This is a genomic window from Candidatus Amarolinea dominans (assembly GCA_016719785.1).
Taxonomy (GTDB): Bacteria; Chloroflexota; Anaerolineae; order SSC4; family Amarolineaceae; genus Amarolinea; species Amarolinea dominans.
Genome location: JADJYJ010000021.1, coordinates 1 through 57,671, shown reverse-complemented (window position 1 = coordinate 57,671; position 57,671 = coordinate 1). Strand labels below are relative to the sequence as shown.

Annotated in this window: 36 protein-coding genes and 3 pseudogenes (1 of these 39 running past the window's edge); 9 read left to right on the top strand and 30 right to left on the bottom strand. The window is 64.2% G+C overall.

Translation table 11 applies throughout. From position 1 onward, the window contains the following. The 6 genes and pseudogenes from IPM84_19960 to IPM84_19935 form a co-directional block, all read right to left on the bottom strand. Nucleotides 1–2,301: the 5' portion of a hypothetical protein gene (locus IPM84_19960; protein MBK9094993.1), read on the bottom strand. 303 nt of this gene lie to the left of the window's left edge; the window shows 2,301 of its 2,604 coding nt (coding positions 1–2,301); its start codon is at nucleotides 2,299–2,301; its stop codon lies beyond the left edge, outside the window. Between the two features lie 69 nt (nucleotides 2,302–2,370). Beyond that, entirely contained in the window at nucleotides 2,371–3,282 is a 912-nt protein-coding gene (locus IPM84_19955) for a hypothetical protein (protein ID MBK9094992.1), read from the bottom strand. Further along, nucleotides 3,282–3,743, bottom strand: a complete 462-nt coding sequence (locus tag IPM84_19950; GenBank protein ID MBK9094991.1) for a sigma-70 family RNA polymerase sigma factor — start codon at nucleotides 3,741–3,743, stop codon at nucleotides 3,282–3,284. Before IPM84_19950 ends, IPM84_19955 begins: the two co-directional genes overlap by 1 nt. Nucleotides 3,744–4,008: 265 nt before the next feature. Beyond that, a complete protein-coding gene (locus IPM84_19945) occupies nucleotides 4,009–8,715 on the bottom strand; it encodes a glycosyltransferase family 39 protein (GenBank protein ID MBK9094990.1) in 4,707 nt (1,568 codons plus the stop codon). Nucleotides 8,716–8,727: 12 nt separating this feature from the next. Then, a pseudogene (lepA, locus tag IPM84_19940) lies at nucleotides 8,728–10,532 on the bottom strand (elongation factor 4). Between the two features lie 144 nt (nucleotides 10,533–10,676). Further along, nucleotides 10,677–13,529 carry a hypothetical protein gene (locus IPM84_19935; GenBank protein ID MBK9094989.1) on the bottom strand — a complete coding sequence of 951 codons (2,853 nt, stop codon included), beginning with the start codon at nucleotides 13,527–13,529 and terminating at the stop codon, nucleotides 10,677–10,679. A gap of 421 nt (nucleotides 13,530–13,950) precedes the next feature. Here IPM84_19935 and IPM84_19930 point away from each other — a divergent pair, with 421 nt between their 5' ends. After that, on the top strand, nucleotides 13,951–15,417 hold the full coding sequence (locus IPM84_19930) for a HEAT repeat domain-containing protein (GenBank protein MBK9094988.1): 1,467 nt from the start codon (nucleotides 13,951–13,953) through the stop codon (nucleotides 15,415–15,417). A gap of 5 nt (nucleotides 15,418–15,422) precedes the next feature. Here IPM84_19930 and IPM84_19925 read toward each other — a convergent pair whose 3' ends face one another. The 11 genes and pseudogenes from IPM84_19925 to grpE form a co-directional block, all read right to left on the bottom strand. Further along, nucleotides 15,423–16,259, bottom strand: coding sequence for a DegV family protein (locus IPM84_19925; GenBank protein MBK9094987.1), 837 nt, complete (start codon nucleotides 16,257–16,259; stop codon nucleotides 15,423–15,425). An 830-nt stretch (nucleotides 16,260–17,089) separates the two neighbouring features. Continuing rightward, nucleotides 17,090–17,506: pseudogene (gene tnpA / locus IPM84_19920) on the bottom strand (IS200/IS605 family transposase). Nucleotides 17,507–17,953: 447 nt separating this feature from the next. Then, the gene (locus tag IPM84_19915) at nucleotides 17,954–20,833 is read right to left on the bottom strand and encodes an SUMF1/EgtB/PvdO family nonheme iron enzyme (GenBank protein MBK9094986.1); all 2,880 of its coding nucleotides are present in this window, start codon (nucleotides 20,831–20,833) and stop codon (nucleotides 17,954–17,956) included. Nucleotides 20,834–21,454: 621 nt separating this feature from the next. Then, nucleotides 21,455–21,865, bottom strand: a pseudogene (tnpA, locus tag IPM84_19910) (IS200/IS605 family transposase). 367 nt (nucleotides 21,866–22,232) lie between these two features. Further along, nucleotides 22,233–22,979, bottom strand: coding sequence for an SUMF1/EgtB/PvdO family nonheme iron enzyme (locus IPM84_19905; protein ID MBK9094985.1), 747 nt, complete (start codon nucleotides 22,977–22,979; stop codon nucleotides 22,233–22,235). 20 nt (nucleotides 22,980–22,999) lie between these two features. Beyond that, a complete protein-coding gene (locus tag IPM84_19900; GenBank protein MBK9094984.1) occupies nucleotides 23,000–25,606 on the bottom strand; it encodes an NACHT domain-containing protein in 2,607 nt (868 codons plus the stop codon). 70 nt (nucleotides 25,607–25,676) lie between these two features. After that, entirely contained in the window at nucleotides 25,677–26,306 is a 630-nt protein-coding gene (locus tag IPM84_19895) for a hypothetical protein (GenBank protein MBK9094983.1), read from the bottom strand. A 25-nt stretch (nucleotides 26,307–26,331) separates the two neighbouring features. Continuing rightward, nucleotides 26,332–26,787, bottom strand: a complete 456-nt coding sequence (locus IPM84_19890; protein ID MBK9094982.1) for a DinB family protein — start codon at nucleotides 26,785–26,787, stop codon at nucleotides 26,332–26,334. A 13-nt stretch (nucleotides 26,788–26,800) separates the two neighbouring features. Beyond that, entirely contained in the window at nucleotides 26,801–29,194 is a 2,394-nt protein-coding gene (lon, locus tag IPM84_19885) for an endopeptidase La (GenBank protein ID MBK9094981.1), read from the bottom strand. 51 nt (nucleotides 29,195–29,245) lie between these two features. Then, a complete protein-coding gene (locus IPM84_19880; GenBank protein ID MBK9094980.1) occupies nucleotides 29,246–30,232 on the bottom strand; it encodes a J domain-containing protein in 987 nt (328 codons plus the stop codon). A gap of 37 nt (nucleotides 30,233–30,269) precedes the next feature. After that, the gene (gene grpE, locus IPM84_19875) at nucleotides 30,270–30,392 is read right to left on the bottom strand and encodes a nucleotide exchange factor GrpE (GenBank protein MBK9094979.1); all 123 of its coding nucleotides are present in this window, start codon (nucleotides 30,390–30,392) and stop codon (nucleotides 30,270–30,272) included. A gap of 206 nt (nucleotides 30,393–30,598) precedes the next feature. On the opposite strand from grpE, the gene IPM84_19870 reads away from it, so the two are divergent. The 3 genes from IPM84_19870 (at nucleotide 30,599) to IPM84_19860 (ending at nucleotide 37,471) form a co-directional block, all read left to right on the top strand. Beyond that, nucleotides 30,599–31,510 carry a TIGR01777 family protein gene (locus IPM84_19870; protein MBK9094978.1) on the top strand — a complete coding sequence of 304 codons (912 nt, stop codon included), beginning with the start codon at nucleotides 30,599–30,601 and terminating at the stop codon, nucleotides 31,508–31,510. A gap of 118 nt (nucleotides 31,511–31,628) precedes the next feature. After that, nucleotides 31,629–34,214 (top strand): peptidoglycan DD-metalloendopeptidase family protein, encoded by a 2,586-nt coding sequence (locus IPM84_19865; protein ID MBK9094977.1) that lies wholly within the window; start codon nucleotides 31,629–31,631, stop codon nucleotides 34,212–34,214. 452 nt (nucleotides 34,215–34,666) lie between these two features. Continuing rightward, nucleotides 34,667–37,471, top strand: a complete 2,805-nt coding sequence (locus IPM84_19860; protein MBK9094976.1) for a leucine--tRNA ligase — start codon at nucleotides 34,667–34,669, stop codon at nucleotides 37,469–37,471. 55 nt (nucleotides 37,472–37,526) lie between these two features. On the opposite strand, the gene radA is transcribed toward IPM84_19860, so the two are convergent. The 7 genes from radA to IPM84_19825 all read right to left on the bottom strand — a co-directional run bounded on the left by radA (nucleotide 37,527) and on the right by IPM84_19825 (nucleotide 44,998). Continuing rightward, the gene (radA, locus tag IPM84_19855) at nucleotides 37,527–38,906 is read right to left on the bottom strand and encodes a DNA repair protein RadA (protein MBK9094975.1); all 1,380 of its coding nucleotides are present in this window, start codon (nucleotides 38,904–38,906) and stop codon (nucleotides 37,527–37,529) included. A gap of 14 nt (nucleotides 38,907–38,920) precedes the next feature. Then, a complete protein-coding gene (locus tag IPM84_19850) occupies nucleotides 38,921–40,111 on the bottom strand; it encodes a hypothetical protein (GenBank protein ID MBK9094974.1) in 1,191 nt (396 codons plus the stop codon). Between the two features lie 2 nt (nucleotides 40,112–40,113). After that, entirely contained in the window at nucleotides 40,114–41,541 is a 1,428-nt protein-coding gene (locus tag IPM84_19845) for a sugar transferase (GenBank protein ID MBK9094973.1), read from the bottom strand. Next, a complete protein-coding gene (locus IPM84_19840) occupies nucleotides 41,538–42,689 on the bottom strand; it encodes a glycosyltransferase family 4 protein (GenBank protein ID MBK9094972.1) in 1,152 nt (383 codons plus the stop codon). The genes IPM84_19845 and IPM84_19840 overlap by 4 nt, the downstream gene beginning before the upstream one ends. Before the next feature lie 28 nt (nucleotides 42,690–42,717). After that, nucleotides 42,718–43,857, bottom strand: coding sequence for a glycosyltransferase (locus IPM84_19835; GenBank protein MBK9094971.1), 1,140 nt, complete (start codon nucleotides 43,855–43,857; stop codon nucleotides 42,718–42,720). 6 nt (nucleotides 43,858–43,863) lie between these two features. Continuing rightward, the gene (locus IPM84_19830; protein ID MBK9094970.1) at nucleotides 43,864–44,160 is read right to left on the bottom strand and encodes a hypothetical protein; all 297 of its coding nucleotides are present in this window, start codon (nucleotides 44,158–44,160) and stop codon (nucleotides 43,864–43,866) included. Between the two features lie 82 nt (nucleotides 44,161–44,242). Further along, on the bottom strand, nucleotides 44,243–44,998 hold the full coding sequence (locus tag IPM84_19825) for a Nif3-like dinuclear metal center hexameric protein (GenBank protein MBK9094969.1): 756 nt from the start codon (nucleotides 44,996–44,998) through the stop codon (nucleotides 44,243–44,245). A 245-nt stretch (nucleotides 44,999–45,243) separates the two neighbouring features. On the opposite strand from IPM84_19825, the gene IPM84_19820 reads away from it, so the two are divergent. Together IPM84_19820 and IPM84_19815 are read left to right on the top strand one after the other, a co-directional pair. Further along, on the top strand, nucleotides 45,244–46,170 hold the full coding sequence (locus IPM84_19820) for a DMT family transporter (GenBank protein ID MBK9094968.1): 927 nt from the start codon (nucleotides 45,244–45,246) through the stop codon (nucleotides 46,168–46,170). Between the two features lie 241 nt (nucleotides 46,171–46,411). Beyond that, the gene (locus IPM84_19815) at nucleotides 46,412–47,731 is read left to right on the top strand and encodes a hypothetical protein (GenBank protein ID MBK9094967.1); all 1,320 of its coding nucleotides are present in this window, start codon (nucleotides 46,412–46,414) and stop codon (nucleotides 47,729–47,731) included. A gap of 10 nt (nucleotides 47,732–47,741) precedes the next feature. Here IPM84_19815 and IPM84_19810 read toward each other — a convergent pair whose 3' ends face one another. The 5 genes from IPM84_19810 to IPM84_19790 all read right to left on the bottom strand — a co-directional run bounded on the left by IPM84_19810 (nucleotide 47,742) and on the right by IPM84_19790 (nucleotide 52,630). After that, entirely contained in the window at nucleotides 47,742–48,602 is an 861-nt protein-coding gene (locus IPM84_19810; protein MBK9094966.1) for an alpha/beta hydrolase, read from the bottom strand. A 52-nt stretch (nucleotides 48,603–48,654) separates the two neighbouring features. Next, entirely contained in the window at nucleotides 48,655–49,293 is a 639-nt protein-coding gene (locus IPM84_19805) for a DUF624 domain-containing protein (GenBank protein ID MBK9094965.1), read from the bottom strand. A gap of 9 nt (nucleotides 49,294–49,302) precedes the next feature. Then, complete coding sequence (locus IPM84_19800; GenBank protein ID MBK9094964.1) at nucleotides 49,303–50,193, bottom strand: phosphatase PAP2 family protein; 891 nt, start codon at nucleotides 50,191–50,193, stop codon at nucleotides 49,303–49,305. 158 nt (nucleotides 50,194–50,351) lie between these two features. Next, nucleotides 50,352–51,776, bottom strand: coding sequence for an aspartate ammonia-lyase (locus tag IPM84_19795; GenBank protein ID MBK9094963.1), 1,425 nt, complete (start codon nucleotides 51,774–51,776; stop codon nucleotides 50,352–50,354). Between the two features lie 581 nt (nucleotides 51,777–52,357). Continuing rightward, on the bottom strand, nucleotides 52,358–52,630 hold the full coding sequence (locus IPM84_19790; GenBank protein MBK9094962.1) for a 4Fe-4S binding protein: 273 nt from the start codon (nucleotides 52,628–52,630) through the stop codon (nucleotides 52,358–52,360). A 285-nt stretch (nucleotides 52,631–52,915) separates the two neighbouring features. On the opposite strand from IPM84_19790, the gene IPM84_19785 reads away from it, so the two are divergent. Genes IPM84_19785 through IPM84_19775 form a run of 3 tightly spaced genes read left to right on the top strand, consistent with a single transcriptional unit; the run spans nucleotide 52,916 to nucleotide 56,113 of the window. After that, complete coding sequence (locus IPM84_19785) at nucleotides 52,916–54,523, top strand: SagB/ThcOx family dehydrogenase (GenBank protein ID MBK9094961.1); 1,608 nt, start codon at nucleotides 52,916–52,918, stop codon at nucleotides 54,521–54,523. Nucleotides 54,524–54,560: 37 nt separating this feature from the next. After that, on the top strand, nucleotides 54,561–55,886 hold the full coding sequence (locus IPM84_19780; protein MBK9094960.1) for a PIG-L family deacetylase: 1,326 nt from the start codon (nucleotides 54,561–54,563) through the stop codon (nucleotides 55,884–55,886). Continuing rightward, on the top strand, nucleotides 55,868–56,113 hold the full coding sequence (locus IPM84_19775) for a hypothetical protein (protein ID MBK9094959.1): 246 nt from the start codon (nucleotides 55,868–55,870) through the stop codon (nucleotides 56,111–56,113). The genes IPM84_19780 and IPM84_19775 overlap by 19 nt, the downstream gene beginning before the upstream one ends. Nucleotides 56,114–56,117: 4 nt before the next feature. Here IPM84_19775 and IPM84_19770 read toward each other — a convergent pair. Continuing rightward, a partial coding sequence (locus tag IPM84_19770; protein MBK9094958.1) for a hypothetical protein occupies nucleotides 56,118–57,671 on the bottom strand: 1,554 nt, incomplete at its 5' end.

Here is a 57,671-nt window from a genome sequence, read left to right as displayed (position 1 = left end):
GCGGCCACGCCACTGCGCCTCATGCCCGTCCCAACCGAGCAGGGTGGGGATGCCGGTGCTCATCGAAAAACGCCCGGCGCCGTCACGATCGTAAGAGCCGCCGCTGGCCTCCAGCATGACGCGGGCCGCGCTGACGTTGCTCTTGATCCACTGGATGGCCGCGTAGTCCCCCGCGTTGTACTGACGCAGGTAGGCCAGGCCGTCGAGCGTGGGGGTATGCGCGAAGCGGCCCGCCTTGCTGTAGCCCGCGGCCACCGGGTAGTAGAGGCCGGTCACGGTCAGCAGGGCCAGCAACGCCAGGGCCACACTGCGCAGCGGGATTTGTCCGCGTTCCTGCCACAAGTAGGCCGCAATGAACGCGGACGCCAGCGCCAGCAGCGTCCATCCCTGGTAGTACAACTTGAAGACGGTGTTCATGCGCGTGCCGAAGTTGTCCTTGAGGTAGACGAACTCAGGCGCAAAGGTGAGCAGCAGCGCCAGGCCAAGCAGAAGCAGGGCAAAGGTGACGGCAAGCGCTGGCGACGACGCCGGGGCCGGTGCGTCTGGCGCAGATTCACTGCGTGCTGTGATCTGGCTGTTCAAGAGGCCCGCCAGCCAGGCCAGCAGCACGGCCAGGAGGAGGAATGTCCACGGGCTGGCCAGGCGCACGCGCAGCGCCAGGCCGAGCAGGGCGTTGGCGTCGGCGCCGCCGGTCTGCGCCTGCACGGCCGGGTTCGCCAGCAGCTCCCGCACGAAGGACTGGAAGGAGGGCACCACGCTGGTCAGGAGCAGCATCAAGAGCACGAGCGCGAGGGGCAGGCCGAGGGTCCAGGGCAGCCAGGCCAGGCTGCCGCGCAGCACGGTAGTCGGGCCGGCCCGCAGGGTCAAGAACAGGGCAAAGGCGAGAGTTGCCGCCAGGAAGGGTGCAAAGATGACCACATACTGACTCAGGCGGGTGGGGAAGAGCAGGTTGGGCAGGATGCCGCCGGCCTGCGACTGGAAACCGAGGTAGAAAGGCAGATAGAGGCCGATGCCGAGCAAGCCGAGCAGTGCGCCCAGCGCCAGGCTGCGTCCGAGCACAACGCCATCCACCGCGCGGCGCTGCTGGGCCAGGGCCGCGCCCACCGCCACCACCGTCAGCGCCAGGTAGATGGGGAAGTCCCAGGTGTTGAGAAAGCTGAGGCCGCCCAACACCAGGGCGTAGAGCAACACGCCCAGGCTGCCCAGGGGAAAGAGCGTTGGCAAGGCGGTCACCAGGCCACGGAAGGAAAACGCCTCACCGTTCCCGGCGGTCTCCTGCCCGGCGCTCTGTGCCGCGCTGAGCATCAGGTTGAGGGCCAGGCCGATCGCCATGATGACGAAGGGCAGAGCCAGCACGTGCGGGTGCATGTCGCCCAGGATGAAGCTGAAATTCGGAAATTCGTCAATCACCTCGATCGTGTTGCCCGCCAGGTCACGGTCATGAATGACCCGTGACGCGTGCCACCACCACCAGTATTCGCCCACGTTCCACTGGCCGGTCGGTGCGCTATCGGTCATCTCTTTGATGTCCAGGGCCTGGATCGCTTCCGCGGGCACGATGCGGTTGTGGTAGGCAAACTCCAGGATGCCCTGCTGATTGCCCATGACGACGACGAAGACAGCCGCCAACAGCCCGGCCAGCACGCTGGTCCGCAGCGAGCGGGTGCTGGTGCCGGGCAGCAGGGCCACCAGGTTGTACCCCACGCTGAAGGCGCTCACCACAACCAGGGCAAACCAGGTGGCCAGGCCCAGGTTGAAGCTGAACGCGGGTGTCAGCCCGCTGAGCTGGGTCAGCACGGCGAGCATGACATAGCCAAAGTAGTAGTAGCTGATGCTGTAGCCAGACAGCCAGGCATCCAGCGGCGGAAAGCGCTCACTGCGCAGCACGCTGTTGAGGAACATGAGTTCCATCGGCTTTTCGGTCGCGGAGATGGCAGGATCGAAGGCCCGGTAATAGGCCAGGATGGCAAGAGCCACGGCAAAGAGCACTTCGGTGATGAGGATCAACCGTCCGTGCTGGCGCAGCCAGGCCAGCATGGGGGTGGCGCTGGCGTCACGCCAGAGCAGCCAGGCCGAGAGGCCGGCGACGAGCAAGAGCGCCAGGATGATGCCGCCCAGGCTGTTGCGCAGGAAGCCGAAACTGGCGCCCAGCCACAGCACATAGGTGACAAGCAGCAGGCCAAGCGGTTTCGCCAACGCGTAACCGCGGTCCGGCAGCCGGCTGCACAGGCGCCAGGTCAACGGCAGAGTCGCCAGGGCGATGAGTTGGACAACGATCCAAAATGAGAGTACAGCAAGCATGATACCCCACAATGGACTGCCACAGTCTGCGAGACTGCAGAAGTCTGCGATTGAGTCTGCGAGATCGGTTTAGCGCAGGGACGCGGCCACGGCCAGCATATCTTCGGGGCTGAGGGACTGGCTCAAGATTTCGATCATCACGTCACCCTGTTGCCAGACCAGTTCACGCACCGCGGCATCCTGGCTGGGCTGACCGAGGGTGAGCAGCAGCGCGGCGCGACCGTTTACCTGCACCTCCTGCGTCGCGGTGACATCCACAGAGTCGAAGCGCAAGGTGCGGATGCGCCCCGTTTCGCCGAGCGCCACGCCGAACTGGCGCAGGGTCAGGTCGAAGCTCACGCGCGATGCGCCGGCGGCCCGGTAATCAGTTTCGATGTACAGCGGCTGTGGGAACCAATCGGGCATACCGGCGTATGAGACGGCCGAAACGCCCTGCAGGGTGTAGCCGGGCGGCAGCCAGGCCGGTTCCAACAAGGGATAGGGCACGCGCGCGCGCGCCGTGTCCAGGTTAGCCAGATTTTCCGCACGGGCGCCGGTGTACTGCGGCCCTGTGCGCAGTGGGTCCGGCGACACATTGACCCGCACATTGTGCGCGGCGCCGTCGCCCAGGTTAAGTGAGGCCATGAGTGCGGCCATAGCACGTTGGCCTGGCGCCGTGAAGAGCGACAGAGCCAGCACGGCCAGCGCCAGCGCCGTCGCGACGCGCAACCAGGGCCGGGGCGACCAGATTCGTTGCAGGCGCCCTGCCGGCCGCGGCGGAGCGGCGGTCAGCCGGCGCACGCGCTGCGTCAACGCCAGTGACGGCGGCGGCAGCGCGGCCGCCAGGTCGGTCAACTGACGCGCGGTGAACAGCAGCGGCTGCAGGTCTGCGTCGGGTTGCACGTCGCTCTCCCAGACGGCTTCCAGCGCGTCGGCCGCGGCCCACTCCGCGTCACTGATCGGTTTCTTATCATCCCTATCATCCCTGCGGGCAAACATCATCAACCTCGCATGTTGGTGTGGTAGTCACGCAGCTTGTGCAGGGCGCGGAAGACAATGACACCGACGTTGCTGGGGGTCAAGCCGGTTGCCTCAGCAATCTGCACGTTGCTCAGTCCAGCCACGAATTTCAGATCCAGAATTTCCTGCTCACGCGGGGGCAGCGAGCGCAGGGCTTGCAGCAGAAGCTGCACCTGCTGCTGCTGAACCACGACCTGGTGAGGATCAGGCTCAGACGACGGAAGCGCAACCAGGAAATCGAAGTCCACCGTGAGCGTGTTGCGATTGGCCCGGCGCCGGAAGTGCTGCGCCAGTTCGTTGTGCGCAATGCGAAACAACCACCCCGGAAACGCCGCCACGTTGCGCAGTTGCTGACGTTTGGCGAAAGCCTGTGCGAAGGTGGTGGCGGTCAGCTCTTCAGCCAGCGCTTCGTCACCCACGCGTACGCGCAAGTAGTTGAGCACACGCGGTAGGAATTCCTGGTAAAGCGCCGCAAATTGGTCGCGTTCCAGCGGGTCGGATGGTGTTGACAGTGCTCAGTGCCTCCCCGGTCGGCGTCAGGTAAATAGATGCGTTCAGCGCGCCGGCATTACGCGCAATGCGCTCAGGGCGCCAGGTAGCCCATGAATGAATTCACGGGCTGCTACAACAAACCTGCCGAGGCAGGTTGCCGCCAGCGCAACCCGCTTGAGCGGGTTTGACGTATCAGGCGCCGAATGAATTCGGCGCTCAGGGCGCCAGGTAGATCGTGACTTCCTGGTTGCGATACGCCACGGAGAGCAGCCCTTGCTGGGTCATTTGTTCGAACTTGGCGATGCCCTCCGCCGGGTAGACGGTGCGCTCCAGATGGCCCACATAGATGTAGCGAATGTTGAGGCTCCGGATCAGATCCTGGGTGCGCGCGATGTCCGCCGTGGTGAAGAACTCACGCGCGTCATTCTCACGCGGTCCCACCAGGAAGCTGTAGCGCTGCTCGCCCTGGTGCGCGCCGAGGAGGCTGGGCAGGCCGGTGAAGCTGGCGACGCGCATGCCGCCTTCGCGGTAGTAATCAATGCGCCCTTCCGCGACCACCGGGTTACCCTTGACGTTATCCAGCAGCCATTGAATGGCATCGTAATCGTACTGCAGGTGAATTTGATTGTTTTGATCCGGCCAGGTGTAGACGCCGACCGTCATGAAAGCCATGCCATCCAGGGTGCCGATGGCCGGGCGCGTGCCGGGGAAGCGGTCATCCACGCGGCGCGGGGTGCCGATGAGCGGGAAGACCAGCACCGAAGCCATGAGGACCACGAAGATAGCGCTCCAGGCGACGCGCCAGCCCGCGCTGAAGCGTTTGTTCAGCGCCTCCCACAGGGTGGGCAGGGCCGCGGCCGCGCCCAGGCCCAGCAGGACCCAGACCTGGGTGTAGAACTTGAACAGGGTATTCATGCGGTAGAAGTCGCCCACGGTTTTGCCGTCGGCCGAACAACCGCACAGAAAATCCTTCAGGAAGACGAATTCGGCCCCAAAGGCGACCAGCAGGCCGGTGAAGATCAGGAGCACGTTGAAGGTGCGCTCCGGTGTGACATCACGACGGAACAAGAGCAGCCCGGCCACGAACAAGGGCAGCAGCAGCAGCGTCGGCACCCAATAACCGAGCAGCGCCAAAGCCACGGCAATCAGGGCCATGAGTGCCACGAAGAGGCGCCCAAAGAGGTACGCGGGCGCGGCCTGTTTGACCAGCACCGCATGCAGCGTGGCGACGCGCGGCGCCAGGTCCCATTGATCGGCCATGATGCGCAGCCAGCGCACCAGCGCGGGTGAACGCGCATGGGGTCCGGTCTGCTCATGGTCGCGGCGGCGCAGCTCGACAATCAAGTAGCTGATCGCCAGGAAGGCGAAGAAGCCCCAAATCTGCAGCCACTTGCCCAGTTCGGTCTTACCCTTGACCAGGCCAACGCCGCTGCTGCCCACCGCTTCGTAGTTCTGGAAGAAGGGCAGATAGAAACCGTAGGCCAGCGCGGCCACGGCAGCCGTAAAGAAGAGCAGCAGCCATACCCGCACACGACCGGTTGCACGGTAATCGCGAATGATGAAGGCCAGAACCGCAACGCCCAGGTAGGTGGGCAGGTCCCAGGTGTTGATGGCGGCCAATGCGCCGATACTGAGCGGGATGAAGATGAACGAGAGAAACGTGCCAGCGAGGTCGCCGCTCATCCCGGCGCCGTAGCCGGCCACCAGGTTGAGCGCCAACGCCAGGAACAGGATGGTGAACGGCATGCTCATCATGTGCGGGTGCAGATCGGCAAAGAGGAAGCTCCAGAACGGGAACTCGTTGATCGTCCCAGGCAGCACGCGGCTGGGCGCCCACCAGTCGAAGCCCGACAGGCGGCCGCCAGTGCTGTAGACATGGATCGCCCCGGACACGGCGCGCACGAGCGTTTGCAGGCCGGGAATCTGGCTTTGGAACGGCGTTTGGGTCTGTTCAGCCAGACGGCGCAGCACTTGCCCCATGGCGTCCAGGTTGCCGATGACGACGACGAACAGGCTGCCAGCCAACCCGGCGCCAATACCCTGACGCCAGAATGGCCCGCGGCGGTTGGCCGCCGCGGGCGCCAGGTTGTAGACCAGCGAGAAGGCGCCGGCCGCGGTTGCGGCAAAGAGCGTGGGGACAGCCAGGTTGAAGGCGACCGACGGCGCGATGCCGGTCAGCTTGATGAAGATGCCCACCAGGAAGTAGCCGTAGTAGTAGTAGTTGATGTAACCACCGGCGAAGTAGGGATCCAGGGGCGGCATCCAGGTGCTGCGCGCGGTGGCGTTGAGGAAGGCGAACTCCATGAACTTCTCGCCGCCCTGCCAGGGTTGCCACAGGTCAGGGTTGAGCATACGAATGACCACGAAGAGTAGGAAGGCGCCGCCGAATACCGCCTCGCCAATCAGCAGCAGGCCGCGATTAGCGCGCACAAAGGCGCGCATCTCATCACGGTTGCGGCGCCAAAGGACGAGGGAGAGGAGGGCGATGAGGATCAGCGCGGCGCCAATGGTCAGCAGATTGTTGCCCACGACCGGCAGGTGCATACTGGCGACGATCCAGACCAGCCAGCCGGCGAGCAGCCAGCCGAGCAGCCGCGCGAACAGGTAACCGCGGTCGCGCAGATGGCGAAAGACGCTGAACGCCAGGGGCCAGGAGATGAGCTGAATGAGCAGCAGCGCCAGCCACCAGACGATGATGGCGATGGGGGTCGAGTTGGTCGCCAGGCGATTCCAGCGCAGATCGTAGGGCGCAGGCAGTTCTTCACTGGGACGGTCGAGCAGCAGGGTCTTGCCGCTGGCGCCTTCACCCGCGGGCGCGGCGGCGGGCGTGGTGCGACCCTCCAGACGATCGAACAACAGCGACAGCGCTGATTTGCTGCCGGTGTAGCCGGGGATGGCGCCTTGCCAGCTATCGCCCAGTTTGTCTTGCCATTCGGCATCGGTCAGGGTCGCCACTTTCTTGAAGACGATCGGTTTGGGGTGATCGTAGACGGTGAAGCTCTCATCGGCGTCGTCATCGTTGAATTCGACGGGGCCGAGACGCGGCCGTGACGGGAACTCCTGCACCAGTTCGAAGCCAAGTTCGCCCTGGAAGAGCAGATCATAGTAGCGCGTGGTCATGGGATAGCGCTGGGGCAGGCGGGGAATGGAGCGGTAGAGACGATTGGTGGCCAGAACAATATAATCGGCCTCGTTGACCATGCGCTTGATGGTTTCGAACTTGGCCTGCGTATCCTCTTCGTAGTTGGGCAGGTCCGTAACGCGGTAGCCATAGGCGCCGCGATAATAGCCGGCCGGCTTCTGCAAGTCCTTGGGCAGCGAATCGTCCCAATGTTCGGCCAGAATGACGCTGTTCTGCGGCACATGCTCGTAGATCCAACGCGAGGCCGCGATCCACGAATGTGAATGGCCGTAGACGCCATTGACGAAGGCCAAAGCCCACACGGCCGAGCCGATCAGGACGAACAGGCCAATCGTCGGCGCCAGCCAGGCCCACCAGGGACGCGGCTCAACAACTTCCTGAACGTCTACGGAGTCGCCCTCGCTGCGCCCCACCCATGCCGATACATCCAGTGCCGCGTCCTCATGATTGGCAGTGGAAATAGAGTCGCGCGCGCGGCGGTAGGCCTCGATCCAGCTTTGACGACTCCAGATGCGTTCCAACAGCGCGGCGCCCATCAGGCTAAAGAACGGCAGTAAGGGCAGCATGTAGCGCATGAATTTGACCATGAACAGGCCGGTCAGCGCAAAATAGGGCACACACCAGGCCAATAGAACCCATTCGGCCGGGCTGGCGCGACCGGCCAGCGCCCGCGCCAAAGCCCAGGCCAGGCCGATGAAGGCGAGCAGGCCGAGCGGCCACCCCATGCCCCAGCGGATTTGCTGCTCGATGTTGTAGATGAAGGGCAGCGTGCCGCGATACTGGCGGGTGTAGGGGAAATCGGCATCGCCGCGCACCATGGCGCCCTGTTCGTCAATCACCGAGATGCGATAGTTGGGCCAATCAATGACCGCAAAGGGCGAGGTCACCGCAAAGACAATCACCGCCACCGAGAGGGCAATCAGGGCCAGGCCGAGCGCCTGGGTGAACTGATTGGAGGCCAGCGCAATCTCGTAGTCTTCGCGCACGCGCACCGGCTGGTTGCGGCGGGCCGCCATGACGGACCAGTAACGTGCCCCCGCGCCAACAACCAGGGCGGCCAGAATGGGCAGGGCGCTGAACTTGGAGGAAACCGCGGCGCCAGCCATGGCCCCGGCCAGCAGCGACGCCGACAGATTGCCATCCTGCGCCATGCGCACGCCACCGTAGACCGCGCCCATGATAAAGAAGGCCGCCACCGGATCAAAGGCGTAGAAATGGCTGAGTTGGATGGAAGTCACGGTGAGCGCGGCGAAGGCGGCGCCCAGGAGAGCGGCGCGTGTGCTGTAGATGCGCCGACCGATCAGGAAGATGACATAGACCGAGCCGGTGTCGAAAAGAGCCGAGAGGACGCGACCGAGCAGATTGAGGCCGTCGTAGGTGTTGGCCGCCACCAGCCAACGGATGATCTCGCTTGGTAGGCCCAGGCCGGTCAGCGCCTGACCCGCAGCATGGACGAGCGCGGCTGTGGCGGTCAGGATATACAGCGGCAGATGGCCGTAAGCAAAATGGCGCACCGCGCGCTGCTCCGGATTCCACAACGGGTTGAACGGCGAGCGCCGCGGGTCGAGCGCCTCGGAGATGTGGTGCGGCATGTGCATGTCGCCGGCCACCATCACAATCCAACGTTCGTCCGGGTGCGCGTGCTGGTAGTCATCCCAGTTGTTGTTGTAGAGCCGCAGCGCCAGGGCCGCGACCAGCACCGCCAGCAGCAGAAAGACCTGCATGGGAGTCAACTGGGCCTGGCGCCCGTTATCTTGAGTTGGAGCTGTCGCAGACAACATACCCTCCTAAATTCAGTCTTCGTCCAGCTTGAGGACCGACATGAAGGCCTCCTGTGGTATCTCTATCTGCCCCCCACCATCTTCATGCGGCGCTTGCCCTCTTTTTGCTTTTCCAGCAGCTTGCGCTTACGCGAGATGTCGCCGCCGTAGCACTTGGAAAGCACGTCCTTGCGATAGGCTTTGACGTTGGCCCGGCTGATGATCTTCTTGCCCAGCGCGGCCTGAATCGGCACCTCGTACTGCTGGCGTGGGATGACTTCCTTCATCTTGCTGACCAACCGCTGCCCTTTTTGGAAAGCCTGATCGCGGTGAACGATGACCGACAACGCGTCCACGGGAATGTCGTTGATGAGCACATCCAGGCGCACCATGTCGGCCACGCGGTAATCGTCGAACGCGTAGTCCATGCTGGCATAGCCACGCGTGCGCGCCTTGAGGTCGTTATAGAAATCAACCAGGATTTCAACCAGCGGGATGTGGTAGGTCAGCAGGACCCGGCGCTCGTCCAGGTATTCTTGATTCACGAACTCGCCGCGGCGTTTTGTCGCCAGGTCCATCACCTGGCCGATGTATTCCACCGGCGCGAAAATCGTGATCTTCATCCACGGCTCGCGAATCTCTGCGATCTCGCTTTCAGGCGGCAGCTCCACCGGGTTATCCACCAGGATCTCGCTGCCGTTGGTCTTGGTCACCTGGTACTCCACGCTAGGCGCGGTAAAGAGCACGTCCAGGTCGTATTCACGTTCCAGGCGCTCCTGGATGATCTCCATGTGGAAGAGGCCCAGGAAGCCGCAGCGGAAGCCAAAGCCAAGCGCCTGGCTGCTCTCCGGCTGGAAAATGAGCGAGGCGTCGTTGAGCTGCAGTTTCTCCAGGGCATCGCGCAGCAGGGCATAGTCCTCCCCGCGTGTCGGATACAGGCCCGCAAACACCATCGGCTTGGACGGTTCGTAGCCGGGCAAGGCCGCGTCAGCGCCGTGCAGCCAGGTGGTCAGGGTGTCGCCCACGCGGCAATCGCGCACCGACTTGAGGCCGGTGGCGATGTAGCCCACCTCGCCGGCCGACAGTGCGCCGATCGGGATCATGCCGGGGCCAAAAATACCGACATCCAGCGGTTCGACCCGCTGACCGCTCGACATGATCTTGAGGTTCGGCCCCAGGCTGTACGAGCCATCGAACACGCGTACATAGGCCACCACGCCTTTATACGTGTCATAATGACTATCGAACACCAGGGCGCGCAGCGGCGCGCTTGCGTCACCTTTGGGCGGCGGCACATGCTTGACCACCGATTCCAGCACGGCGGTCACGTTCAAGCCCTCTTTGGCCGAGATGCGAATGACGTCATCGAGCGGTGTGCCGATCAGGTCGCCGATTTCTTGCGCCACCTCGTCCGGTCGCGCCGCGATCATGTCAATCTTGTTGACGACCGCGATGATCTCCAGATCGTGTTCCAACGCGAGATAGAGATTGGCCAGCGTCTGCGCTTCGATGCCCTGGCTGGCGTCCACCACGAGCACCGCGCCCTCACAGGCCGTCAGTGCGCGCGAGACCTCGTAGGAGAAGTCCACGTGGCCGGGTGTGTCAATCAGGTTGATCTCGTACGTCTGGCCGCTGCTGGCCGTGTAACTCATGCGCACGGCCGATGCCTTGATGGTGACGCCTTTCTCGCGTTCCAGGTCCATCGAGTCCAGCACCTGTTCGGTCATGTCGCGATCGGAAACCGTTCCGGTCAGTTGCAGCAGGCGGTCGGCCAGAGTGCTCTTGCCGTGGTCCACATGCGCCACGATGCAAAAATTGCGAATCAGGGATTGTTCCATAGGGGCAGATTGTACACGACAAAGCGGAAAAAGTGCAATCTGATCTCCGCTCAACAAAAGGCGGCCCATCAGTACGACGGACCGCCTTCTGTGTTCGTTACGTCAGGGCACGGGGACGCCCTGGATTAGGTCGCAGCGCGTGAATCAGACCGTGCGACGGCGCCAGGCCACTGCGCCAGCGGCCAGCAGCAGGGCCAGCGCAGCCGCCATCGTGCCGTAGGGCAGCGCGGGCGTGGTTGAGCCGACATTGCTGAGCTGCACCGCGGTGGGCGTCGGCGGCTCGCAGGTGATGGGGGTGTAGTTGACCGCGAAGTCATCCATGTAGATGCCATCAGCCACCACGCCGCTGTCCGAGGTGACGCGCAAGCGCAGGGCCACGTTGGCCTGGTTGTCGAGCATCGGCGAGGCGACCGCAGTCTGCGCCCAGCTCTGCGACACGCCATTGAAGCGAGCCAGGTAAGATGGGTTCCAGGTCGTGCCGCCATCCAGCGAATACTCGAGGTAGGCGTAGTCGTAGCCGGATTCGAGGGCATGAGTGAACCAGCCGGAGACCGAGATGTTCGTCTTGCCGGTCAGGACGATGTTCGGCGACTTGAGCCAGGAGTTCATGTTGTTCGGATAGACGCCGGACGGGCTGTCGTGCCAGGCATGGGTGGGGCTGTACGACATGTTGGTGACCTGCGCCCAGAAGTTCTGGGTGCCGCCCGTGGTCCAGCCGTTGACGCCGTTCTCGAAGTTGTCGAAGAAATAGGCGGTGGGCGGCTGCGAAGTGCCGGCCAAAAGGCTGAAGTTGATTGTGTACGGTCCCTGGGTCGAGGTCACAGCCAACTGGAAGTTGATCAGCGTGCCGCAAGGCACAGTGTCAGCTACCGAGAAGACATACGGCGTGCTGTTGTTCGCGTTGGCGCCGGCCAGGATGTTCGGGTAGGCGGAGGTATTCTGCGAAACGCTCACGCCGGCCGTCGAGGTCGAGAGCACGGCGTTGATGCCGGTGCTGGTGGTGGCGCCGTCGTTCATCAGGTTGACCAACATCTGCAGGTTGGATTCGCCCGGTTCGGGGACGCTGTTGCCGTTGCCTCCGCTGATCGCGGAGGTGTTGTAGACCAGGTGCGGGACCGGCGCCAGGCCGATGTCGGTGGTGGTGGCGCCGCCGGCGCCGACCGTGCGGCCGGTGACGGTCGCCGAGGTGGGATAACCAGGCAGCAGCGGGCCGGCCGTGATGTCATAGGTGCCGGGAACCACGTTGACGCTGTAGTTTCCGCTGGCGTCCGTCGAGGTGGTCATGGTCTCAGGGCCAACCACAGTGACCGGAGCGCCGGCGATGCCGGCATTGGTGACGGTGTTGTAGACGCGACCGTTGAGCGTGCCCAGGGTCTGTCCGCAGGCGGCGAACTTGAACGAACCGATACGGGTGTACCAGTTGTTGCCGCTGACAGGCAGGTACTCGCCGGCGAACCAGAAGGTGCAGTCATCGGCCGGGTCGAGGGTCAGCGAGAAGTAGTCGCCCCAGCGGCTGATGCCCGTCTGCGAGCCGGTGCCGTTGATGAGCACCGCTTCGTTCTGCGGTAGTTGGCCCAGGCTTTCACCCAGGCGGCGGCCTGCGTAGCGCAGAGCGGGGAACATGCTGGCGCTGGAGACGCTGTAGCCCACGGCGGCATTACCGTCCTTGTCAGCCGCGATGCTGGGCATCCAGCGGTGATTGCCATCGCCCAGCGCGTAGGTGCCGGACTGATAGACATTGGTGGCGGCGCCGGGTGCGCGCACTTCGTACCAGCGCACGGACGCCTTGCCGGCCACGTCCACGGTGTGCGAAGCCCACAGCGATTCGTAGGAGCCCATGTTGCGATACTGCAACAGGTTCATCAAACGAAAGCTGAGGGTGTCGAGGAGGCGCGTGGTGCCCTGCTGCGGAACCTGATAGGTGACCGGTTCGAACGCGCTGATCGGCAGGAGGGTCGGGCCGGTGAAGGTAGAGTTGGCCGGCGTGACCCAGTCCACATGGAACTTCCACATCTTGAGCAGGTCGGGCGGCGTGGCCGACAGCATGTAGTTGGGTGCGCCGGCGGGCGGGGCGGTCGTGCCGTGATAGTTGGCTGGCAGCAGCGCATCGCAGGTGGCGTCGGTGCAGGTGTCGAAGTGGACTTCCTGCAAGGCGCCGCCGGTGATCATCTGGCTGCGGTTCAAGGCCCAGACGCGCACACCAAAGCCGGTGCCGATCTGATCGAACATGTTGGCCGTCATGTACCAGCCGTCAGACCAGACGCCCATCTTGGGATAGTCGTTCAGGTACGAGGTGAAGATGCCGGTGTCCGCGCGCAGGGCGTAGAAGTACCAGCCGCCCGCAACCGGGTCACTGGTCTGGGACACGGCGATACACTGGTAGTATGGGCCGGTGGCGCCGGACCAGGCAAAGTCGGTGACAACCCAGCGACCCACCGTCTGGTCGTAGATGATCTGGATGTCGCCCTGGTTATTGGCATCGCAGGGCGTGCCGGCCGGGCCGGGGAAGAAGGTGTTGAAGGTCACTGCGCTGATCAACGCGCCAGTGGTCTTGTTGTAGATACCCACCGAGGTGTTGACGCCTTCGACGTAGTGATTGGGGCCGATCGCGCCGTTGACATCGGGCGGCCAGCCCGCGCCATTCGCCGGAAAGGTCATGCCGTTGAAGTTCATGATGGGGTTGGGCATCTGCCCGGCGCCGGGCGAATCCTGCACATTGGGGTTCAGGGCCGCGGCCCACGTCGCCGCCGATTGCTCGGACGGCGTCAGGCGCAGGGGAAACTGCTGGTTTGGCGCAGCCTTGCCGTTATTGCCCTGGGGCAGGTCGCGCATGTCGCCATTCCAGACGGTGGGGTAGCTCGTCTCGCCGGCGAACGGCCCGTAGATGGGGGAAGAGGCAGCCGGGCGCGACGGTGCGCTCGCCTGCACACTCGACACGACTATGCCCAGGAGCAACCCCAGGATAGCCAGCACGTGTAGAAGACGCTTACTTGGCATGTGAACTCCTTCCAAAACTGAAAAAGAAATAGAGAGGCGGTGGGGGACATCGGGTGGCAGTCGGTGTTTGCAGTATAGGACAAGAACGCCGATGCGTCAACTTGAGGAGGGGGTGTGGAGAGAGAGGATTGGAGGGAGATTGGAGATTGGAGATCGGAGATCGGAGATCGGAGATTGGAGATTGGAGATTTACGTGGAAGGCGGGAGGCTTCTGGTTTAAGTGAAAGATGAAGGGGGAAGGGAGAGTCACGCATCACGTATCAAGTACGCATTTTGGCGTAATCAACGGCGTAGAAGGGGTGCGTGGTTTGCGCAGCGGAAACCCAGAGGCGTAACCGATGCGCGGGGATGGGCACGGTGCTAGACTGAACGCGTCAGAGTAATGGAATGCAGTAATGGAATGGAGGATGAAGAACACACCATGATGACGACGATCAAGACGTTCGGAGTTCATTTGCTGCGCCTGATGATGGCGCTGATGATCTTGGCAAGCGGCGCCGGCCTTGCCCTGCTGTTTGGTGAGCGCGAGAGCCGGGCGCTCGATCAGGTTTCGTCACCGCAGGCAATGACGCTGCCCGCGGCGCAGGTGCAGCGGCTGACCGCCAGTTCCAGCAGCGGCCAGATGATGGCGGCGGCCGTTGCGAGCAGCGGCGCAAGCTCGGAGCTGTTTTTCACGGCCGATGGCGGCCACACCTGGCTGAGCATGGGCAGCCTGCCGGCGGCGCAGATCAGCGCGCTGGCGCTGGCGCCTGACGGCAATTCGGCCCTGGCCGCGGCCGGCAATCGCCTCTTCCGCGCCGATTTTGCTGCGCAGACCTGGCGCGAGCTGCCGCTCGCCTGGGCAGACGTGCAGGCGTCCCAGGCCCAGATCACCAGCCTGGCCGTTGACCGCCTGGCGATGGCGCGGGCTTCAGACCAGGCGCGCGACCTGGCGGTCTTCATCGGCAGCACAGAGGGTCTTTTCTACTGGCAGGGCGACGCGCTGACCGGCCCTGGCCGTGGATTGCCCGCTGGAACCGCGGTGGCGCAGGTGCATGTGACCAACGCCAACGAGGCGCTGATCTTCGCGGGCGCCAGCCGCGGTCTCTTCGTGCTCGATCGTGAGCTGGCAGACCCGACCGGCGACCAGGGCGATCGCTGGCTGCGCATCAGCAGCGTCTCGGCGCCGGTGCATGCCGTGGTGGAAACCGATGGCGTGCTGCTGGCGGCCACGGGCAGCAACGGCCTCTACCGCAGCCTGGACCGCGGGCGCAGTTGGCAAAATCTGTCCGGCGCCCTGGGCCTGCAGCCCGGCGTTATCCTGGATGTGACCGCGCTGGCAGCCGATCCGGCCGAGCCGGGTGTGGTCTACGCGGCTACCGGTTTCTGGGTCGGCAGCAGTCAGATGCACTTCGCGCCGGGCCGCGTTTTCATCAGCATGGACAGCGGCAGCCGCTGGCAGCCGATGCCCGGCCCGAACGGCCAACCGCTGCAGTTGACCGCCCGCGTCACTGCGCTGATTCCGGCCGTGGACACCCCGCTGAGTGTGCGGGCCGTGACCGACCAGGGCATGCTCAGCCTGACCCTGGACGATGCCGAAGCGCTGCTGAGCCAGCTCGCTGATGGCGACCCGGCGGCGCAAGCCTGGGCCGCGCTGGGCCTGGGCATCCTGAGCGATCCGCGGGCCACTGAGCCGCTGCTGGCGCATCTGGCCGGCGACAATGCCCAGGTGGGTTTTGCCGCGGCGCGAGCGCTGGGGCGCCAGGGCGACGCCGCCGCCCTGCCCAGCCTGCTCGCATTCCAGGTGAGCGCCGATGAGATGGTGCGCGTGCGTGCGACCCTGGCGCTCGATCTCCTGCACACCAGGGCAGCCGCCCCAACCCTGCCGCAGGTCGCGGCGGTGAATTGAGAATTTCAGACGAAGAAACTCACTCCCAGAATCCCCGGCCCGCCATGCACCACGATGGCTGGCGGCACATCGAAGATCGGCAGCGGTGGCAGGTTGAGCGGGCCGCGCAACTCCTCAGCCAGGGCCAGCGCCTGCTCTGGCACATCGGCGTGCATCACACACAGATGGCCGCTGCCATCCCGCGGGATTTGCGTCAAAACCAATTCCTGCAGGCGAGCCAGCGCGCGCTTGTGGGTGCGCTCCCGTTCCAGCACTTCGACGCGGCCATCACGCAGCGTCAGGATCGGTTTGATCTGCAGGACGCTGCCCAGCAGAGCCTGTGCGCCGCCAATGCGGCCGCCTTTGGCCAGGTATTCCAGCGTGGCCACCAAGAAGTAGAGGCGACAGCGCGGAATCAAGCCGGCCAGGCGGGCCTCGATGACATCCACCGTCTCACCGGCTGCGGCCATCTGCACCGCCAACTGCACCAGGGTGGCCAGCGGCGCGGCCACCACCCGCGTATCAAGCACACGGATGTCCGCGCCGGGGAACTCCTGGCGGGCGGTCAGCGCGGAACGCACCGTGCCGCTGATCTCGGACGACGGATGAATGCACAGAATCGGTTCGCCGGTGGGCGCGAGGCGCGCGAACTCGCGCACGAACAGCTCCGGCGGCGGCGCGGCGGTCTTGGGCAGGGTGCGCTCACTACGCAGGCGGCGCATGAAGGTCGCCTTGTCCAAGTCCACCCCTTCCAGGAACGACTCCGTGCCGAAATTGATCACCTGCGGGATGATTGGAATCCCAAGCTGCTGCACCAGGGTCTCCGGCAGCGCCGCGGTTGTGTCGGTGATGATATGAACCATGATGTTACTCCAAGAGGCGAATGTATTCGGGGGGAAGGGAGCCGAATGAATGCGAAGACCACCGAATGAATCGGGGCGAAGTCTGGTATGAAAAACCTGCTGAAGCAGGTTCGGGGGGGGATGTTGATTCGTTGAGACCGAATGAATGCGGGGGCTGGATGGATTGCCGAATGAATTCGGGCGAAGACCACCGAATGAATTCGGCGTCTGGTATGAAAAACCTGCTGAAGCAGGTTCGGGGGGGGGATGTTGATTCGTTGAGACCGAATGAATGCGGGGTCTGGATGGATTGCCGAATGAATTCGGGGCGAAGATTACCGAATGAATTCGGGGCGAAGGCCACCGAATGAATCGGGGCGAAGACCACCGAATGAATTCGGGGCGGAGGCCACCGAATGAATCGGGGCGAAGACCACCGAATGAATTCGGCGTCTGGTATGAAAAACCTGCTGAAGCAGGTTCGGGGGGGGGATGTTGATTCGTTGAGACCGAATGAATGCGGCGTCTGGATGGATTGCCGAATGAATTCGGGGGAAGACCACCGAATGAATTCGGGGTCTGGTATGAAAAACCTGCTGAAGCAGGTTCGGGGGGGGGATGTTGATTCGTTGAGGCCGAATGAATTCGGGGCGAGTTTTGGGGGGTTAGAATGCCGGTTCGTCGAGAACGTCATAGGTGGGCGATGGTTCGCGCAGGGCCGGCGCCGGTTGGGACGCGAGCGATGATGGTAGGTCGTCAGGCCCTTCATCAAACTCCGAGTAGTCATAGGTTGGCGATGATTCGCGCAGGGCCGGCACGGGTTGGGACGCGGGCGATGATGGTATATCTTCAGGCCCTTCATCAAACTCCGAGTAGCGCTCCAGCCAGGCGATGGCGGTGTCCAGGCGATGATGCTCTTTCTGGTTGCTGACATACGCTTCGGCATCGGGCTTTTGCCGCTGACCCAATGTCAGTACGCCGTAGCCGCGCTGCCAGCCGAAATGCACGGCAAGCCCCTGCTGGTTGAGATCGTGCGAAGAGGCGCCTTTGAGATGCTTGACCAGGTCGGCCACGGAAACGTGCGGCGGGATGGCGACGATCAGATGAATGTGATCGGTCCAGCCGTTGATGGCGTACACAAACACGCCCAACTCCGCGGCTTTGTGAACAATATACGCGTACAAACGCGGCTCGATGTCCGGCGTAATCCACGGCTCACGGTTTTTCGTGGCCCACACCAGGTGATAATACGTGCGCCAAAATGGCATTTGCTGTCCTCCCATCCTTCATGATCGAACATCCGCGGCGCCGTGAGGTGAATCCATCCACCGCACCCCGCCCGTGAATCCATCCACGGCAACCCACCCATGAATCTCTCCACAACAACCTCAACGACACCTCACCCCTACCCCCAACACCCTCTTGCATCGTTTCTTCGCGACGAAGATTCAAGCCCCCCACCAACCTGCTTCAGTTTTCGGTACCAGACGCCGAATTCATTCGGTGGCTTGCATCGTTTTTTCGCAACGAAGGTTCAAGCCCCCCACCAACCTGCTTCAGCAGGTTTTTGGTATCAGACGCCGAATTCATTCGGTGGTATCAGACGCCGAATTCATTCGGTGGTATCAGAATTCATTCGGCCGTATCAGACGCCGAATTCATTCGACGGCTCCCTCGCCTCCTGGGCCAGAATTCAGCACTCAGCACTCCAGCATTCAGAAATCAGAAACCAGGAGCCGCCAGGGACACAACCACCCGAACGCCGAAAGAATGCTGAAGAAGCCGTCGGGCACGTCCCTGTAGCGCACCGCACAACGAGCGTACCTGGGAATACTATACCAGGAACCGCCCCGCACCACGGGAAATGGTTCCTGCCCGGAATACAGTGAGTTCGTCCACTCCCACACGTTGCCGCTCATATCCCAGGCGCCGGTGGGGCTGGCGCCGCTGGGGTAGGTGCAAACCGCGGTGGCGCCGATCCCGAATTTGCCTTCCGGGTCATTGGCATCCGTGTTACAATGCACAGAGTCGAACGGTCCGCCCCATGGATACTCCCACCCGTCGGTTCCTCGCGCCGCCCGCTCCCACTCCATCTCCGTGGGTAGGCGCAGCGCGTAACGCGGGGGCTTGAGCAGGCGCCGGCCGTCGGCCAGGCGCAGCTCCGTGAGCTGACGGTCCAGCCAGGTCGCGTACGCCTGCGCCTCGAACCAGGTGATGCCCACCACCGGGCAGATGGGGCTGCTGCGCTCGCGGTCGTCCCAGAAATAGGGCTGGCTGCGCAGCTCCGGCGGACGTCGCGCGAGATGCTCTTTCATCCAGTCTTCAGTGGCCGTCGTCTCATACGTGCCCGTGCGCCAGGCCCAACCGTCCTGACTCCAGAACTCCGGGCGCTCGTAGCCGTGATCCTCCATGAAGCGCCGGTACTGCGCGTTGGTCACGGGGTACCGGGCAATCCAAAAGCGCTGCTCGATGCGCCGCTTCTGGGGCGGATCGCCGTAGAGGAACTCCCCGGCCGGCGCTTCCACGAACGTGTCCAGGTCGTCCGGCTGCCAGTGCAGGCTGCCGAGTAGCAGCCCGGCCTCGCGGCGCAGACGCGGCGCTGTCACGGCGCTCTGCATGGTCGAAATCAGCGCGGTCACGGCCTTGTCCCTGCTGCCTGGCGGCACCCCGCCCGGCCAGGCGTCGAGCACAGCCGCGCCGGCCAGCACCACGGCCTCGCCCGGTGCGCCGATGGGCGTCGCCAGCAGCCCCTCGACCACTTCGCCGGCCACGCTGTCCAACTGCTGGATCAAGCCCAGGTAGCTCACGGTGAGCAGCGCCACCTCGCGCCAGGCCGGATCGCCCACATGCTGCGCCAGGTAGTCTACGATGGGCCGGCAGTCGCCTTGCCCGCGCAGGGCCAGCGCGACGGCCGCCAGGTATTCCTCGAAGGTCAGGTGCATGAAGCCGTACTCGCCGGGGCCGCGCTCCAGCAGCAGCCCGGCGTGTTCATGCACATCGTCCTCGAAGCGCCGCGCCGCGGCCTCCGGGTCCGCGTCGCCCCGTTCACGGAAGATGGTCTGCAGGCGCCGGCGCACCTCCTCGCGTTTGACCAGCCCCACCCCCGGACTGGTCTCGTGCATCCACAGGGCCAGCGGCGCCAGGATGCGTATCGTCTGCACGGCGTCCAGGTCACGCGTGGGCGGCCGGCCCAGGCCCCGCGTGCGGTTCCAGCTCGAAATCAGGGTCTTGACATACTGATCGTACAGCTCGATGCGGCGCTCCGGCAGGGTGACGCCCTGGCGCTGCATGAGGGCCAGGATGGTCAAGAGCAAAGGATTGGACGCCAGGTCATGAACGCTGGGATTGCGCTGCACCGCGTCCAACAGGGCCTGGCGTTCACGCGCGGCGTCGTCCCGCGCCACGGCCGTGTCGCCCGAAGCCTGCTTTTCCAGGGTGGCGGTCCAGCGTTCGACGAACGCGGCGATCTCGTCGTTGTCGAAATCCACCAATGTACATTCGGCCAGGCCCGGCGCGGTGGGACGCACGGCCCGGTAGCCGACGATGCGGCTGCTGAGCACAAACTTGTTGCCGCGGCGGCGCTGCGCGCTGTAGAAATCCACCACCTGCTGCACCACGGTGTGACGCAGGCCCGCCTCTTTGACCTCGTCCAGGCCATCGAGCAGCACCAGCGCCTGGCCCTTTGCCAGCGCCTGCTGCAGCAGCGCGGCCACCGGCAGATCCACGCCGATGTCGTGAAAATAGTTGGCGATGTAATCGTCCAGGCGCACGCTGCCGGCGGCCAGGGCGTTGGCAAAGCCGGAGAGGGGCGCCAGGATCGGCAGGCGGTTGCCCAGACCGATAGCTGGACCGTGACCGAGCGCCAGTTTCAGCGCCAGGTATTTGAGGAACGTGGTCTTGCCTGCGCCGGGGTCGCCCAACACCACCAGGCCATCGTGCGCCTGGATCAGGTCGAGCACGGGCCGCGGCTCGCTGAGGCGGCCGGTCAGGCCGGCCTGCTCCTCCGGGCTGAGCGGCCGGCCGGCCAGGCGCAGGTTGCGGCGCCAGGTTTCACCTTCGGGCAGCTCCAGCCGCGCCTGCAGCGGCACGTAGAGATCGAGCAGCGGCAGCTTGAGCGGCACACGGTCGCTGACGCCCATGCCCTTGAGGCTGAGGAACTGATGACGATCGAGCACGTAGGCCAGGTAGGCATCGCGGGCCGGCGTCAGGTCGGCCGGTACGGGCGGCAGGACGGGCGGTTGGCCGGTGATGATTACCGGCGCGTGGAAATTGTAGCTGTCGCGCCCGCTGAACTGACCGCCGCTCGTCACGTTACCGCCCACAATGGCGCCCTGGGATGACACGTTCGAGGTTTCGGTCGCGGGCGGCGAGGCGTCAGGCGCCTGCCTGGGGCGGCGGCTGAAGAAGAAGGTGGCCAGCAGGCTGAGGGCCGACAGGAGGGCCGTCGCGATGGCGAGCAGCGCTTCGGCGCCCTGGATGAGGTCGCTGTTAGCGCCGATGAAGGTCAAGAGCGGCGGCGCCCAGCGCGGCACGGTGAAGGCCAGAATGGCCAGGAGAATGGCAAGCAGCAGGAAGAAGACGATTCGTCGACGCATGATGCACCTTTGCGGCTAACGGTCACGACGTGAATGCGGTATCTGAACCCACCGAATGAATGCGGGGCGAAGACCACCGAATGAATTCGGGGCGAAGACCACCGAATGAATTCGGGGCGAAGACCACCGAATGAATCGGGGCGAAGACCACCGAATGAATTCGGGGCGGAGGCCACCGAATGAATTCGGGCGAAGACCACCGAATGAATTCGGCGTCTGGTATGAAAAACCTGCTGAAGCAGGTTCGGGGGGGGGATGTTGATTCGTTGAGGCCGAATGAATGCGGGGGCTGGATGGATTGCCGAATGAATTCGGGGCGAAGACCACCGAATGAATTCGGCGTCTGGTATGAAAAACCTGCTGAAGCAGGTTCGGGGGGGGGATGTTGATTCGTTGAGACCGAATGAATGCGGGGCGAGGTTTGGGGGGTTAGAATGCCGGTTCATCGAGAATGTCATAGGTTGGCGATGATTCGCGCAGGGCCGGCACCGGTTGGGACGCGGGCGATGATGATAGGTCGTCAGGCCCTTCATCAAACTCCGAGCAGTCATAGGTTGGCGATGATTCACGCAGGGCCGGCACCGGTTGGGACGCGGGCGATGATGGTAGGTCGTCAGGCCCTTCATCAAACTCCGAGTAACGCTCCAGCCAGGCGATGGCGGTGTCCATGCGATGATGCTCTTTCTGGTTGCTGACATACGCTTCGGCATCGGGCTTTTGCCGCTGACCCAATGTCAGTACGCCGTAGCCGCGCTGCCAGCCGAAATGCGCGGCAAGCCCCTGCTGGTTGAGATCGTGCGAAGAGGCGCCTTTGAGGTGCTTGACCAGCTCGGCTACGGAAACGTGCGGCGGGATGGCGACGATCAGATGAGTGTGATCGGTCCAGCCGTTGATGACGTACACAAACACGCCCAACTCGGCGGCTTTGTGAACAATGTAGGCGTACAAACGCGGCTCGATGTCCGGTGTAATCAACGGCTCACGGTTTTTCGTGGCCCACACCAGGTGATAATACGTGCGCCAAAATGGCATGTGCTGTCCTCCCATCCTTCATGATCGAACGTCCGCGGCGCCGTGAGGTGAATCCATCCACCGCACCCCACGAATCTGCCGCCCAACACCCTCAACTCACCCCCACCCCCAACACCAACACCACCCCCAACACCCTCTTGCATCGTTTTATCGCGACGAAGGTTCAAGCCCCCCACCAACCTGCTTCAGCAGGTTTTCGGTATCAGACGCCGAATTCATTCGGTGGTATCAGACGCCGAATTCATGCGGCGGTATCAGCCCAATTCATGCGGCGGCTTGCATCGTTTTTTCGCGACGACGATTCAAGCCCCCCACCAACCTGCTTCAGCAGGTTTTCGGTATCAGACGCCGAATTCATTCGGTGGTATCAGAAACCAGAAGCCGCCAGGGACACAACCACCCGAACGCCGACATTAATGCTGAAGCCGTCGGGCACGAACCTGCTGCGCACCGCACAACGAGCGTTCCTGGGAAAATTGAACCAGGAACCGCCCCGCACCACGGGCATGCCCTCGGCTTCTGGCTCGTTGCGGCCATCGGCCGGCCGGTAGGGGTAGGGCCGGTAGCGCGTACGTGTCCATTCCCAGACGTTGCCGCTCATGTCGAGCAGGCCCGCCGGCGTCGCGCCGGTCGGGTACATGCCCACCGCCGTGGGCCGGCCGATCGCCCCCTCGATGTTGGCTCGCTCTGCATCCGGCGCCTCGTTGCCCCAGGGGTAGACGCGGTCATCGCCGCCGCGCGCGGCCTTTTCCCATTCCCCCTCGTCCGGCAGGCGCACCACGTAACCGGCCGGCAGCTCCGGCCACTGACCCGCACCCGCCCGCGCCCGCCACTGCGCATCGAGCCAGGCCGCGTAGGCCATCGCCTCGAACCAACTGATGCCCATCAGCGGCCGGTTGGGCGTGCGCACCTGGTCGCTCCACCACATCGGCGCATGGCGCTTGTCCGGTGTGCGCTGCTGGATCCACTCACGGACATCTTTGTTCTCCGCCTGGCTGTCCCACGTGCCCTGGCGCCAGGCCCAGCCGGTCTTGGTCCACAAACGCTGATTGCCATACCCATCGCCTTCCACAAAGGGCTGGAACTGCGCCACGGTCACCGGGTAGCGCGCCATCCAGAAGTGGTAGGGGATCGTCAGCGGTTTGTGGTCGGACCCAACTCATCTTCCCTGGCTTCCTTGTCCCCCTTGCGGCTGCCCATGACGAACGGCCCGGCCGGTATCTCCACGAAGCCTGCCCACGGCTCGGCCTGGCCGCGGAAACGCACCGGCAGGCCCAGCCGGCCCGGATCGAAGCGGGGATCGCCGAGCTGGCCGAGCAGGTCGCCGGCCTCGGCCCGTTCAGGTGCGGGCAGCCGCCCCCCTTCGACCAGGGCCACCAGCCCGCGCCGCACCCGGCCCAGCACCGCCTCGTAGACGCGCTGGCCGGCCGCTTTCTCCGGCAGGCGCAGCTCCCTGCTCGCCTGCCCGGCAATCACAGCCAGGCGCCAGGCAACCTCCTCGGCCGCGGGGTCGGGGTCGTCGGGCAGCAGCGCGTTGATCAGGTTGACCGCGTCGCCGTAGCCGCCGCGCTGTTTCTTGCCCGCGCCCAGCACAAAGACCTCGCGCCACCACGCGGGGTCTACGCTGAGCAAGCGCACCAACTGCCCGGCCGCGTCCGGCTGGCTCATGACGAAACACGCGGCCAGGTACTCCTGCAGCGAGCGATGCACGAACGCGTAGACCCCACTGCGCCGCTCGATCAACAGGCCGGCGCGCTCCTGCAAATAGCGCAGCAGGACGTCGGGCGCCACCTCGCCCAGCAGTGGCTTGAACGCAACCAGGATTTCGCCTTCGCTGATGTCGGCCGCCTCGCCATCCTGACCGGCCGCCGCGGCCTCGCGCTGGCGCTGATGGACGGTGAAGGCCAGCCGCTCCAGCGCCTCGCGCACGCGGGCCTCGCCCACGCCCAGCACCTGCGCAATGCCCGGCTCGATCATGGGCTGACCGTCCGGCCCGCTGATTTCGCGGCCGCGCTGCCAGCGCGCCAGCAGCAGCTTGACCGTCTCCTCGTACAGATCCGCGCGGTCTTCGGGCAGTTGACCCCAACTGCTGTGCAGCGTTGCCATCAGGGTCAGCAGCAGAGGTCGTGAGGCCAGGTCGGCCAGGAAGGGGCGCTCCTGCAGCGCGGCCGCCAGGCGCTCCCCGCGCTGCTGCGCGGTGACGGCATCCCAGCCCAGGTCGGGCGCCACGGCCTGATACCAGCGGGCGATGAAGCGCTGCACCTGGCGCTCGTCGAAGGGCGCCAGGGCCAGGGTGCTGAAACGGGGCAGATGCCAGCGTGGGTCGGCATAGGCATAGGGCCGCGCGGTCACCAAGACACGCGTGACCTTGGGCAGGGGCGCGAGGAAGTCCCGGATCGCCTGCAGGAGCACCTCACGCCGGCGCTGCGCCTCCGGCACCTCATCCAGCCCGTCGAGCAGGATGACGGCCGGCTCTTTGAGCAGGCGCTGCTGCCAGGTCTCGAACGCGCGGTCGCCGGCCGTCTCGCCCAGGCGCTGGCGCAGGTCGTCGCGCAGCGCGGCCCAGATCATGGCCGCCGCGCCCTGGCGGGCGTCGAGCGGAATCTGGCGCGCGGCCACCTCCCGCAGCAGCAGGCGCACCGGCAGCGCGTCGGCCAGCGCCTGGGGCAGGGCCGGGCTGTGGGTCGCCAGCAGATAGGTCAGGTAGTTGACGAACGTGGTTTTACCGGAGCCGGCGTCGCCGGTCAACACGATGCGGCGCTTGGTGGCGACCGCGATGGCCTCGAGCAACGGCGTGCGGTCCCCCTCTTTGCCGCGCGCCAGGTGCAGGGCCAGGCTGCGCTCGTCCCGCGTGCGCTCGGCCGGAACCGACACCACGTCCAAATCCACATACACATCAGCCAGGGGCACGGGCGACTCGCCGCTGCTGCGCACGAACTCGGTGTCAATGAGGCCCAGGGGCAGGCGGCTGCACTCGGCTGCCAGGCTGCGCAGGTACGCGGCCAGCAGCACCTCCACCGGTATCTGGTCGGCCGGCTTGTCAGCGTAGAAATTACTGATGTAAACCCGCCACTGGTCGCGGCCAACGAAATCGCCGGCCGTCTGCACATCCCCAACCACGAACGCGCCGCCCGCGGTCTGGATCAGCAGTTGCAGTTCCGTGTCCAGCTCTTTGCTCTTCTGTTCGGTGATCTCATCGCCCAGGACGCTGCGCAGGGCTTCGAGCTTGAGCAGCTTGTCCTTGAGGTCGGCCACGCGCTTGCGCAGGGTTTGCATGTGCGAGGCGACCGCGGCCGCGGGCTGCGTCCCCGCGCCGCGGAAATCGAAGAGGCCGCGGCGCCGCGAATAGAAATTGGGCGCCTGCGCCATCACCTGGCGCCAGGCGTCCTCCGTCGCCCAGAAGACCAGGCTGTGCGGATAGTCGCTGAAGGCGTCGCGCTGCAAGTCCAGATAGCCGAAGACCGCGGGCATCGCGGCTTCCAGGCCGGTGTAGGAGATCACCAGACGCTCGGCCTGCACAGCTGGCGGCAGCGCGTCCAGGAAAGCCAGGGGATTGGCATGGCCGGCGTCAAGCGCCACGTCCATGGGGGGCACGGAGAGGCGCAGCGCCAACTCCTGACGGATGCGCAGGCGGCCGCCCTCGCTGTCGTAGAGCGCAAAGGCCCACGCGCCGCTCTCGCTGACGTTGAGCAGCGTCACCAGGCGCTGCAGCGTTTCTTCCAGGGCAGGGTTATCGAGCATAGGAACACCTCATCCCCCGGCCCCTTCTCCTCTCCGCTCAGCGGCCGAGGGATGAGGTGAGGCCGCACTGCTAATGCCGGTCGCGCCCCACAAAATCGCCGCCGGTGCTGACATCCCCATTCACGATCGCGCCGCCGCCGGTGTTGACATCCCCCAGCACGACCGCGCCGCGACGCAGCCGGCCGCGGTGCGCAGCCGCCTGCGCCGGGTTGAGATCTTCCACCAACTCGATCAGGCGCGCCACCTGCTGCCGCTTTTCCGCGTACTCCAACAGATGTTGGATCTTGGCCGTGCGCGCCATGCCTGTGCTGAACTGATCGTACACCGGCCGGAAATGATCGAAACAGAGGGTCGTCAGCTCCTCGTCGGAGAACGCGGCGTTGAGCAGGGCGCGCAACGCGGCTATGTCGAACTCTGCGCTGCGGGGCGGGGCCGGCGGTGGGTTGGGCGCCGGCGGCGCCAGCGCCAGTTCGTTGAAGCTGCGGCCCAGGTGCTGCAAGGCCAGGCGGTTGAGGCCATCAATGACCTGCGCCCGCTCTGCGCGCAGGATTTCCGTATCGCCAAAGCGGCGGGCGCTGCGCATGTTTTCAGTCAGCCGCTGCTCGTAGAGCAGGACATCCCCATAGTCAGGGTGCCCGCTGCCCAGCGCAGCCCGCAGTTGGGTCAAAGCCTTCTGATACGCATCGAACATGTCAGGCATCGGTATTCCCTTTCGCGTCATTGGATCAAGCTGCAGCGCGCCAGGCGTGGATCATCTCCACATGTTCGGCGTAATGCTCATAGGTCACCGCCGCGATCCAGTTGCGCATGTGCTTGTACCTCGCCAACCACTCGGCCGGCATGCGTTGAATCATCGCCAGCAGCGCGGCGCGCGTCGTCAACAGCCCGCTGCGCACCTCCGCCAGCGACTGCTCCTGGCGTTGCGCGTACTGCTCCGCGTTCCAGGCGTCTATGTCGTAACGTCGCGGCTCCTTGACCCCGGCGATGATCTGACGCGCCATGTCAGGCAGCACGTTCAGCGTCTCCTCCTGCCAGGAACAGAGATGTGCGGCCACGTTTTTCAACGTCCACTCCCCGGCCGCGCCCGGCAGCAGCCAGTCCGCATCGCTCAACCCCTCGACAGCCGCCATCAGCGCCTGCCAGCCCGCATCTTCCTGTGCCAAAATTTCCTCGTGTGTCATCTGCCCTCTGCCCTCAGCGTTCCACTGGCAACAGCGCCACGGCCAGCGCCTCATCAATCCGATCCACCGGCACAAAGGTCATAGCCTGGCGCACATCGTCCGGCAGGTCTTCCAGATCGCGCTCATTGCGCTTGGGCAAGATGATCGTGGTCAGCCCGGCGCGGTGCGCGGCCAGCACCTTCATCTTGACCCCGCCGATGGGCAGGACGCGGCCGCGCAGTGTCACTTCGCCGGTCATCCCCACATCACTACGCACCGGCCGGCCGCTGAAGAGACTTGCCATCGCCGTCACCATCGTGATCCCGGCCGACGGCCCATCCTTGGGCACCGCGCCCGCGGGTACGTGAATATGCACATCGGTCTGCTCGAACTTATCCGCGTCCACCCCCAGCGCGGCGGCCTTGGAGCGGACATAGCTATGCGCAATCTGTGCGCTCTCGCGCATCACATCGCCCAGTTGCCCGGTCAGCGTCAGACCGCCCTTGCCGCGCATCCCCGTCGCCTCGATGAAGAGTATGTCGCCGCCCACCGCGGTCACCGCCAGGCCGGTCGCGATGCCCGGAATCTCGATCGCCTCGCTCGCCTCTGATTCGAAGCGTTCGCGCTTCAGATACTCGCGCACGATCTCTGGCGTCACCGCGATGGCCTGCACCTCGCCCGCGGCAATCTTCACCGCGCTCTTGCGGCAAATGGCGCCAATCTGGCGTTCCAGATTGCGCACGCCAGCTTCGCGCGTGTAATCCTGCACCGTCTTGCGCAGCGCCTCCTCGCCAAATGTCACCTCGCCTTCACGCAGACCATTGGCTCTGATCTGCCGGGGCACCAGGAAGCCCTGCGCGATCTTGATCTTCTCACGCTCGGTGTAGCCATCGAGTTGAATAATCTCCATGCGGTCACGCAGCGGCGGTGGGATGGTCTCCAGCGTGTTGGCCGTTGTGATGAAGATGACGTCGCTCAGATCGAAGTCCACATCCAGGTAGTGATCGCGAAATGCATGATTTTGCGCCGGGTCGAGCACTTCCAGCAGCGCGCTGCTTGGATCGCCGCGCCAATCGTTGCCGATCTTATCCACCTCGTCGAGCATGAAAACCGGGTTGCGCGTGCCGGCGCGCTTGATGGCCTGGATGATGCGCCCGGGCAGCGCGCCGATGTAGGTGCGCCGGTGCCCGCGAATCTCCGCCTCGTCACGCATCCCGCCCAGGCTCATGCGCGTGAACTTGCGCCCCAGCGCGCGCGCAATGCTCTGCCCCAGGCTGGTCTTGCCCACGCCCGGCGGCCCCACGAAGCAGAGGATGGCGCCCATCGCCTCGCTGACCTTCTCCTCCTCGCCTGGCTCCGCACGCACGCCGCGCTCCTGCACAAGTTTGCGCACCGCCAGGAACTCCAGAATGCGGTCCTTGACCTCTTGCAGGTCGTAGTGATCCTCATCCAACACCTGGCGCGCATGGACAATTTCGAGCTGATCCTCGCTCAGCTTGTTCCAGGGCAGCTCGATCAGCCAGTCCAAATAGGTCTTGATGACCGAATGTTCGGCTGCCTGCGGCGGCATCCCGTCCAGGCGCTTCAATTCACGCTGCGCTTCCTTCTTGGCCTCTTCGGGCAGGCCGGCATCCTCGATTTTCTGGCGATAGTCGCTGACCGCACTCTGACTCTCGTCCGCCTCGCCCAGTTCCTTCTGAATCGCGCGCAGTTGCTGGCGCAGGTAATACTCGCGCTGCGCCTTGTCCATCTCCTCACGGGCCTCGCTCTGGATCTTCTGACCCAGCGTCAGCACTTCTTTTTCGCGCGTCAGATGCACCATCAAGGCGCGAAACTTATCCTTGACATTGTCCATCTCCAGGATCTTCTGACCCTCGGCCATTTCCAACCGGGAGTTGGCGGCAATCAGATAGGCCAGGTAGCGTGAATCCTGCACTTGATCGAGAAACTTGCCCGCGTCCTCCGGCATGTTGGGCGAAAGCGCGATCACTTCCTGGGCCAGTTCGCGCAGGCTGCGCTCCAGCGCCTCCAGCTCCACATCTTGCTGCACGATGTCGGGCGCCAGGGCAATATAGGCACGCAGGTAAGGCTCCGCGCCCAACCAGTATTCGACCTTCAGGCGCTCCAGCCCCTGCACCACCACCTGCAGTGTGTTGTCGGGCGCGCGCACCACGCGGTGAATCATGGCCACGGTGCCAATCTCGAACACCTGGCCGGGCAGCGGCTCCTCGACCGAGCCATCCTTCATCGAAACCAGGCCAATCAGCCGGTTGCCTTGCAGGGCGTCCTCGATCAGCTTGACCGAGCGCGGAACCCCCACCACCAGGGGGAGAACAGAAAACGGATAGGCCACCGTATTGCGCAGTGGCAAGATGGGGAGATCACGTGGAATACTTGCCACGCGATCGTTACTATCGTCCGGTTGCATAAAACTCGCCATGATCGTCTCTCCTAATCTCGAAACTTTTTCCCGACTCAGTCATGAGGCGCCCCCTGCCTTGCGCAGGTCGGCCAATTGCTTGAATAGTTCCATTTCACGCGGGCTGAGATTGCGCGGCGTCGTCACCTGCACTTCGATGTACAGATCGCCGCGCTGCTCGTCGCCTTTGACCAATGGCATCCCCTGCCCACGCAGGCGAATCGTCTTGCCATTGGCCGTCTCCGGCGGAACAGTAAGCATTACCGGCCCCGTCATCGTCGGCACCTGCACATTGCCACCCAGGATAGCCGTATACAAATCAACGGGTGCCTTCGCGACCAGATCATCCCCGCGCCGTTCGAACACCGGGTGTGGTTTGACTGCAATCTTCAGATAAAGGTCACCCGCGTTCCCACCGGCCGTTCCCGCACTGCCCACACCGCTGACGCGCACCCGCGAGCCGGTCTGCACGCCTTTGGGAATATGCACCTCGCCTGTGCTGTTGTCGTCACGCTGCAACAAGCGCGTCGTGCCGTTGAACGCCTCTTCCAGGGTAATCTCCAGCGTCTGCTCAATATCCTGCCCGCGGCGCACCCGGCTTTGGCCGCGGCCCGCACCCGCAGCAGGATTTGTGCTTGATCTGCGCTGGCCCGCACCGCCAAACAGCGATTCAAAGAAATCCGAAAAACCGCCCGTACCCGCGCTGGCGTACATTCGCTGCAGATCGTCCGCAGTGAATTGTTGCGTGGTCGCGCCGCCCTGGCCAGGCCCGGCCCACTGTGACCAGTCAAAACCACCGGGACGGCCACCAGACTGCTCGTACTGCTGCCATTGTGCGCCAAAACGATCGTACTTGGCCCGCTTCTCCGGGTCAGATAGCACCTCATGCGCTTCGTTGATGTCCTTGAAGCGATCTTCGGCGCGCTTGTCACCGGGATTCAGGTCAGGGTGATGTTCGCGAGCCAATCTGCGATAGGCTTTCTTGATGTCCTTTTCGCTGGCCTTGCGGTCCACACCGAGAATATGATAGTAATCTCTGGGTTGCATGGCACACCTCCCTCTCTGTGACGTACACTGGTCGGTCCTACTGGCTGACCCGCACGCGCGCCGGTCGCAGTAGAGCGTCCTTGTCGCAATAGCCGGGGCTTATGACCTCCACGATCATGCCTGGCTCCGCTTGCCAACGACATGGATTATACTCGAACATCGTGTCGCCTCCTAGTTGTATTCGCCCTGACCACTGTAACCCCCTTGCATAAGAAAAACGTTGGAAAACTGAACGCCCTCTGCCCTGTTCAGAATTCAGCTTTCATCATTTAGCATTTCCCCGTGACCGCCGCCGCCTAGAAGTCGTCAAAGGGATCAGAGATTGAATAAATTCGCGGTACCGGCAGCAGACAGGAGGGAGTAGACATGCAACGAGTCATCATTACCGGCGGCACCGGGTTCATTGGTGCGCCGTTAGCCCGGCAGTTGGCCGCCAAGTATGAAGTGGTGGTCCTTTCGCGCAACCCGGCGGCCGCGGGCAGCCTGGGCAATGGGGTGCAGGTTGTGGCCTGGGATGGTCGCACGGCGCAGGGCTGGGGTCACCTGGCCTCTGGCGCGTTCGCGATCATCAACCTGGCCGGTGAGAATCTCAGCGCCGGGCGCTGGACTGCGGCGCGCAAAGCCGCCATTGTGAACAGCCGCCAGCAGGCTGCGCAGGCAGTGCTGGAGGCGATCAGCCAGGCCGAAGTCAAGCCTGCGGTACTCGTGCAATCTTCGGCGGTTGGCTATTACGGCCCGCGCGGCGATGAAAAGATCAACGAGAATGAGAAACCGGGCAGCACTTTCGAAGCCACGACCTGTGTGGCGTGGGAAAAAGCCACCGAGGCCGCCGAAGCCCTGGGCGTGCGCCAGGTCATCATCCGCACCGGGGTTGTGATCGAGAAGCGCGGCGGCGCCCTGGCCCGCATGGCCCTGCCATTCCAGCTTTTCATCGGCGGGCCGGTGGGCAGCGGCAAGCAGTATTTCCCCTGGATTCACCTGGCCGACGAAATCAACGCGATCCAATTTCTGCTGGAAGACCCGCAGGCGCGTGGCGTCTTCAACCTGTCTGCCCCCAACCCGGTCACGATGGGGGAATTTGCCACCGCCCTGGGCAAGGCCATGGGACGACCGTCGTTCATGCCCGTGCCTGGCTTCGCCTTGCGGCTTCTCTTTGGAGAAATGGCCGGCATCCTCCTCAACGGCCAACGCGTCATCCCCAGCCGCTTGCAAAAGCAAGGGTTCAGATTCCAGTATTCCACCGTGGACGCCGCCCTGTCAGCCATCTATCAGACGTAAAACGAGCCATCCGCTCCGGTTCCGAAAGGCGGCGCTGGTCAGTTGACGAGCGTAAACTACGAGGGATAGCGTCGGTCGCTTGACCGCTGCAAACCAAGAGGCGTGCAAGAGGCGTACAATGGGAACACAACGGATATCCGGCTGGCGCCTGCTGGGCGCCAGCATCGCCGCGATGCTTTTTGTGAGCCTGAGCCTGAGCGGCGCGGAGACCACGCCATCCCGTGTGCTCGACCCGGGCATGGAGAGTTTGCGCCAGGCTGTGCTGACGGCCTGGGCCACCCCAGACGCCGTCATCACCGAGATCGAACGTCGCGACGCCTGGGCCTACGGCGCCCTGGTTGACACGCAGGAAGGCGCGTTCATCACCGGCGAAGGCACCCAGTTCGTGGCTCAGTGGCGTGACAACGCCTGGGAGGTGGCCTTCGAGGGCGCCCCCGCCCTGCGCGCCCTCTTGCCCAACGTGCCTGCTGCGCTGTTGCCGGTGGCCAGGAAATCCAGCCTCGATTATTCCAGCCTCGACCCAACCGCCCCGTTGCACGCATCCGCCAACTCACCCCAGGACTCCAACTACAAACTGCCCTGGCCGGCCGGGAATACCTACTACATCACCCGCGCTTGGGCCACCGGCGCCTGCAACCACGGCTCTCACGCCGTTGATGTCTCCATGCCCATCGGCAGCCCCGTCGTCGCCATGCGTAGCGGCATCGTCATGGTGGCCGAACAGGTCAGCAGCGATTGCGGCTGCACGGCCGGCAATGCCAGCAATAAAATCATCATCCGCCATATCCCCGACGACGACCTCTACGACTGGTACGCGCATGTCGGTCACGGTACGATCACGGTGCAGGCCGGTGATTATGTCGAGCAAGGTCAGGTCCTGGCGCTGAGCAATCAGATTGGCTACACCTGTGGCAGCGGCACATGCGCCGCGGGCACCTGCAACCTGGGGAATTGCTTGCCTGGCCCGCATCTGCATTTCCATGTGGAAAACGGCTACGGCGAGCGCATCTTCATCAACTTCGCCGACGCCGGCGTGATCCAGGGCTGCACCTGGGTGACGTCAGGCAATGACGATCAGTCCCTGCCCACGGTGCGGCTCACCGGTGGCCCCAACGCCCAGACCTGGGTCAACAGCAACCAAACCATCAGTTGGAGCATCGAGGATGAGTCAGGCGTGTGGGGCTTCAGCGCAGCCTGGGACGCACTCCCGACAGGTCCGCCACCCGCCGTCCTGCAGACAACCGGCCTGACCGACTTCAGCGGCCTGGCGCCCGGTCAGCACACCCTCAACATCCGGGCCTGGGACCTGGCGCCCACTCGGCACGAACGCCTGGCGGAGTTCGGCTGGTTTGGCTTCGACCCCATCCCGCCCACCGCGCCCGCGATCGCGGTGGATTGCAGCGACCATGGCCGGCTCCCTGCCCGCGCGGCGTGTCGTGATCCGCAGTTCAGATGGCGCAGCGTGGAAGAACATTCTGGGCTGAGCGGTGCGCAGGCCGGCTACCGCTTCGCCTGGCAGCGCGAGGGCGAGCCGTCTCAGTTCAGCGCGTGGCAAGGCAAAGACAACTACATGCCGTTGCTCGCCGAGCCGGGGCTGTTCCGACTCGATGTGCAGGCGCGCGACCTGGCCGGCAATGAATCGTCGCTCAGCAGCCTGGCCTATCGCCTGGGTGATTACGCCTGGGATGATCGCAACGGCAACGGCATCCGCGAGTCGGGCGAACCAGGCATCCCCGGCGTGCTCGCCAAACTCTACCCCAACACCAATTGCAGCGGCGTGGCCGTCGCCGCCTACACCACCAGCGCAGACGGCTTGTACCTCTTCACCGACCTGGCGCCAGGCGCTTACTGTGTGCAGATCAATGAAGCGAACTTCAACCCTGAGGGAGTGCTGGCTGGCTGGCAGAGCAGCCCCCAAGACCAGGGCGATGACGACACGCTCGATTCGGACGGCGACGTCAACACCCATCAGGCCATTGGCGCCGTGACCGCCAGCAACGTGACCCCAGGCCTGGACTTCGGCTTCTGGCGCGCGGGCTGCCTGGGCGATTTCATCTTCCTGGACCCCAACACCAACGGTTTGCAGGATGGCTGCACCGACCCGGCCGATCCGTTCAGTTGCACGGAAAGTGATGGCATCGCCGGCGTCCCCATTCACATCAGCGGCCCCGGTGGACTGACAGTCACCGTCGTCAGCAGCCTTGAGCCACCCGGCCTCTACCGGTTCGACCAGCTCTTGCCCGGCGTGTACACCGTAGCCGTTCCGTCCAATCCGCTGCCTCACCTGTGGTTGACGACGCCCGCCGAGCGCACTGTCACCCTGGCGCCGGGCGCCTGCGAACGCCAGCTCGACTTCGGCTTCGTCAGCCCCACCGGTCTGACCCTGCAAGACCTGCAATTGGCCTGGGTTGGCTCGAATGCCTGGATCACCTGGCAGACGCTGACGGAAACGGGCGTGACCGGGTTCGACATCTATCGGGCGCGGGCGCCCCTGGCCAACCGCACCCGTGTCAATGCGACGCTGATTCCAGCGCATGGCCCCGGTCAACCGTACAGCCTGGAAGACACGACGGTTTGGTCAGGCGCTGTGGCCTGGTATTGGCTGGTGGTGCAGCCCAGGGGAGAATGGCTTGGTCCCTGGCGCTTGGACGCCCGCACAAGCCGTCAGATCTTTCTGCCGCTGCTGCTGGATCAGATACCCTGACGCAGCGCCTTGTTGCCGTTTTGTCGGTTGTCTGTCCTTGACAATCCCCGCGCTGTCGCCTATACTCAGCCTGTCGTCGCCTGAGCAGGCAACGGCAAAATAGATGACAGGCCATGAACGGTAGTAGTAGGTCAACGTCCAGAGAGCAGGCGGTTGGTGCAAGCCTGCACGGCGCCGCGGCGTGCGCCTCAAGACTGAACTCGACCGGGAGCCGCACAGATGATGAAGCAATGAAACACGCTTTCTAGTCTGCGCCGCAACGCCAGCGTTAACAGGCGCTTGAGTGAGTGTCACACCTGGGCTGCCCTCCGTCTTACACACGGCAGCGGCAAAACCCATCGGCACTAATCAGGGTGGTACCGCGGAGCGTCGCTTCGTCCCTGCCAGGGACGAGCGACGTTTTTTTATTTCTATGCACAGGGCAGCAACCAACTAAAGATCGGAGAACGACCATGAATGCACGTTTCACGCCACAAGAGATCGAGCCAAAATGGCAGCAGCGCTGGGATGCATCCGGCATCAACCAAACCCATGAGCTGACAGGAGCCGCCAGCGCGAGCCGGCCCAAGTGGTATTTCCTGACCATGCTGCCCTATCCATCCGGCGAGCTGCACATCGGTCACTGGTTTGCCATGGCGCCGTCGGACGCGGCCGCCCGTTTCAAGCGCATGCAGGGCTACAATGTCTTCTTCCCCATGGGCTTCGATGCCTTTGGCCTGCCGGCCGAAAATGCCGCCATCAAGCGCGGCATCCACCCGGCGACCTGGACCATGTCCAACATCGAGCGGATGCGTAAGCAGTTGCGTTCGATGGGCGGGATGTTTGCCTGGGATCGCGAGGCCATCACCTGCGATCCTGATTATTACAAATGGACGCAGTGGTTCTTCCTGCGCCTGCACGAGGCCGGGCTGGCCTATCGTGCCTTCGCACCGGTGGACTTCTGCCCGAAGTGCAACACCACCCTGGCGCGCGAGCAGGTCTGGGGCGACGATCGCCACTGCGAACGCTGCAGTACGCCGGTGATCAAGAAAGAACTGAACCAGTGGTTCTTCAAGATTACCGACTACGCCGAAGAATTGCTGGATTTTAGCCGCATGCAGTGGCCGGAACGCGTGCAGGTCCTGCAAACCAACTGGATTGGCCGCAGCGAGGGCGCACGCGTCATCTTCCAGGCGCAAGGCGGGGAGCCAATCGAGGTCTTCACGACCCGGCCCGATACGCTGTGGGGCGCGACCTTCATGGTGTTGGCGCCGGAACATCCGCTGGTTGACACGTTGACCACAGATGCCCAGACGGCCGCGGTGCAGGCTTACCGTTTCCAGGCCAGCCGCCAAAAAGAGATCGAACGCCTGGCAACCGACCGGGAAAAGACCGGCGTCTTCACCGGCGGCTTTGCCACCAACCCGGTCAACGGCGAACGCATCCCCGTTTGGATCGCCGATTACGTGCTGATGACCTATGGCACCGGTGCGATCATGGCCGTGCCCGCGCACGACGAACGCGACTTCGTCTTTGCCAGCAAATTCGGCCTGCCCATCATCCCGGTCATCGCCCGGCCGGACGGCGTCAGCCGGAGCGTGGCCTGGAAGGATCATGTCAACGCCAGCTTTGCGGCCGCGTTGACCGCGGCCGACATCGCGTTCGAGGAAACCGACGACGCGTATCACGTCACCCTGACGCCCGCACAGGTGGACGCCTACCTGGCCCTGGCGCAGCGGGCCAAGACACCGGGCAAGTGGCTGGACGTGGCCGGCAGTCGGGCGGCCTTCGTTTTCGACGACGCCATCGTCGAGTTGGACAGTGTGGCGCATGACCAGGAGATCGTGCGGCGCTGCCAGGCCATCGCCCCGGCACGTGCGGGCCAGGCGACCATCGCCATGCAGTTGCTGCAAGACAAGGCGTTCTATCAGGATGTGCTGTTCCATGACGCCTACGGCACGATGATCGCCTCTGGCGCCTTCAGCGGCACGCCCGGCGATGGCGCTAAAAAGAAGGTCAGCGCGTGGCTGGCGCAGCAGGGCATGGGCAAGGCGGCCGTCAATTACCGCCTGCGTGACTGGCTGATCAGCCGCCAACGCATGTGGGGCACGCCGATTCCGATCATCCACTGTGCGCAGTGCGGCATCGTGCCGGTGCCCTATGCTGACTTGCCGGTGCGCCTGCCCGCCGATGCGGAGTTTCTGCCCACCGGTGAAAGCCCGTTGAAGTTTCATAAAGGTTTTCGCTACGTCACCTGCCCGGAGTGCGGTGGGCCGGCCGAACGGGAAACCGATACGATGGACACCTTCATGTGCTCATCGTGGTATCAGTACGCGTACGTCACGCCGTACCACAAGCGCGGCCAGCCGATTCAGCGTGACGATCTGCCGTGGGACGCGGCCCAGGGCGCCTACTGGCTGCCGGTGGATCAGTACACCGGCGGCATCGAGCATGCCACCATGCACCTGATGTACACGCGCTTCTTCACCAAAGCCCTGCGTGACATCGGCGTGGTCAACTTCGACGAGCCGATGCGGCGCCTGTTCAACCAGGGCATCATCCTGGGCGAAGACGGCGAGAAGATGTCCAAGAGCCGCGGGAACGTGGTGTCGCCGGACGACCTGGTGGCCAAGTATGGCGCGGATGTGGTGCGCGCCTATCTGATGTTCATTGGCCCCTGGGACATGGGCGGCCCGTGGAACAGCCGCGGCATCGAAGGGGTGCTGCGCTTTGCCCAGCGCGCCTGGAGCGTGGTGCTGGCGCCGCCCGAGACGCCGACAGCCGCGGGCAACATCAGCGAGCTGCGGCGCAAGACCCATCAAACGATCCAGCGGGTGACGGAGGACATGGCCGCGTTCAAGTTCAACACCACGCTGGCCGCGCTGATGGAGTTCAACAACTACCTGATCAAGGTCAGGGAAACGACCGTCTACGGCAGCGATGCCTGGCATGAGGCCATCCGCAGCCTGATCCTGCTGCTGGCGCCGGTGATGCCGTTCATCAGCGAGGAGTTGTGGGAGCGCGTCGGCGGCGCCTACAGCGTCCATCAGCAGGCCTGGCCCAGCTTTGATCCGGCCATCGCCCGCGCCGAGCTGATCACCCTGGTGGTGCAGATCAACGGCAAGGTGCGCGAGCGTATCGAGGTGGCGGCCGACATCAGCGAGGAAGGCGCCCGCAGCGCCGCGCTGACCAGCGAGAGGGTGCAGAAGTGGCTGGAAGGCAAGCCGGTGCGCAAGGTGATCTACGCGCCGCAGAAGTTGGTCAACATCGTCGTTTGACTCGAGACACCGGGTTTCTTGCAGAAACCCGGTGTCTGTCACTCGAGACGCAGCGTCAGCCGATCAGCGCGGCTTCGATGGCTTCGCTGATCGTGCGCACGCCGATCACTTCGATGGCAGCAGGCGCGCCGTCGAGCTTGCGCTGCGAATTGCGCGGGACGATGGCACGCTTGAATCCGAGCTTGGCCGCCTCACTCAGGCGCTTGCTGAGATGGCTGATGGTGCGCAGCTCGCCAGACAGGCCCACCTCGCCCATCAGGGCCACATCGGCCGCCACCGGCACGTTCTTGTAACTCGACGCGATCGCCACGGCCACCGGCAGGTCGGCGGCCGGCTCCTCCACGGTCAACCCGCCCACGACATTGACGAACACGTCCTGGTCAGACAGGCGCAGGCCCACCCGTTTGCTCAGCACCGCCACGAGGAGCAGCAAACGGTTGAAGTCAATGCCGTTGGCGGTGCGCCTCGGCATGGAAAAGCTGGTCGTACTGGACAGGGCCTGCATCTCGACGAGCAGCGGGCGGGTGCCCTCCACCGTGACCGCAATGGCCGAGCCGGCAGCATTGGGCATGCGTTCAGCCAGGAACACCTCCGACGGATTCGTCACTTCGCTCATGCCCTGGCTGCCCATCTCGAACACCCCCACCTCATCAGTCGCGCCAAAGCGGTTCTTCACCCCGCGCAGCAGGCGATAGGTGTGAAAGCGTTCACCTTCCAGGTAAAGCACCACATCAACCATGTGCTCCAACACCCGCGGCCCGGCGATAGCGCCATCTTTGGTCACATGCCCTACCAGGAAAATGGGGGTGTTTTGAGCCTTGGCCAGGCGCACCAGGGCGGCCGCGCTCTCGCGCACCTGGCTGACGCTGCCGGCCGCTGACGAAATGCTGTCGGTGTAGATGGCCTGGATCGAGTCTACCACCACCAGGGCCGGCTGCATGGTCTGAATGTGCGCCACCATGCTTTCGACCTGGTTGTCAGCCAGGACGAAGAGCGTCTGATCGGCAATACCCAGGCGTTCGGCGCGCAGTTTGATCTGCGCGGCCGATTCTTCACCGGAGACGTAGAGGACGGGGCCGCGCTGGGCCAACATGGAACACATCTGCAGGAGCAAAGTGCTCTTGCCAATGCCGGGGTCGCCGCCGATCAAGACGGCCGAGCCGGGCACGATGCCGCCACCCAGGACCCGGCTCAGTTCACCCATGGGCACGGGGATGCGCGCGTAGCCGTCAGCCGGGATGTCGGGCAGGGCCTGCGGCACGCTGTGTGATGGCGCCAAACCGCCGCGCCGCCCGGCCGCCGGCTCAGCTTCCAGTGTGGTTTCGACCAGGGTGTTCCATTCACCGCAGTCCGGGCAGCGCCCCATCCACTTCGGGGCGGTATTGCCGCACTGCTGACAGATAAAAACGGTCTTCACTTTGGCGGTTTTTGCCATGGTATGGTTCCTTGTCAGGTCAGGCGCAGAGGGCGCTTCTTGGGCACAGGCCCGCGTCGGTCGCGGCGCGGTGTGCGCCGATTCACCAGGTTGAGCAGGGCATTGGTGATGTCGGTGGTGGCATGCGGTCTGGCCATGGCCCGCGCCCGCAGCGACATGGCCGCCAGGCCGGCGTTGCCCGGCGTCAGCCAGTCACGCACGATGCGGCCGATCTCCTCCGGCTCACGGCTGAAGGCGCCGATGCCATTCTCCACCACGTAGGTCACATTGCCGGTCTCTTGTCCCTCGATGAAATCGCTGAGCATGATGGGGCGCCCAACGATGCAAGCCTCGATGATGGTGCCGGGGCCGGCTTTGGTCACCACGCAGTCACTGGCGGCCATCCATTCAGACATGTTGCGCACAAAGCCCTGCACCACCACCGGCAGCGGCCAGTCCTGGCCGGCCAGTTCGGCGCGCAGCTTCTCGTTGCGCCCGCAAATGACCGCGACTTGCCCGCCCACCGCGCTCAAGGCTTGCGCCAGCGCGCGCGTGATTTCGGCCAGAGGCCCCATGCCTTCGCCGCCGCCGATGACGAGGGCCGTGGGACGGCCTTCCGCCAGGTTGAGCGCGCGGCGCAGTGACGCCTGATCCTGCCCTGGCGCGCCGAAGCGTGGGTTGACCGGCAAGCCCAGCAGGCGCAGGCGTGACCGCGGCACCCCGCGTTGCAGCCCCAGGTCGTAGAGAGCCTGACTGCCCACTGTAATCAGGTCTATGTCCGGGCAAAACCAGGTAGGATGGCCGCCACCGAGATCGGTGACGACGGTAGCCGCCGGACAATAGTTGCCCGCCGCATGCAGCAGACGCAGCGGCATATGGTTGAGGAGCGGATGCACCGAGATGTACAGATCAGGGTGCTGGGCGCGCAGGTAGCCGCCCAGGGGGCCGCGCAGCAAGGGCAGGAAGGAGCGCTGGAGCAGTTTCCAACGCCAGGTCGCTTCGGGCAGCCACCAGCTCAGTTTCCACAGGGAGGGCGCCCTGGTGACGACTGGCGCATAGGCGTGACGCACCTGGTTGAGCGGCCAGAAGGTGTGATTGGAGAGCAGGTCAGCCACCACCACCTCTACCGAGTCACCGCGCTGCTGTTTGATGACTGCGGCCAGCGACTCTGCGGCACTGCGGTGACCGCCGCCCGTGTCGGACATACCGATAAGAATTTTGAGCAAGGCTAAAATGCCCCTTCACCGAGAATAACGCGAGGGATGGTCTTGAACAGGATCTTGAGATCGAGTCCGAAGGACCAATTCTCGCAATAGAATGTATCGAGGAGCACCATTTCTTCGAAACCAACCAGGCTGCGACCCGATACCTGCCACAGGCCGGTGATGCCGGGCGAGGCTTCCAGGCGCCGCTTGTGCCATTCTTCGTATTGCGCCACTTCTTCGGGCAGGGCCGGCCGCGGCCCCACCAGGCTCATGTCGCCCTTCAGCACATTGAGGAACTGCGGCAATTCATCCAGGCTGGTACGGCGTATCAAGCGCCCCACACGGGTGGTGCGCGGGTCTTCTTTGATCTTGAACAGCGGCCCGTCGGCCTCGTTGAGTGAGCGCAGGCTGTCCTTCTGCTCCTCGGCGTCCGCCACCATCGAGCGGAATTTATGGACAACGAACGGCCGGCCGGCCCGACCGACGCGCACCTGGTTGAACAGCACCGGGCCGGGCGAATCGAGCTTGATGGCGATGGGGATGAGCAGCCAGAACGGTGCCGCCAGGGTCAGCGCCAGGATGCTCACCAGCACATCCAGCAGACGCTTGACCGCCAGATTGAAGCCGGTGATGGCAACCGGTTGCATGCCGATGAGCGGAATGCCGTTGATCTGGTCGAGCTGCACCCGTCCGAGCATCAGGGCGAACAGGTCGGGCACGATGCGGGGGCGCACGTTGGCCTGTTGCACCTCCTGCACGACCTGCACGATTTTGCGATGGGCATGCCAGGGCAGAGCTACGATCACCTCATCTATTGGCATAGACTTGAGCACATCCTGCAGCGAGTCGAGGGTGCCGAGTCCGCGCAGGCGTCCGAGGGCGGTGTTGCTCTTACCAGGGTCGTCATCCAGAAAACCGATGATTTCATAGCCCAATTCCGGCTGCGCCACTACGCTGCGCATTACCATGCGCCCCACTTCGCCGGCCCCCACGATGAGCAGGCGGTCCACGCCAATGCCGCGGCGGCGCAGGCGCCAGAGCCAGGCCCGAAAGACGATGCGCGAAACAATCAGAAAGACAGGGATGAAGATGCCGGTGTAAACGTAGATCAGGCGGGAATTGAGCTGCGGCCGGGTGAAAAAGGCAATCGCCACCATGATGATGATGGCGGTAGCCGTACCTGCGGTAATGCGATAGGCCTCTTCGACCAGGCTGCTGTCACGCCGAATGTCGTAGGCGCCGTCCACGCGGTAGGCGAAGAGCAGCAAGAGGGTCAGGATGAGTGCGAAAGGCAGGTAGGCATCGAACCGACGGTAGGTGCTGGGGTCAAGATCGCGCAGCCATTGCAGCTCATAGCGCAGGTAGTAGGCCACGCCAAAAGCAGCGTTGATCAGGAAGACATCTGTGACCACCAACAGACGCGCGAAGCGACGGCGGAGCGCTGGTGTCATGGGGATCGCTCCATGCCGGGCGGCAGGCCAAGGGCTTCACGATAAACGGCAACCGTTTCCTCGGCACAACGTCGCCAGGAGAATTGGGCGGCTTGACGCACCCCGGCCGCGCTCAAGTGTGCGCGCAGGTCCTCGTCGTTCAGCAGGCGCACCAGGGCAGCGGCTAACGCATCTACATCGGTGGGATCAATCAAGATAGCGGCATCTCCCGTCACTTCGGGCAGTGACGAGGTGTTCGATGTGATGACGGCTGTTCCACTGGCCATGGCTTCCAAAACCGGTAGTCCAAATCCTTCGTAGAGGGATGGATAGACAAAAACAGTCGCTGCCCGGTACCACCAGGGCAGTTGAGCGGCCGGGACAAAGCCCGGAAAAATCACCCGCGACGGACGATCCCCCCGGCCCAGGGCCGCAGCCTGGGCAAAAATCTGTTGGTAATACCAGCCTTTGCTGCCCGCAATCACCAGGCAGGTGTCCGCATCCAGGTGCGCACGAGCCTGCGCAAAGGCGGTCAGCAGTCGTTCCACATTTTTGCGCGGCTCCAACGTACCGACAAACAGGATGAAACGGGCAGGCAGGCCGTGCTGACGGCGGAATGCTTCGACCGCAACCGGCGTGGCCGGCGCAAACTCCTCACTGACGCCGTTGGGAACGGCGATGACCCGCGCCGGGGGCAGTGCCAGCCAATCAATCAGCTGGCGCCGGGTATTTTCCGAGGCGGCAATGACCCGCACGGCTCGCTGCGCCGACAGACGTGTGATCAGGCGCAGGTAGACACGATGAAAACGTTTCAACGCAGCCGCATGATGCACGAAGGTCAGGTCATGCACCGTGATGACGGTTGGACACGACGCCAGCAGGGGGCTGGCATAGACGGCGCCGTGCAGCAGGTCCAGGCGTCGCGATGCCAGCGCCAGGGCGCTCTGCTCCCAGGCAATACGCGCCAACGGGCGTCGCGTTGACCAGGCCGGCCGTGCAACCGCCATGCCTGGCGCCGCAGAAAAACGCCGGTCGCCGACAAAGGCACGCAGGTGCAGATCGGGGGCCGCGGCGGGCAAATGGCGCAGGAGCTGCGCGTTATAATTGGCCACGCCCGCGCTGCGATAGGTTTCGTCCAGCGCCAGCAAGAGTGAATTGATGCCAACAATCGGCACAGGGTTTAGCCTAAAACCGGGGTCAAAACCGGGCGCCGGCCGTCGGCCCCGGGGTGGGTGGCGCAGCGTCGGTCAACATTTGCTGGTAGACAGCATAGGTCATGGCCGCAATTTTCGCCTGTGTGTAGTGGGCCAGAACGCGCGCGCGTCCCCGCCGGATCAGATCGTGCCGCAAGGCAGCATCTTGCTGTAAGCGCCGGAGATGGTCGCGCAGGGCGGTCACATCACCTTCGGGGAAGACCAGCCCGGCATCGCCGATCACGTGCGGGATCTCGCCGCTGTGAGCGCCGATGACCGGTACGCCACAGGCCATGGCTTCGATCAGCACCCGACCAAATTGCTCCTTCCAATTCGAGACGGTGCGCGAGGGGAGCACCAACGCGTCCAGTGCGGCGTAAAAATCTGGCATCGCCGTGGATGCCAGGCGAGGGATGAAGGTCACACGGCCGTCCATGCCCAGTTGCCGGGCCAGCGCGGCCAGGGCGGCCTGTTGGCTCCCGCTGCCGGCCAGGCGTACTTCGCTGTCCGGCAACGCGGCGGCGGCGCGCAACAAGAGGTCAATCCCTTTCTCTGGCACCAGGCCACCGGCGTAGCCGATCACGAAACGGGGAGAGGGCGGGCGCGTCACCGGTCGAAAGATGTCGGGGTCAACCCCAAACTGCGGCACCAACGTCGCCGGCCCGCGATAGCCTTTGCGCTGCAAGATGCCAATGGCTTCGGCATTGCCAGCCAGGGCATGGGCCACATGTCGAAAAACGTAGCGCTCGAACCAGCGAAACGGAGGAGGGTACGACCGATACAGGTTCTGCCAGGTGAAGAAACAGGCCGGCGTCCCCTGGCGTTGAGCCAGCCAGACGCCTTGCAATGTCGCCAGGTTACACGGCTCTTCATCCATATGCAGCAGGTCGGGCTGCAGAGCAGCCAACTCCCTGGCCAGGCGGGGGTAGAAATGCACATGGAAATGTCCGTCGAAGGCCAGCGGCGTTGCCAGCAGTTGATAGCCGGTGACGTGTACACGTTCCAGGCGGGTGTAGCCTCGACTATCGCGCCAGCCAGGAGGCGCCAGGACCGTCAACTGCAAGCCCGGCAGCCGAGCAAGTTCTTCCAGTTTGCGCTGATAGGCGCCAACCACCACCGCCTTGGAGACCATCACAACATGCATGGTCGGTTAATGTGCGTAGAGCCGCTGCCACAGGGAGACGACTCGTTGCTCCAGCTCTTGCCATTCGGCCACGTCTTGCCAGATGGCATCGAGCGTGGGCGCTTCCACCTGCGCGTTCGCCAGGGCGCACGCCTTGGCAGCCAGCTCGTTCGGATGTTTGACCTGGTAGTGCCGCCGCAAATTCAGCAGACGCCAGCGCATCAACTGATAATCGGCCCGCATGAGCACCGACGTTTGGCGCGGCGGCTGCGCATACTCTAACCCGACGCGGGCCAATAAGACTTCGATCATGGGTGATGTCACACCAATATCCAGACCTCCCTTGGTTGAGTTTTGTGTCCACCGGCGCGATTATAGCCGAAGAGTGCAAAAATCTCAAACTCGCTCACAAACCCGTCGGATGGTCGAGCCACACCGTCTGCAGGGGGAAGCGCGCGGCCAGATGACGGGCCAACGCCTGCAGGCCAACGGTCTCGGTGGCATAGTGGCCGGCATAGATCAGGTTGATGCCCAACGCCTGTGCCGTGTAAAAGGACGCGTGCGAGGTTTCACCGGTCAGGAAGGTGTCGGCGCCCAGGGCTTGAGCCTCGGCCGCCATGGGGGCGCCAAAACCGGAGACGATGGCTACCCGGCGCACCTGTGCGGGGCCATACGCATGCACCAGTGGGGCGACGCCCAGCAGCGCCCCGACCTGGGCCACCAGGTCGGCGAGCGTCAGCCCGGCCGGCGCGTCACCCAGGACGCCAATGGGGGTGCCGTTGGCGTCGCCCCACCACCGCGTGACCGTCACAGCGAAGAGGCGCGCCAATTCTGCGTTGTTACCCACCTCCGGGTGGGCATCCAACGCCAGGTGCGCGCCGTACAGTGACAGGCCGGCCTCGAACAGGCGGCGAACCTGTGCGCCAAACGGGCCGCGCAGCAGTTGTTCATGCCCCCAGAACAAGCCGTGGTGAACGATCAAGAGCTGCGCGCCTGCCTGCACCGCGCTCTCGATGCAGGGTAGGGCCGAATCGGTGCTGAAGGCCACCGTGGTCACCTCATCGGCGCCGGCGTCAACCTGCAGGCCCTGCGGGCCGGAGTCCTTCACCTGCTCGATGCGCAAAAAGGCATCGAGATAGGCGATCAATTCGCGCTTGACCACTGCTTGCCTCCTGTCGGTACCTCCCGGTACCAGTACCTCCCGGCACCAGGAATCTTCTCTCGGTCGTATTCTTTTGCGGTTTACGGTTGTTTCGTGGTAAACTCGCGCCGACCTACGGGCATCATAGCACAACTTAGCGTTGATTGCCATTCTCCATGCCCGCCCATCAGGAAACCGGCTTCAGCGCACAGATCAACGTTGATGGCCTTTCTCCCCTTATCACTGATACGTTACAAGAGAGAATCGTGCAAACACAACCACCATCACCCATCTCAGCGCCGTCTATCTCAGCACCGTCTATGCGCGCCTGGGGCGTGTTTGGACTGCTCAGCCTGGTGTGGGGAGCCTCGTTCCTTTTTATCAAGATTGCACTGGCGGAACTGGGACCGGTGACGCTGGTTGCCTTGCGCGTCGGCTTCGGCCTGGTCTTCCTGCTACTGGTGCTGCGCTGGCAGCGGCTATCGTTGCCGAGAGACCCGCGACTGTGGGGGCTTTTAACCGTGGCCGGCCTGTTCAACACCGCCGTTCCCTTTGTCCTGATCGCCTGGAGCGAGCAAACCATTGACAGCGGCCTGGCCAGCATTCTCAACGGCACCACGCCCCTCTTCGGCCTGTTGATCGCGCATCTCGTGCTGCACGATGAACGCATCACCGGCGCCAAGTTGATCGGCGTCATCATCTCTTTCATCGGTCTGATCATCATCGTGGGACGCAACCCAGGCAGCGGCTTTTTCAGCAATGTCCTGGGCGAACTGGCGGTCATCGCCGCATCGCTCTCGTACGCATCAACCTCGGTCTTCGTGCGGCGCTTTCTGCGCGATCAGCCAACCACGGTGTTGGCGATCGGGCAACTGGCTTCGGCCGAGGTGTTCCTGCTGGCCGGTATCCTGCTGGCCGAATGGCCGCTGCGCCTGCCCACCCTGCCCATCACCTGGCTGTCGGTCCTCTGGCTGGGCATCCTCGGCTCTGGGTTCGCGTACCTGCTCTATTTCTACCTGATCAAAGAGATGGGCGCCAGCCGCACCACGACGGTGACGTATGCCATTCCGGTGGTTGGAGTCCTGCTCGGCGTGTTGGTGCTGCATGAAGCGCTCGAAGGCCGCGTGCTGGCCGGCGCCGGCCTGGTCATCGGCGGGGTTGTCATGGGCAATTGGCGGCGGGCCGGTCGCTGAAGGTCATATCCGCCATTTGGCGTAGAGAAAAATCGTATGGGCATCGGATGCCCGCGGCGGCGCCAGCGGGCATAATAGGGCCAATCGAAGCATGCTGCGCCGGCAGCGCACATGCTTCGGCTTTTTTGTGCCTGTTCAGGCAGCCAGCACCGGCGGTTGAAACCGCAGCAACCCAATATGTAGGGGCGCACCCTTGCGGTCGCCCACGCTCGAAGAGCAACAGCGAAGAGGAGAGGCCAAGATGAAACGAGTCAACAAACGGACGGTGATCGTGGCGATGGGCCTGCTGCTGCTTGCCCAGGTACTGGGCGCCTGTGTACCGGGCGCAGAAACGGTGCGCAGCACGCCAACGGCCGCGCCCGACAAGCAGGTGTCCACCCCAATCCCGGACAAGAATACGCTGCCGGCGGCCGCCACGCTGGCGCAGCAGACGCTGGCCACCGCCTTGGGCGTGACCGCCGCCGAGGTCAAGATCACCTCGGTGGAGATCAGGCAGTGGCGCAATGGCTGCCTGGATCTGGAACAACCCGGTGAGATGTGTACGCAGGCCATCGTGCCGGGCTACCTGGTGATGCTGGAAGTCAACGGCCAGGCCTATGAGTATCACACCGACATGAATGGCTCAGCCGTGCGGCCGGCCGCGGCCACCGTCAACCCGGCGCTGAGGGCCGCGCAGCAGGCGCTCGCCAACAGCCTGGGCAAATCGGCCACTGAGATCACAACCGTGGCCGTCGAACCGATCACCTGGCGCAACGGCTGCCTGGAAGTGGAGCAGGCCGGCGCCGGCTGCAGCGAGGCCCAGGTGTCCGGGTTCAGAATCATGCTGAAAGTGGATGGTCGAACCTACGAGGTGCGCACGAACCAGGACGGGTCGCTGGTCGTACCGGTGCCGCCATCCGACACCGTGCTCGTCTGGCATCGCGAGGGCGGCATTGCCGGCTTCTGCGACGATCTGAGTATCACCGCGACCGGTGTGGTCAGCGGGGGGAGTTGCAAGGGCAAACAGGGATCGAACGCCCTGCATGTGAGCCTGGACGCAAACCAGCAACTGCAACTGTTGACCTGGCTGGCGCGGTACAGACCGATTGACTTTCTCATGAAGGACCCGCCCGTGCCCGACGCCATGCTGCAGACGTTGACCTTCAAGGGGAGTGGGCAAACGACCGCCACGGAGGCCGACGTCAACGCGCTGCTGGCCTGGGTCAATGATGTCTATCAGACGCTCAAGAGCACCCTGCCCGCCAGCACCGGCAAGTTGACGCCCACGCTGCAAGCCCAACCGACCGGCGGCGCACTCTCGAGCCAGGTCAAACTGCACGGTGAGAATTGGCCCCTGGGCCAAAAGGTCAACATCCACCTGGCCTCAGCCACCGTCGCCTTCGACGCCACGCAGGTCGTGGCCAGCAGCGTGGTGGGCGGGTTTGGCGCCTTCGATGTCAGCGTGACGGCGCCGGCCACCTGGCCCAATGGCGCGGCCGTCTCCGATGCCATCCTGACCTGGATTGCCTCCACGCCCGATGGTGGGATCAAGGCGACGGCTGAGTTTTCCGTCACCCAGTAAGCAAACGAAGTCAGGCTTCGTGGTGCATGGGCCAAACCATGCGCAGGTCAGTGCTGGCTGTGACCGTTGCGCAGAACCGGTGAATCACGTTCATGTAGCCCTGGAACTGATCGCGGCGAATACTGTGACCCGCCTCGGCAAAATGGATGATGCGGGTCTGGGGCACGGAGTCCTGCAGGGCCGCGGCCTGGCGCGCGCTGACCAGCGCGCCCAGCGCCGGCTCCGCGGTCATCAACAGCACAGGGCATTGGACAGATGCCAGCAGGGCCGGCCAGTTGATGTTGAGCGGCGCAAGGCGGTTGAGAGAATTGAGATGCACGCGCAGTTTGGCCGCGGCCCAGGGCTCGAACTCAGCGCTGGGCCAGTTAGGTTGGCGGGCGCGCTGCGCCGCGATGATCTCCGGGGCTGTCTGCTGCTGCAAGCCCACAATCCAGGCGCGGGTCTGCCGCTGCCACTCCTCGCCAAACGGCGGCACGCAATCGTCGGCCCACCAGGGCGGCGGGTCCTCAAGCGCAATGGCGCCCGGCAAAGCCGGATAGCGACCGGCCAGGGTCAGCGCGGTCAGCGCGCCCATCGAATGGCCCACGATGATGGGGCGCTGCAGCCCCAAGCCCTCGATCACACCGGCCAGGTCAGCGGCCTGCTCGAGCGGGCCATAGTCCCCATCAGGTGCATCCGAGAGGCCATGTCCCCGCGCATCGGGCATCACCACATCGTAGGCCATCGCCAGCTCCTCAGCGACGGGCGTCCAGCACAGCCCATCATCAGAATAGCCGTGTGCCAGCACCAGCGGCGGTTTCGCGCCGCCGGTACGCGTGACGTGCAGGCGAATTCCATTCGTTTGGATAGTGTCGGATTGCCAGGAAGACATCGTCAAGATCCTTTTTCCGTCTTCAGTGATTTGCTCAAGAATCGCCTTGTAATCAATCGGGCGCGGTGGTTGGTGCGGGCTTGACGCGGAAAAAGATCAGGCGGTCTTGCAGGGCCAGGCTGCTGATGACGGCCACCAGGGCAGGCGCAATCAGGAAGAGCAGGATGGTGGTGACGCCACACAGGAGCACGATGAACGCCAGCGCCAGGAGCAGGACCCCGGTGAAGATGGGGCTGGCAAGGGCCAGGTAAAGCGCGTTGCGAAAGAGCGGCCAGATACGCAGGTCCTGTTCGATCAACGCGGGAAAGAGATAGAGTTGAATGGCAAACCAGGCGACTAACATATAGAGTATCACCACCGATAGGACCTGCATCCACTGCGGGAATCTTAGTGGCGGAGCCAGGTAGAAGAAAAAGCCGGCCACGAGGACGACCAGCAGCACCAGGCTGATGCCGCTGATGATCCAACTGCGCACGAAATAGAGACGAAAGCCCTCCTTGAACAGATCAAAGTTGACGCGACGTTCGGTGGCGATGCGGTGGGCCACATAGTACAGCCCCGCGGTGGCCGGCGGACCAGGGATGATTAACAGCCAACACACCCAAACCAGCAGGCTGAGGATCGCCAGCAGCAGCATCTCCTCATAGCTGGCCTTGAGTCCCAACCAGGCAATGCGTAGTGGACGTGTCATGCGCCGGGCCTATACCTTCCCGCCGGGCGCCAGGCGCAGGCGAACCATCAGCCACGGCGCAAGCCAGAGCATGGCGATCCCCACGATGGCGTAACGAATGAAGCGCATGATGTCGGTGTGGGGCAGCACGGCGCTCAGCCCCAGGTAGAAGGTCAGCAGCACCACAAAACCGACCAGGAAGCGCAGCAGGCGTTGCACCGGCGGCCCGCTGACGGCGAAGCGGACGGTTTGCGCTTCCAGGGGCAGGGCGATGCCGGCCCCGCACAGGAGGCCCAGGGCGCGGGCGCTGGTTTCGGAGCGAGCCAGGAGGAAGATCAACAGCGGCAGCAGCGCTCCCACGGCCACTTGTTGCAGCCAGGGCCAACGCGCAACAACCGGGGAAACCCGCGGCTGCAGCCAGACAAACAAGGCCAGCAGGACCAGCCCGATCAGCAGGCCGCCCACGACATCGTGCGGAAAGTGGATGCCCAGGTAGAGGCGCGAGAACGAAATCAACAGCACCAGCGCCGTCGCCCCGATCCAGAACCAGGTGCGACGTACGGCCAGGGCCAGGTAGCCCCAGAACATCAGGCTCCCCTGCGCATGGCCGCTGGGAAACGCGTAGCTGGTCTCCGTCACCAGGACTTCCAGCCGCGGATCGAACGGCCGCGGCGTATGGAGCAGATCTTTCAGAAAACCATTGCAGAAGTCATAGCCAAAGAAGAAGAGATAGGCCAGGCGCACAGCCAACTGCTTGTTCAGGCACCAATACAAGAGCGGAAAGATGAAGAGATAGAAATTGTCGCCATGCAGTTCGGTGATGAAAAGAAAGAGCGCGTTCAGTGTGGGAGTGCGCGCCTGTTGCAGCGCCAACAAAAACTGGGTACCCCAATCATTCAGACTCAGAAGCCAGTCGGTCATCAGTTCTCCTCTCAAGCGACAATCTGCCAGGATGTGCCCGGCAGAGGCATAGACATTGACTTGAAAATGGCATCCCCGCCGCGGGTCTCACCTCAACCCCTGACCCCTTCTCCTCTCCGCCACGCGGAGAGGAGAAGGGGCCGGGGTTGAGGTCGTCCTCAGCCGCCGCCACCGCCGCTGCCCTGGATGCCGCCCTCGGTCATCTTGCGCGCATCCAGCAGCTCATCGGCCTGCGCTGCGGTCAGGAGACCCTTTTCAACCACCACGTCCTTGATGGCGCGGTTGGTGGCCAACGATTCCTTAGCCACGGCCGCGCCATTCGCGTAGCCAATCACCGGGTTGAGCGCGGTGACCAGGATGGCGTTCTTGGCCAGCCAACCCAGCGCCTTCTCGCGGTTCGCCGTGACCCCCACCACACACTTGCTGGTGAAGGCATTGACCGCGCCAATCATCACATGCATCATCTCGAACAGGTTGTGCGCGATGATCGGCATCATCACGTTCAGCTCCAGTTGGCCGGCCTGCGCGGCCAGCGTGATCGTCAAGTCGCAGCCCAGCACGTGGAACATGGACATGTCGAGCATCTCGGCCATCACCGGGTTGACCTTGCCTGGCATGATGCTGGACCCAGGCTGTACCGCCGGCAGGCGAATCTCATCCAGACCGGTGGTCGGCCCGGAGGAGAGCAGGCGGAAATCGTTGGCGATGCGGATCAGGTCTTGGGCCACAGTGCGCAGGCTGCCGCTGAAGTAGACGCTGTCTCCCATGCTCTGCATGGACTCGAACAGGTCATCAGAGGTGAAGAGCGGCTGGCCCAACAGATCGCTGAGCGCGGCCACCATGCGTGCATGATATTCTGGATGGGCGTTGAGGCCGGTGCCGGTGGCAGTGCCGCCGATGCCCAGGCGGCGCAGGGCCTCGGCCGCCTGCACGATTTTCTCACGGCCGCGCTCGACGGCACGCGCGTAGGCGCCAAACTCCTGCCCCATACGCACCGGCACCGCGTCCTGCAGATGCGTGCGGCCCGACTTGACGATGTCGTCGAACTCGCGCGCCTTCTGGCGCAGCGCGGCCGCCAAATCATCCAGGGCCTGGAGCAACTCCGGCAGGCGCCACAGCGCGCCCAGGCGGATCGCGGCGGGGATGGTGTCGTTGGTGGACTGCGCCATGTTGACATGGTCGTTCGGGTTGACCGGTTTCTTGGGGTCGGTCAGCGCAAAGCCGAGCAGTTGGTTGGCTCGGTTAGCCAACACTTCGTTGATATTCATATTGTGCGAGGTGCCGGCGCCGGCCTGGAACGGGTCCACCACGAAATGCTCATTCAGTACACCCGCCAACGCCTCGTCGGCCGCCTGCACGATGACATGGGCGCGCTGTTCATCCAGCAAGCCCAGCCCGTGATTGACCACGGCCGCCGACCGCTTGATGGCGACCATGGACCAGACGAAGGCCGGGTAGGGTCGCATACCGCTGATCGGGAAATTGAGCACGGCGCGCTGGGTTTGTGCGCCATACAACGCGTGGGCCGGGACTTTCATCTCGCCCAGGGAGTCTTTTTCGATTCGAAACGCAACATCAGACATCGTTTTGTCTCCTCATTGAGCACAAACCCCCCCCCCCCCCCCCCCCCCCCCCCCCCCCCCCCCCCCCCCCCCCCCCCCCCCCACCCACCCCCCCCCCCCCCCCCCCCCCCCCCCCCCACCCCCCCCCCCCCCCCCCCCCCCCCCCCCCCCCCCCCCCCCCCCCCCCCCCCCCCCCCCCCCCCCCCCCCCCCCCCCCCCCCGGCGGCACCCCCCGGGCAAAACAAAAAACCCCACAAAAAAAAACCCCCCAAAAAAAACACCCACACACCACCCCCCCCCCCCCCCCCAACCCCCCCCCCCCCCCCCCAAAAACCCCCCCCCCCCAAAAACCCCCCCCCCCCCCCCCCCCCCCCCCCCCCCCCCCCCCCCCCCCCCACCCCCCCCCCCCCCCCCCCCCCCCCCCCCCCCCCCCCCCCCCCCCCCCCCCCCCCCCCCCCCCCCCCCCCCCCCCCCCCCCACCCCCCCCCCCCCCCCCCCCCCCCCCGGGGCGCCCCCTGGTTCACCAAAAAAGAACCCCTGCTGGCAGGCAGAGGTTCCCAATCTCAGAATGATGTTTTCGATCTCACCGCCACGGATGAGCGTTATTTGCCAACGGCTGCGTAACCAGGCCCATCTATGAAGAACTTGGCGTTGATCTCAGTGGACGCAAAATACTGCGGCTCCAAGTCCTCTTCTGGGCGGATGGCATCAACCGGGCACTCTGGCACGCAGGCGCCGCAGTCAATGCAGGTGTCGGGATCAATGTAAAACCAGGGCCATTCTTCTTCGGGTTGGCCAGGAACAATGCACTCGACCGGGCAGACTTCTGCACAGGCGCCATCACGAATACAGAGGTCAAAAATCACATGCGTCATGAATTGATTCTCCTTCTTACACGCAGAGAATACAGCGAATTTGGGATTTTCCATAGCTTGCTGCACACGTACCGTGTTTGACAAGCGAAGCTACGGTCATTTTACATGACTTCTGACAAGATGTCAATTGCACAAATCACCCGCGGCCATGACATTGCTTCCGTTTCGCTCCGCTTTGTGCTACAATCGGGCCGCTCTCGTGTCAACACATGGGGTGGAATCTGCCACCCCAAAATGGTAAATTCCACCCCAGCATGATGGATTCCAGCCCGGTTGGAGGATTCTATGTGGCAAGACTGGTTATCCCAGCGCCGGCGCAAATCGCCTGTGGCCGCCGCACAGCAAAACCCTGAGCGACCGCGCAGCGGCAACCGCCAGCCCCTGACTCTGCGTCTGCACGCGGAAACGGCTCAGACGGCCGGACGCCTGCAAACCATGAGCACCGACGTGGATTGGAGCCGCCAGCCATCCATCTACAAGCTCTACCCAACCGTCGCCCGCCTGGCCCTGACCGAGCAAATTGACTGCGACTTTCCTGATACCCTGGAGGTCGTGCAGCGTTTGTCGCCCCATGCGGCCCTGGCGGCGCCGGCCGCCTGGAATCTGGAGACGCTCTCGCGTCTGTGCTACTATGCTTATGGCCCCACCGCGCAACAGGCGCTGCCCGGCGCCACGCTGACCCTGCGCGCGGCGCCCTCGGCCGGCGCGCTTTATCCTGCAGAGCTCTATCTGGCGCTGCGCGGCGCTGCCGGTGCGCGCAACGGCGTCTATCATTACGCGCCCGGTGAACATGCGCTGGAACTTCTGCGCCCGGCCGATTGGATCGCCTGGCTGGCTGACGCGGCGGCCGAGCTGCCGGCCGTGGCAGAAGCGGATGCAGTCTTCGCCATCTCCAGCTTGTGGTGGCGCACCGCCTGGAAGTATGGGCCGCGCGCCTACCGCTACTGCCTGCAGGACTGCGGTCACCTGGCGGGCAACGTCATCCTGGTGGCCGCGGCGCTGGGCTACACCGCCACCGTTGTCTACAATTTCGTGGATGAACCGGTCAATCGCCTGGTTGGGCTGTCATCAGCGCAGGAAGCCGTGCAAATCCTGGTGGCAATCCGGGCCGATCGGGCCTACAGACCCCCGCCACGAGGCGCGCCCGACCAACCGGCGCCCCTCGCGCTTGAATCGTTGCCGCCCATGCAGCCGGACGCCGCCGTGGATGCCATCCTGCCCGCGGCCGGCGCGACGGCGCTGCGCGAGCCGGCCGCCGTGCAGGCCCTGCGTCGCTGCCCGGCGGCGCTTGTGACCGAAACAGGACACCGTCAACTGCAATCGCCTGACCAGGCGCCCCTGCTCAGGCCAACGGTGCCGGTGTCCCTCTGTCAATCGCTGTTGGGGCGCCGCTCATCGCATCAGTTCAAGCCGGCGCCTCTGCCAGGGGATGCACTCAGCGCCATCATCCAGGCCCTCGACGTCGCGTATGCAACCGACAGCGCCCAGGGCGCGCTCGAACTGGTCATGATTGTCATTCGAGTGGAAGGGGTGCCGGAGGGCGCCTATCGTTACGATGCGGCCAGCCGCGGCCTCATCCTGGAGCGCGCGGGCAACCTGTCTGAATGGGCCATGCACCTATCGCTCGATCAGGCTTTCTGCGCCGCCGCCGGCGCGGTGATTTTTTTCGCCGCTGACCTGGGGAACCTGGTGCAACAGTGCGGCGATCGCATCTATCGCAATCTGCACCTGGAGGCCGGCCTGCGCGCCGAGGCTGCCTACCTGGTCGCGCACGCCCTGGGCGTTGGCTGCACCGGCATCGGCGCCTTCTATGACCTGGAAACCGTGCGCTTCTTCAACCTCCCGGAGACAACCGCCATCATCTATGAGCTGGCGATCGGTACGCCAGCCTGAGATCAATCACGAGCAAAGAGAGGTACGATCAATCAGTATGAGCCAAATGGACACGAACCCACCCATCCCCACACGCGCGATGGTTGTCTACGCCCATCCCGACGACCCCGATTTTAGCATCGGCGGCACGGCCGCAGCCTGGAGTCAGGCCGGCGCGGAGGTGATCTACGTGCTGATTACCAGCGGCAATTCCGGCAGCCATGTCGAAGGGATGACCAAGGAGCACCTGGCGGCCATCCGCGAGGAGGAGCAGCGCGCGGCCGCGCGCGAATGTGGCGTACACGAGGTGGTCTTCCTGCGCTACGATGATGGCACCTTGCAGCCCACCCTGGGGTTGCGCAAAGACCTGGTGCGGGTGATGCGCAAGTACCGGCCCGACACGGTGGTCTGCGGCGACCCGATCGCCTTCTTCTACGGCAACTTCTACATCAACCACCCGGATCACCGCGCGGCGGCTGTGGCTACCCTGGAAGCAGTCTTCCCGGCCGTTTCCATGCCGCTGGCCTTCCCTGACCTGCTGGCCGAGGGCTATGAGGCGCACAGCGTGCGCGAGGTGTGGGTCACCGACAGCACGCTGAAAGATACGATGGTGGACATCAGCGGCACCCTGGCCAACAAGATTGCGGCCCTGCGGCAGCACAAGAGCCAGGTGGAAGGATGGGACCCCACCGAGATGGTGACCGCCTGGGCCAGGGAGGAAGGGGAGAAGGCCGGGCTGGTCGCCGCGGAAGGGTTCCGGCGCATGATCCTGGGGCGTGAAGAGAGCACGCCGTCGGTTTCAGCGGATGTCGGTATCGAGGAAACGCAGGCGCCAGATAGCCTGCAGACCAGCTACGGCGAGGTCGTCCTGGCGCACTGCGCGCCCATGCTGCGCGAGGAGATCGCCCTGCTGGGCCAGGCCGATCCGTTCGAATCGCAGCTCGGCCTGACCGGCCGGCTGCGGGCTGCCCTGGCTGACCTGGACGCTGCCGCCCTGCGCTGGCATCCAGAACCAGGCGCATGGTCCATCATCGAACTGTTGGCGCACCTGGTCCATACTGAGATCGTCTACGGCTATCGTTACCGCGCGATCGTGGCGCATCCAGAAGGCCCCATCCCCGGTTACGATCAGGAGGCCTGGGCGACGGAGCTGCCCGAAGCGAACCGGCCGGCGCACGATCTGCTCGGCGAACTCGCTGCGCTCAAACAGATCAACGTGACCTTCCTGCAGGGTCTCAGCCAGGAGCAGCGGGCGCGTTGGGGCCTGCACAGTGAACGGGGGCCGGAGTCGGTCGCCGCGCTCATCGGCGCCATCGCCGGCCATGACTTGATCCACGAAGCGCAGATCAAGGAAAACATCCGCCTGTGGCAGGCGCAGGGCTGATTGGCCGTTCCGGCAGCGAAAACGACTCACGCCACGGCGCTGATGTCAAAAATGTTTCAACGCCAGGACGCAGGGACGCAAAGGCCCGCTACGACCTGCCATCTGTGTTGATCCGTGACCTGGGAGGGCATGCCTTCAGCCAAAACCGCAGTGGACCTGACATCCGCTGCTTTTTCTTGAGGGAAACCGGCGTCATCCTGGCGATGCGTCGCCTGGCCGCCGGGTGATGTCCTACTGGCAGGCGGCGGTGTTCCAGCGCGTGAGAACGGCCTGGACGTCCACGATGGTGGCGAGACCATCATTGCTGCCCAACCCCGCCGCGCTGTTGACATCAAACTGGGGGTAGGTCTGGCCGTTGACCGTGGAGTCCCGCCACGCCTCGGCCATGAGTTGAATGTCGCGCACGTCTACGGCGTTGCACGAGCAGTTGACATCGGCCCACGTGCAGGTGGGCGCAGAGGGCGCGCAGGCCGACACGCTGGTGTCGTCAAGGTAGAGCCAGGTCGCCAGTGATTGATCGGTGGTGATGTCCGCAAACAGGCGCAGCGTGCTGCCCGCGGAACCGGTGAGATCGAGCGTCTGGCGCTGCCACACTCCTTCAGGGCTGGTGTTGCTGCCGCTATAGACGGTCTGCAGATCGTTGCCGCCGGCGTCCTTGATCTTGACGCGGAAGAAGTCATACTGCGTGCCGGTATTTTGCTCCTGGGTGCGCATCTGCCACCAGAGGCTGAGCGTGGCGGTGTAGCCGGCCGGGATGCTGAACGGTTGGTAGAGCGAATCGGGCGTGGGGCCGATGTTGTTATAGCCGCCCAGGCGCGCCGCCCACGCGCCGCTGTGCGGATAGATGGTGGCGCCATCGTCCAGGAACGGCCCCTGGCGGATGACAGTCTGTGTATTTTCGGTGCTCCAGACCCAGGGCGGGCCGCCGGGCGGGTTGCTGCCGCTCTCGAAGCCATTGTTGAGGAGCAGTTCCTGACACAGGTTGGCAACCGTGGTGAACGTACGCGGCAGCGCTGAATGCGCTTCACCGCACGCGTTCACGGTGGCGACGCCGCCAGGTGTAGTGGCCGTTGGCGTTGAGCAGGCCGTTGGGGATGGCGAAACTCGTCGCGTCACCGTCGTATCCACCAGCGGGGCGCCGGTGAGGAATGGATTGTCGAAGACCTGCACATGATACGCACTGGCGCGTGGCCAGGCCTCGCAGAGCGTTGCCAGCACGCCGCTGTTGCCGCCGTTGGCCGGCGACAGCAGTGCCGGCGCCGCCAGCAAACCGCTGACCACATTCAGGCTCAAATCGGTGTAGTAGCTGACAGCACCGCTGGCGCCGGTGATGCGGACAGGATAGTTGCCCGGCTCCAGGTTGGGCGTCACGTTGAGCGTCAGATTGGTGCTGCTGCCCGGCAGCAGGGATGAGGCGCCAAAGTTGGCCGTGATCTCCGGCTGCAGGTTGCTGGCGCTCAGATTGACCGTGGGCAGGAACTCGCGAATCTGACCGATGCTGATGGTGGATTGCGCGCTGCCGCCGGCGCAGACATTCAGCGCCTGCGGCGCGGCGGCGATGGTGAATGTGGTCGAACCGGGCAGTTCATTGAAACGCAGCACGAACAGCCCGCGCTCGATGTCGGCCAGGATGATGTGACCGCTGGGCAGGAAGGGGGTATTGCCCCAGTTGCCGTTGAAAGCCGTGGAATTGCTGCCGGGATAGGTGTCGAAGTAGCCGGTGAGCACCGGCGCGGTGGGCGCGCTGATGTTCAGAATCTGCAGGCCGTTGCGATAGTCCGATTC

Bases quoted from the DNA above. Each gene is read 5' to 3' on its own strand.
- IPM84_19865 (MBK9094977.1), top strand. From the start codon at position 31,629: ATGGGAACACAACGGATATCCGGCTGGCGCCTGCTGGGCGCCAGCATC.
- IPM84_19915 (MBK9094986.1), bottom strand. From the start codon at position 20,833: ATGCGTCGACGAATCGTCTTCTTCCTGCTGCTTGCCATTCTCCTGGCC.
- IPM84_19860 (MBK9094976.1), top strand. From the start codon at position 34,667: ATGAATGCACGTTTCACGCCACAAGAGATCGAGCCAAAATGGCAGCAG.
- IPM84_19870 (MBK9094978.1), top strand. From the start codon at position 30,599: ATGCAACGAGTCATCATTACCGGCGGCACCGGGTTCATTGGTGCGCCG.
- IPM84_19935 (MBK9094989.1), bottom strand. From the start codon at position 13,529: ATGCCAAGTAAGCGTCTTCTACACGTGCTGGCTATCCTGGGGTTGCTC.
- IPM84_19905 (MBK9094985.1), bottom strand. From the start codon at position 22,979: ATGGCGCGCTACCCGGTGACCGTGGCGCAGTTCCAGCCCTTTGTGGAA.
- IPM84_19925 (MBK9094987.1), bottom strand. From the start codon at position 16,259: ATGGTTCATATCATCACCGACACAACCGCGGCGCTGCCGGAGACCCTG.
- IPM84_19800 (MBK9094964.1), bottom strand. From the start codon at position 50,193: ATGACCGACTGGCTTCTGAGTCTGAATGATTGGGGTACCCAGTTTTTG.
- IPM84_19890 (MBK9094982.1), bottom strand. From the start codon at position 26,787: ATGACACACGAGGAAATTTTGGCACAGGAAGATGCGGGCTGGCAGGCG.
- IPM84_19845 (MBK9094973.1), bottom strand. From the start codon at position 41,541: ATGACACCAGCGCTCCGCCGTCGCTTCGCGCGTCTGTTGGTGGTCACA.
- IPM84_19900 (MBK9094984.1), bottom strand. From the start codon at position 25,606: ATGCTCGATAACCCTGCCCTGGAAGAAACGCTGCAGCGCCTGGTGACG.
- IPM84_19795 (MBK9094963.1), bottom strand. From the start codon at position 51,776: ATGTCTGATGTTGCGTTTCGAATCGAAAAAGACTCCCTGGGCGAGATG.
- radA (MBK9094975.1), bottom strand. From the start codon at position 38,906: ATGGCAAAAACCGCCAAAGTGAAGACCGTTTTTATCTGTCAGCAGTGC.
- IPM84_19805 (MBK9094965.1), bottom strand. From the start codon at position 49,293: ATGACACGTCCACTACGCATTGCCTGGTTGGGACTCAAGGCCAGCTAT.
- lon (MBK9094981.1), bottom strand. From the start codon at position 29,194: ATGCAACCGGACGATAGTAACGATCGCGTGGCAAGTATTCCACGTGAT.
- grpE (MBK9094979.1), bottom strand. From the start codon at position 30,392: ATGTTCGAGTATAATCCATGTCGTTGGCAAGCGGAGCCAGGCATGATC.
- IPM84_19785 (MBK9094961.1), top strand. From the start codon at position 52,916: ATGTGGCAAGACTGGTTATCCCAGCGCCGGCGCAAATCGCCTGTGGCC.
- IPM84_19780 (MBK9094960.1), top strand. From the start codon at position 54,561: ATGAGCCAAATGGACACGAACCCACCCATCCCCACACGCGCGATGGTT.
- IPM84_19945 (MBK9094990.1), bottom strand. From the start codon at position 8,715: ATGTTGTCTGCGACAGCTCCAACTCAAGATAACGGGCGCCAGGCCCAG.
- IPM84_19895 (MBK9094983.1), bottom strand. From the start codon at position 26,306: ATGCCTGACATGTTCGATGCGTATCAGAAGGCTTTGACCCAACTGCGG.
- IPM84_19930 (MBK9094988.1), top strand. From the start codon at position 13,951: ATGATGACGACGATCAAGACGTTCGGAGTTCATTTGCTGCGCCTGATG.
- IPM84_19790 (MBK9094962.1), bottom strand. From the start codon at position 52,630: ATGACGCATGTGATTTTTGACCTCTGTATTCGTGATGGCGCCTGTGCA.
- IPM84_19835 (MBK9094971.1), bottom strand. From the start codon at position 43,857: ATGCATGTTGTGATGGTCTCCAAGGCGGTGGTGGTTGGCGCCTATCAG.
- IPM84_19880 (MBK9094980.1), bottom strand. From the start codon at position 30,232: ATGCAACCCAGAGATTACTATCATATTCTCGGTGTGGACCGCAAGGCC.
- IPM84_19955 (MBK9094992.1), bottom strand. From the start codon at position 3,282: ATGATGTTTGCCCGCAGGGATGATAGGGATGATAAGAAACCGATCAGT.
- IPM84_19815 (MBK9094967.1), top strand. From the start codon at position 46,412: ATGAAACGAGTCAACAAACGGACGGTGATCGTGGCGATGGGCCTGCTG.
- IPM84_19810 (MBK9094966.1), bottom strand. From the start codon at position 48,602: ATGTCTTCCTGGCAATCCGACACTATCCAAACGAATGGAATTCGCCTG.